The organism is Bacillus sp. SB49 (assembly GCF_000469135.2).
Lineage (GTDB): Bacteria > Bacillota > Bacilli > Bacillales > Halobacillaceae > Halobacillus.
In genome coordinates, this window is record NZ_CP048117.1 from 967,501 (window position 1) to 1,025,171 (window position 57,671).

A 57,671-nucleotide genomic window follows, 5' to 3' on the forward strand; every position below is an offset into this window, starting at 1 on the left:
CTTATAACAGGATAACGTCTTTTTTGTTTTACAGATAGGGTCTTCCTTATTCAATTAAAAACATGGTGAAAGACTGTGGAAGCTGTCGATCACTTCTAAAAAGTGGGGACACACAAAGAGGTACAAAATGGTCATTTTCGTTCTTTTACGAATAGAATGCCAGGGTGTTTGGATAGAATGGTAGTGGGTGATAAAGATGAATATGATGATGTTTTTGGAATACGCTGCTTTCATGGGTCTGCTGATTCTTTCTGTTGTCCTCATTCTGCGTATCAAAGGGGAGGAAAGAGTTCCGTCCTTGGATGAGAAGGACATCCTTTCTTCCACGATTGTGAAGAAATTGTACAGCGAACTTGTGTCGCATGGACTTCGGCCGGCTCTCCGTCATCAGGTGGGGAAATATCAGGTGGACGTTGCTTTTCCTTCCGTGAAAATTGCAGTGGAGGCTGTGGAACATGACTTTTTGGTCTCCTCTCCGGCAATGAATCAGGAATGGGAGAAGGATGAGTATCTGAGGAACCATGGCTGGAAGATTCTTCGTTTCAGTGGAGCGAGGATTGAAGAAGACCTGCCGAGAGTGGTCGAGAAGATCAGTCGGGAACTAAGTGTGAAATCGAATTCAAGCTCATAAAAACGGCCCGGCGAAGTCGCCAGGCCGTTTTATTTATGAACAGGAAACGTCAATATGACGAAGTTTAGTAACGTCGAACAAGCCTTTGTCTGTCAGTTTCAGAGACGGGATGACCGGCAGTGTGAGGAAGGATAGGGTAAGGAATGGATTGAAATCTCCTTGGAACCCCTGCTCCTTTAATGAATGGTGCACATGATCCAAGGCGGCATTAACTTCTTCTGCCGTTTTGTCGGACATCAGACCTCCGATAGGAAGCGAGAGGGATGCGACAGGCTTTCCATCGACAACGACAGCAAGTCCGCCGTTTATGTCTGAGAGATGCTTGATTGCTTGGATCATATCATGATCATTCGTACCGACGGCGACAATGTTATGGGAATCGTGGGCAATCGTTGTAGCAATGGCTCCGCGCTTTAAGCCGAGTCCTTTCACGACACCGAGTCCGATATTGCCTGTTTGATGATGACGTTCCACTGCAGCCAGCTTCAACTGATCTTTTTCCACAGAAGGAAGGAAAGAGCCGTTCTCTACCTGGACATGTTCCACGTTGTGGTCGGTTCTCAGGCTGTTAGGATTGATTTTTATGACGTTAGCTTTGGAGGATTCCATCGGGATTTTCAGTGAAACTTCCGACAGTTCCGGCAGGTGGACAGTGTTGGTAATCGCTGATGCAAGGTCCTTCCTGCCCGGAGCAGGTCCGATGTAGGAACCATTTTTGGCAACATGCTTTCCTTCCTTATAGACATCTGAGATTACAGGATCATTCAAGTCGTCAAACAAGATCAAATCGGCTTTATATCCGGGAGCGACAGCCCCTTTATCAGTCAGTCCGTAACATTCTGCAGCATTCAGGGATGCCATCTGGATGGCTGTCATCGGATCTGTCCCGTTTGCTATGGCCAGACGGACATGATGATCGATGCTGCCGTTTCGAAGCAGATCATCGATATGTTTATCATCGGTGCAGAAGAAGAAGCGCCGTGAATTGTGAGGCTTTACTGCTGGAAGCAGGGCAAGCAGGTCTTTGGCAACCGATCCTTCCCGCATCATGACATACATCCCTCTCCGGATACGTTCAAGGGCGTCTCCCGGCGTGTTGCACTCATGATCCGTCAGGACACCGGCAGCTCTGTAGATGTTAATGGCGTGCGGGTCCAGACCTGCCAGGTGACCGTCAATCTTTTTCCCTTCCAGGGTCGTGGACGTCAACTTGCCGATGAGATCGGGTGCGGCGCTCCGGAGGGAGGGGTAGTCCATCACTTCTGCCAGGCCAAGTACTTGGGGATGGTCATAGTAGGGACGAAGATCTTCATCCATGAGACGGGCACCTGCGTTTTCGAACGGTGTGGCGGGGACACAGGATGGCAGCATGAAATGCATATCCATACAGGTATCCTTCGCCTGATCGAGCATGAACTGGATGCCGCGGTTTCCACAGACGTTGGCTACTTCATGTGGGTCTGTAACGATCGTCGTCACGCCGTGAGGAAGAACGACTCTCGCGAATTCTTCGGGAGGAACCATAGAGGATTCAATGTGGACATGTCCGTCGATGAAGGCAGGAGCAATGTACTTCCCATGGGCATCGATTACTTCGTTTCCATCGTATTCGCCGATTCCTGCAATCGTGCCTTCTGTGATGGCTATATCTGCTTCCAGGACTTCCATATTGAAAACATCGATGATGCGCCCGTTCTTAATGACGACATCAGCGGGAACATCCTTATTGGCTGTCCGGATGCGTTTCGTTAGTATATCTTTGGGTGTATTGGCTGTCATAATGGAATCTCCTCCTTTTGATGAAAAAACCCCCTAGCATTTTTTCTAAAACTAGAGGGTACAAAAGAAGGACAGGCTGTGTGTCGTACATGCACATGCAGCCTATCCCTCTCGTAGTCAAACCATTTACGGTAGTTCGGTAGAAACGTTTGGACCCTATTTCCAAATATATACGAGCTGTATGGATTTATTATAGAGATTTTATCTTTCTCCTTTCCGTTTGTCAACGCCCGGGATAAATCAGGGGAAAGGATTCTCTTTTAAGGGAATCTAGTTTAATATGGTAGAAGAGAGGTAAATTTCTGACTTAAGACAAAGGAAGGTTTTTGATGTCTATAATGGAAGAGAATATAACAAGGATACATATTGGTGAGAAGGAATTCATTCTTATCGGTACTGCCCACGTGTCGAAGCAGAGCGCAGAACAGGTGAAGGAAGTCATCGAAGCGGAACGGCCGGACTCTGTTTGTGTCGAGCTCGATGAACAGCGTTTTGAATCGATCCGTGACGGGGACCGATGGAAGAATACAGATATATTTGAAGTGATCAAAAGTAAAAAAGCGTCGTTGCTGCTCGTCAACCTGGCGATCTCTTCGTTTCAAAAGAAGATGGCGAAGCAATTTGGGATCCAGGCGGGCCAGGAGATGATCCAGGGAATCGAATCAGCCGAGGAAACGGGAGCGGAACTGGTTCTTGCCGACCGTAACATCCAAATTACTTTTGCAAGGATTTGGGGAAATATCGGTTTTAAGGGAAAGGCGAAGCTGCTTCTCTCGATCATTTACGGGATCTTCAGTAAAGAGGAGATATCAGAGGAAGAGTTGGAGAAGCTGAAAACACAGGATATGCTGGATGGTATGCTCCAGGATATGACGGATAGTTTCCCTACGTTGAAGAAGCCGTTGATCGATGAGCGTGATCAGTACTTGGCGCATTCCATCAAGCATGCTCCGGGGAATAAAGTGGTCGCTGTTTTGGGAGCTGCCCACGTTCCGGGGATCAAAGAAGAGATCCATAAAGAGCATGACTTGAAGAAATTGACGGAGCGGCCGAAGAAATCAAAAGCGCCGAAGATCATCGGTTGGACGATTCCTTTATTGATATTGTCGGTCATTGTCTATACGTTCTTCTCCAACCCTGCCGCAGGGACGCAGCAGACCATCAGCTGGATCCTTTGGAACGGTTCTTTTTCGGCCTTAGGAACCGCTGTCGCCTTAGCTCATCCGCTGGCAGTTGTGACGGCCTTCATCATGGCACCGATCACTTCGTTGAATCCGCTGATTGCAGCAGGCTGGTTCGCGGGTATTGTCCAGGCGTACTTCCGACGTCCGAATGTAGGAGACTTCGATACGCTGTCGGATGATGTGACGAGTGTGAAAGGCTTTTGGAATAACAAAGTGACACGGATCCTTCTCGTAGTCGTTCTTGCCAACCTCGGAAGTTCTTTAGGTACGTTTATCGGTGGCGCAGACGTCATTCGCTTGTTTATCCGAAATTTATAAGTGGAGAATGGGTAATCTTTGGACATTGCTTCCCTGTGGAGGGAGGCGATGTTCTTTTTTATATTCTTTTGTTTTTTTCTGACATCCGTTTACAGTAATTTTTTGTAATGTTACAATCATGTTACAAAGTGTCGAAAAATTCCTTTTGTTCAGAGGGATAAGGAAGGAACGGGGTAAATGAGCAGGTTTGTGAAAGTCACGTCCATACTGGGAATTGCAGCAATCAGCTTTGGAGTGTGGCAGTTAAGTCAGCAGGATAGTCAAGCGAATATAGAAGCAAGTCCAAAGGAAACCATCAGCGAGCATTCACAAACTTATCAGAGGATACACATTGACAAAGAAGAAGCGGAAGAACAGAAGGTATCCTTACGAGCGCCTGTGGATGCACGGACAGTCAGATCTTTCAAGGAAGCGGTGGAGAAGCAAAAGGAAGTAAAGGTATTAGTGGAAGGCGTCGGTGAACCAGAAGGAAAGGAAGAGCCGAAGTGGTCTGATATAGAGAAAGATAGTAAGGAAAAAATGCAGTTGTTGGATAAATTAACGGGCTTATCGGACAATGATATTGTGGAAGAATTCGCAAAAAAGGCCAATCATAAGCTGGAACGTGCATTGGATAGCAAACAGGCAGCGGAATACATAGAAACGGTAGAGCTCTTCCATTACATCTCCGAGCAGTTATGAGGAATGACGTCAACGGGAAAAGAAGGAACGATGTCGAAACTATCGAACTTTCGAAACCCCTTGAAGTATCGTGATTGGTAAATATTGTTTATATTTGCCAGCATTCGTTTTAGCAGCTCTTGAAACGGGGACTTGAACAGAGAAAGCAAATAAAGGAGGTTTTCTATTCATGTCCCAAACACTGAAGGAAAGACTAAGTACGGAAGAACTGGGTCACCTGCAAAGAGCCGCTGTACTGGAATTTACGGAAGACCTGTTTGAGTCTGATAACTATTGCTCGCTCGAAGCTGCCGATTCAGACCTGGATCAATTATTTATTGTCAATCGGAACGATCGTACGTTGACAGTGCTCAGTATGTCCAAGGACATGTCGCTGAAGAAGGAAACACTCTTTACAGATCGGATCATTTCCATGAAAGAATACTTCGAGGATTACAGCATGAATGAGAATACAGCTCCCCGGAAGATCGAAGTCGTTTTTGATGGGGGACGGACCCTGTTGATCGAACCGGATCTCTCCGGTGAGAAGGCCGAGATGTACAAAAAGCCTGAAATCGCCCGGCAGGTCCAAGAGGAGTTTGAGAATCTGATTGCAGCATTAAAGAATACCGTAATTCTGTAAAAAGAAAAGAGACGGCCCGCATCCACGGATGCGGGTCGTCTTTTGTTTGGACATTGTGTATTGCAACACGCTTAACACGATCCTGTCATGAAAAAACAATATTCGACAAGAAATTGCAAATTAATTGTTGCATGGTTAAAAAACGATTGTTATAATAGCAAATGTACTTCCGATGAGGGAGACATGCGGGTGTAGTTTAGTGGTAAAACCTCAGCCTTCCAAGCTGATGATGAGGGTTCGATTCCCTTCACCCGCTCCAAAAGCTATTATTTTTTATACTTATGTGAACCAACGCAGTGTTTCGTTAAATGGATAACGAAGCATTGCGTTTTTTCTTGAGGAAAAATGGATACATCCTATAGTAGAACTACAAATCAGGAGGAATCCACTATGAACCGGTTACAGCAGCAACTGAAACAGATAGATGGTAAAAGTTATAAAGCATACAAGCAGCTTCAGGGGAATTATCGTTTCCCGAATTACGATTTATTCTTGGATTATGTCCAGGGGGATCCGTTTGCATCCCCGTCCAAAATCAGAATCCGAATCCCGGATAAACAGCGGGAAATGAAAGCGAGTTGGAAAGACGGGAGCAGACGGAAGTATTACACGGAAGACAGATTGACAAGAGCCGTGGCAAAAAGGATAAGTAAAACCCAGACGAGTGTGAAAGGGAGCGGCAAAAGCGGAATCGTTTCTGTCGATCGTCCCGGTCAGGAAATATTGGAGCGGACGGCTGTTCAGTTGGAGAACGATTCTGTGGTCGTTTGTCTTACGGTAGGTCTGCCTGCGAATGGGAGACGGATCAATGGGAAACAGGCAGAGAAACTGTTCTTCTCTATATTACCGGAAATCATGAAACAGTCGATTTTTAAAATCAAGGATGAAGAATTGGAAGCAGCCTGCCAGCTTGCCGATCAGCATGAAGCGATTCTCCGTGAAATGAAGAAGAACGATTGGATTTCGTTTATAGCAGACGGTTCAGTCCTTCCAAGGGAGAGCGGCATCAGTCAGCGCCCGATGAAGGACGCGGTACCGTTCCGGAGCCCGGAGGAGAAGCGGGTGTCCTTCTCCATTCCACACAGAGAGGAACCGTTGACGGGGATGGCTCTGAACAAAGGAATTGTATTGATTGTCGGTGGAGGTTATCATGGTAAAAGTACCCTCTTGAATGCAATGGAGCGGGGTGTGTATCCTCATATTCAAGGGGATGGAAGGGAGTATGTGCTGACGGACCCCGATGCAGTCAAAGTTCGTGCGGAGGATGGCCGTCAGGTGACGAATGTAGATATTTCCCCATTCATCAAAAATCTTCCTCATGGTGCAGATACGACGACTTTCTCCACAGAAAACGCCAGCGGCAGCACGTCACAGGCCGCGAATGTAATAGAAGCTTTGGAAGCAGGTGCTACGACGCTTCTCGTCGATGAAGACACGAGTGCTACGAACTTCATGATCCGTGATGAACGGATGCAGCAGCTTGTTGTACAGGAGAAGGAACCAATCACTCCTTTCCTTGATAAAGTCAAGCAGCTCAGAGATGGCTTGGGAATCTCTACGCTCCTCGTGATGGGCGGATCCGGAGACTATTTCCAGGTGGCCGACGACGTCATTATGATGGATCAATACATTCCTTATGATGTCACGAAGAAGGCAAAGCAAATTGCCGAAGCGTATCCGACCGGACGTACGACCCAGGAGCAAGCGGCTTTTGGAACCCTGCCGAAGCGGGCGTTCCTTCCGAGTACTATCCAGGCACAAAAAGGCAGGAAGGAAAAGATGCAGGCGAAAGGGTTGAAAAGAATTCTCATGGGGCATACCGATATAGAGTTGGACGGGATCGAGCAGTTGATCGATTCGTCCCAGACGAGAATGATTGCCGATATTCTGCTTCATTTGGAGAAGAGAGGCATCTGGAAAGAAGAACGGAGTGTATCGGAAATACTCTCCATGATTGAGAAACAAATGAACGAAGAGGGGCTGGCATCTTTTGCACCTTTCAAAAACCAGCATCCCGGGGAGCTTGCCAGACCACGAATGATGGAAATAGCAGCGGTACTCAACCGCATACGGACAGCTAAAGTTAAAGACTTACGATAGAAAGGAGAGGACCAGGGTGGATTATCAACAGCTGAAAGACGAAGTCATCGCATACAGCAAAGAAATAGGCATTGATAAAATAGGCTTCGCTGCAGCAGACGTGTTCGGCGAACTGAAGGCACGCCTGATCCGTCAGGAAGAGCTCGGCTATCAGTCCGGATTTGAGAAAGGAAGCGCAGAAGAGCGGACGGAACCGAGTCGCCTTCTCCCGGGGGCACAATCGATCCTGTCGATCGCCCTGGCCTATCCTTCCAAAATGAAAGACGCTCCGAAAAGCAGAAAGGGAGAGCGAAGAGGCCTTTTCTGCCGCGCCTCCTGGGGACAGGATTACCATGATGTACTGCGCGACCGCCTGCAGAAGTTAGGGGAATTCCTTAAACAGAAAGTGCCCGACGCCGAACTGAAGATGATGGTGGATACGGGGGAACTTTCCGACAGGGCTGTGGCAGAGCGGGCCGGTATAGGCTTCAGCGGGAAGAACTGCGCCGTCATCACTCCGGAGTTCGGCTCATATGTATATTTAGGAGAAATAGTTACTAATATCCCTTTTGCCCCGGATGAACCGGTGGACGACAGCTGCGGGGACTGTTCCATCTGCGTGGATGCATGTCCGACCGATGCTCTCGTGCAGGGCGGGCAGTTGAATGCCCAGCGGTGTATCGCTTTCCTTACGCAGACGAAGGATTTTCTTCCGGATGAATTCCGAACAGTGATCGGCAATCGCCTCTATGGATGCGATACCTGTCAGACGGTCTGTCCGAAGAACAGAAAGAAAGATTTTCATAACCATGAAGAATTCGAGCCGGACCCTGAAGTTGTGAAACCAAAATTGGTTCCGCTCTTATCCATTTCCAATCGAGAATTCAAGAATACCTATGGTTCTATATCAGGATCCTGGAGAGGTAAAAAACCTATTCAGCGTAATGCTATCCTCGCGCTCGCCCATTACCGGGATGAGACGGCCGTTCCGGAGTTGATCCGATTGATGAAGGAAGATCCACGTCCGGTGATCCGGGGGACATCTGCCTGGGCACTCGGCAAGATTGGAACAGAGGACGGCAGGGAAGAGATCCTTAAGGCAATGGAGAAAGAAGAGAACGATCAGGTACGGGTGGAAATGGAGAAAGGGCTCCAATTTGAGAAACTATAAGCGCCTGTACCTTTTCATCTATCTACAGCTCTTGTATAATAGAAAATAATGTTAATTGAAGAAGGGGTTGACCATGAACCATCAGTCTTTCTTATATCATGACACATTCGAGACTCCTTTAGGTGCTGTTACAGTACTTGCGAATGATGAAGGGGTCTGCCGCATTGATTATGGCAAATACGAAGATCGGACCGCATTCTATCAAACTTGGAAAAGGAAGCACTTTCTCAAAGGGGAGTTGGTCTACGACCCTGAGCAAACATATGTGGCACAGACGAGGGAGGAACTCCAGGAATATTTTGCAGGCAGGCGTTCGGAATTCCAGGTACCTCTCCAATGTTACGGTACGGACTTTCAACGGCAGGTCTGGCGGACGCTGCACCACCAGATCCCTTATGGAGAAACACGTTCCTATAAGGACATCGCCTCCTATATCCACGCCCCGAAAGCGATCCGGGCTGTCGGAGGTGCTGTTAACCAAAATCCATTTTCTATCGTGGTCCCGTGTCACCGGGTCATTGGAAGTAACGGGAAACTCGTAGGGTATGCGGGTGGAATAGATAAGAAAGAGAAGTTATTAGAGCTCGAACGAGAGCACCATTCCGTAACGGAACATAGAAGCGGCTGATCCTGTTTGGATGAGCCGTTTTTTTCATGTATTCCTATCCTTTTTCATAGATATGAAGGTGGGGAGGGGAGACGGATGAGTGCTGTTCATTTATTACAGCGGTACTGGGAGAGAATCATGGATCGCCTGTTTGACCAGAACGAAGAAGAGTGGCTGAGAAAGAAAGTCGACGCATTAGAAGCGGGTGGGAAGTCGCTGCGACGGGTTACATTTGAACTGAAACCGTACCACCGGGCCGCCTACGACAAGGAGGTCTGTCTTGATTATTTGCTGCACGTCTCCATGTTGGTGAAGGACGGACCGCGAACTTACTTGGAAGAAGGAATATACGAGGGAAGAAGCAGATTCTCTAAAGGGGAGTGGCTGGATCATCGAATCCGAACGGAGCGCCCGGGTACGGATTCCTTAACATCCGCTTTGGAATTCAGTCATTCAAGGGAGAGGGAGGAGAGCCGTTTTACGTACGACAGAAGAGCAGCCGTGCGCTACGCGGACAGGTGGTGGGACAGCTATAACCCGGCTTACCGGCACTTTGATGTCGATTGCACCAATTATGTATCTCAGTGTCTGCGGGCCGGTGGTGCCCCTATGCATGGCTCGCCTGCAAGAAGTAAGGGATGGTGGTATGGAAGTGGGACATGGAGCTACAGCTGGACGGTCGCTCATGCGCTGCGCTGGTATATGAGTGGTGCGCGGAAAGGATTGACGGCTACGGAAGTATCATCAGCCGATCAGCTGTCGCCGGGGGATATCATCTGCTATGATTTCCAGGGGAACGGGCGCTTTGATCATAATACGATCGTAACAAGGAAGGATGCGAGCGGTATGCCGCTCGTCAATGCCCATACATCCAACAGCCGACATCGTTACTGGGCCTATGAAGATTCTACCGCCTATACCCCGTCAATCCAGTACAAATTTTTCCGAATTGACGGATGAACGGTATGTTATAATGGTCTGGTTGATTATGACTAGACTGAGGTGAAAGACATGCCGAACCATATTGTTTTATTTGAACCGGAGATTCCGGCTAATACCGGTAATATTGCAAGGACCTGCTTAGCGACAAATACAGAACTTCATTTGATCCGTCCGCTTGGTTTCTCAACAGATGATAAGATGCTTCGCCGGGCCGGTTTGGACTACTGGCATAAGGTGAACGTCCACTATCATGATTCCATTAAAGAATTGTACGAGGCTTATCCGGAAGCGGAATTTTATTACATTGAAAATTTCGGAACGAAGTCGTATGCCGATTTCGATTTCAGCAGTCCGGAGAAAGATTGGATGTTCGTATTCGGGAAAGAAACGACAGGCATACCGAAAGACCTCCTTGAGGGATTGGAAGATCGCTGCCTGCGCATCCCTATGACAGGGGAAGTTCGTTCTTTGAATTTATCGAACACCGCCTCCATCATTTTATACGATGCGTTGAAGCAGCAAGGCTATCCAAACTTGATCAAATGACAAAAAAGAGTGCGTCCGCAAAGGGAGGCACTCTTTTCCTTATTTCTTAGGTGATCCAGCCTTCGTGTTGTAGCCGGCAGTAAAAATGGCCGTAAGAAATGCAACGCTTACAAGAATGATCAAAGTTAGATTCATCGTCCATCCTCCTTTATTAGCCAGACAAGTCGTTCTGGTCTTTATTATACCTCACTTCCAAATTGAAGGAAATGGCTTGTCCTGCTAATTTTATCCTTTCTCGGATGACAGATGCCTATACGCCTCACCGGGCGTTTACATAGAGTGAAGAGTAGGTGAATAACCAAGGTTGGATTGGAGGAGTAGGAATGAATCAATATTCGTATTACTACCCGAATCACATGCAGGATGGCTTCCGCGATGAAGATGAACGGTTCTTCTTTTTAGGGCCGTTCGCCGGCGGACTGCTCGGCGGTTTTCTCGGAGGTGCACTTGCTCCAGGTTTCTACGGAGGTTTTGGTGGAGGGTATCCGCCACCGCCGCCTCCGTACTATGGCGGATACTACGGACGTCCCCCATACGGCGGTTTCTGGTAAATGGAAAAGGCCCCTCGAATGGAGGGGCCTTTTCGTTTAAGTTAGAAGTTTGTTGTATCCAATTCTTTTCCTTGAGACTCATAGCCTTTCATGTATTTGATTCGGCGCTGAGCGGATGTGGAATTGACTTGTTCATCTGCGTGGTAAGAAGAACGGACCATCGGACCGGCTTCACAGTGTCGGAAGCCTTTATCCAGAGCGATTTGTTTCAGCTCTTCGAACTCATCCGGATGGTAATAGCGTTCCACATTCAAGTGTTTTTTCGTCGGCTGCAAATATTGGCCGATTGTCATGATATCGACATTGTTTTCCAGCAGGTCGTCCATCGCTTGAATAATTTCTTCTTTCGTTTCCCCGAGGCCGACCATGATGCTTGATTTTGTCGGTGTGTTAGGGCGGATTTCCTTAACGCGGCGCAGCAATTCCAGAGAACGGTCGTACATCGCACGAGCGCGGACTTTCTTAGTAAGTCGACGTACGGTTTCGATGTTGTGATTGAAGATGTCCGGCTCTCCAGCCATAAGTGTGTGAAGGCTCTCGTAATCACCTTTCATGTCGGAAGGAAGGATTTCCACCGTGCATCCAGGGACACGTCGGCGAATCGCTTTTACCGTTTCCGCGAAAACGGCTGCACCACCGTCATTCAGATCGTCACGGGCGACAGCTGTGACCACTACGTGTTTCAGTCCCATGATTTCGACAGATTCAGCCACGCGTTCCGGCTCTCCCCAGTCCAATTCGTTCGGAAGTCCGGTTTTTACCGCGCAGAAGCGGCACCCGCGTGTGCACGTATCCCCAAGGATCATAAAGGTTGCCGTTTTACGTTCGCTCCAGCATTCGTGAATATTCGGGCAGCGTGCTTCCTCACAAACCGTGTTCAGTTTCTTCTCCCTCATCAGCTTTTTCAGCCCGGTGTAGGATTTATTCGTGTTGATTTTGATTTTAAGCCAATCCGGCTTTCTTATGTACTCTTGGTCTTTAGCCATGTTGTCCACTCCTTTAATTATCGGGAAAAGTTCCACTCATCCGATTGATATCGTTCTGCGGCGATTTTCTCTACTGTTTTCCATTGATCATCAGAGAGTTCGAAAGGTTCAAGCGTTATGTCCATCCCTTTTTCAAATCCACTCTTAAACGCATGTTTTGTCTCGTTGAAATCAACGGGCTTATCGAGCAGTTGGTTGATGGCAACCGCTTTGTCTCCGAATGCTTTTCGCGCGCGTTCTTTCACCCGTTCATTTTTATATAGGAACATATCGAAAAGCTTGACATCATCTACATCAATCGGGATCGATCCGTGCTGCAGGATGATTCCCTTTTTGCGTGTCTGGGCACTGCCAGCAGCTTTCTTTCCCTCTACAATCAGTTCATACCAGGACGGCTCTTCAAAACATACGGCAGAGCCTGTCACACCAAGTTTACCTTCCGGTACAGCAAAATCAGCTTGGATCCCCAGGTTACGAAACCCTTCTAGGAGTCCTTTGGAAATTACCAAATAGGCTTCTTTCACGGAAGCCGGCATCGCTTCATGTTGTTCTGAGACGATAACACTGTATGTCAGTTCTTTGTCGTGCAGAACAGCCCGGCCGCCGGTTTGGCGACGGACAAGCTCGTAGCCGTGTTTTTTCACGCCATCCATGTCTATCTTACCGTTCACTTTCTGAAAGTACCCTACGGATAAGCCGGCTGGGGCCCAGCCGTAGAATCGGAGGACAGGCGGAATTTCTCCGGCTCTGTGCCAATTCATCAAAGCCTCATCCAGTGCCATGTTCATGGCAGGAGTACAGTGACCGGAATCGACAAAGTACCATGTTTCCATATGCAATCCTTCTTTCTGTCAGTTAAGCACTTTATCACATTAAAATAACCACAATCATTCTAACAAGGGCAATGGAATGTGTCAAAATTTGCAAAGGATGTAAATGTCCTTGTTTTATAGGTTTAATTACCCAGTTACAATGGTTGGTGGCATACATAAGTACAGAATTGTTTTATAATTGAAACAGGAGGGGATGCCTTGTGAATCAGTCTTTGATATCCAGTGTGCTTTTTTTGATCAGCGCTTTCATTTGGGCATTGCTAGCAATCATTTATGAAGAATTCCGACTCCTCAATTTTTTTCTTTTTATTACTTTTCTGGTAATCGGACTGGCGAAGAGGCGCCGGTATCAGGAACGAAGGGATTATGAAGAAGACTGAAATTTCCAGTCTTCTTTTTTTATGGTCAAGATTTGAAGCGGTGCGGCATAGGCATGAAGAAGGTGGACAGCTCAGGTGCTTAAGGGGATGGACCTTCTAACGGTCTCTGGTGTCCGCCTGCATCCTTAATTACGAGTCAGTCACACATGTTTTCGATAATCCAAGCATAGGATGTATTAAAATTCGTCTCTTACGACGGGGGAGGTCGCGAAGTGGACATTTTAAAGAAAATACAAGACCACCGGGAACACGAAGAGGAACTCAAATGGGAAGGTACATTCGCAGAATATTTGGATCTATTGAAAGAACGTCCGTATTTAGCTCAATCCGCACATTCCCGCGTTTACAATATGATCAAGAATGCGGGGGTTGCAGAAGAACATGACCATAAGCGGTATAAATTCTTCGATGAGGATATTTATGGTCTTGATGAAGCGATGGAGAAACTGGTAGAGGAGTACTTCCACCCTGCGGCAAGGCGGTTGGATGTCAGGAAGCGGATCCTTTTATTAATGGGACCGGTCAGTGGTGGTAAATCGACGCTTGTCAACTTGTTGAAGCGGGGAATGGAAGAATACACCCATACAGCGGAAGGCGCGGTCTTTGCCATTAAAGGATGCCCGATGCATGAAGATCCCCTGCATTTAATACCTAACCATTTGAGGAAAGAATTCCAGGAGGAGTATGGAATTCGTATAGAGGGCAGTTTGTCACCTTTGAATACCATGCGGGTCGAGACAGAATATGACGGCCGGATTGAGGACGTTCAAGTAGAGCGTATCTTTTTCTCCGAAGATAAGCGTACAGGCATTGGAACATTCAGTCCATCTGATCCGAAATCTCAGGATATCGCCGATTTGACAGGATCGATCGACTTTTCTACTATCGCCCAGTTTGGTTCGGAATCGGACCCTCGTGCGTACCGGTTTGACGGGGAATTGAATAAAGCGAACCGCGGCATCATGGAATTCCAGGAGATGCTGAAGTGTGATGAGAAATTCCTGTGGCACCTGCTCAGTTTGACGCAGGAAGGGAATTTCAAAGCCGGTAGATTCGCGCTAATATCTGCAGATGAATTGATCATCGCCCATACGAACGAAGCGGAGTATCGGTCTTTCATTGCTAATAAGAAGAACGAAGCTCTCCACTCCCGTATGATCGTGATGCCGGTCCCTTATAACTTGAAAGTGAGTCAGGAAGAGAAAATCTATGAGAAGATGATCCGGGAAAGCGATATAAGAGACGTGCACATCGCACCACATACGCTGCGGGTTGCGGCGATGTTCACGATATTGACAAGGCTTAAGGAGTCGAAGAAAGCTTCCATTGATGTATTGAAGAAGATGCGTCTGTACGATGGAGAAATCCTGGAGGGCTTCAGTGATGTGGATGTCGAGGAGTTGAAGAAGGAGCATGCAGATGAGGGAATGAGCGGAATTGATCCTCGTTATGTCATTAACCGTATTTCATCCACCATCATCAAGAAGGAGTTGACTTCCATCAACGCGCTGGACGTTCTCCGGTCGTTGAAGGACGGCCTTGGAAGCCATGCCTCCATTTCCAGTGATGATAAGGAGCGTTACTTGGATTTCATATCCCTTGCACGGAAGGAATACGATGAGATCGCTAAGAAAGAAGTTCAGAAAGCGTTCGTCTATTCTTATGAAGAGTCAGCTGTCACTTTGATGGATAACTACCTGGATAATGTCGAAGCTTATTGCAACAAAGCAAAACTTCGTGACCCTCTGACAGGAGAGGAGTTGAATCCGGATGAACGTTTGATGCGTTCCATTGAAGAGCAGATCGGTGTTTCTGAAAACGCGAAGAAAGCGTTCCGGGAAGAAATCTTGATTCGTATCTCCGCCTATGCCCGTAAAGGGAAGAAGTTCGATTACCAATCTCATGAACGGCTTAGAGAAGCCATTCAGAAGAAGCTGTTTGCCGACTTGAAAGACGTAGTGAAAATTACGACGTCTACGAAAACACCGGATGAACAGCAGCTTAAGAAGATCAATGAAGTGGTGGCGACTCTCGTGGATGAGCATGGATACAACTCCAGCTCCGCTAATGAATTGCTTAAATATGTAGGAAGTCTTTTAAACCGATAAACTTGTCGTACCCCCGCCTTCGACAGCGAAGGCGGGGGTTTTTCTATGGTATAATGTCGGAAAATGAAGGGAGTGGGGAGAGACGATGCCGAAGAAATATTATGCCATCATCGATGTCGGTTCCAATACCATGCGTCTGGTCATTTACAGGAGAGACAATGGCGGGCGTTTCCGTGAAATTGAAAACGTAAAGGCGGTGGCCCGCCTTAGAAGTCACCTGCAGGATGACGGTACTCTGTCCAACGCAGGTATGGATACCCTTTTAAGAACGTTGAAAGGATTCAGCGAGGTTGTTCTCTCCTATCGTCTGGAAGAGCTCATTTGTGTCGCTACGGCTACCATCCGTCAGGCTGGGAACCAGGAGGATATCATACGTGCTGTATCCGATGAGACAGGGTTTGATATGAGGATTCTTACAGAGCAGGAGGAAGCCTATTATGGTTACCTTGCTGTCGTTAATTCCACACCTGTCAAGGAAGGGATCACGATTGACATCGGAGGAGGCAGTACGGAAGTTACATATTTCAAAGACCGTCAGCTGATCGACTCTCACAGCTTCCCCTTCGGTGCCTTGACCTTAAAGCAGGATTTCTTTGCAGACGATCTTCCATCAGAAGAAGAGCTGGGAGAGCTCCGCAGGTATCTGCTTGAGCAGTTCGGCACGCTCCCATGGTTGAAGGACCGCCGTGTTCCTGTTATCGGAATCGGCGGAGGAGCCAGGAACCTTGTCCAAATCGACCAGAATATGAAGGAATACCCGCTTGCGGGACTGCATCAATACAGAATGAAGGAAAATGACCTTGCTTTCATTAAGAATTATCTGCACACCCTGTCTATGGAAAAACTGCAGAAAGTAGAAGGGTTATCGAAAGATCGTGCCGATATCATCTTACCGGCTACCGAGGTTTTTCACTGTCTATACGACCGGACAGCGGCGACCAGCTTTATCCTCAGCCGTAAAGGGTTGAGGGACGGAATCTTTTATGAACAGTTGACGAAAGATATGGGGACTGATGTGTTTCCGAATGTACTGGAAGAAAGCATCCAGGAACTCGTCAGTGACTATGACTTGAACCTTAAGCAGATTCATCATGTCCAGCACTTGGCTGGTGATCTCTTCCGTGCCCTTCAGGAGAAGGGAATCGGGTCTTTGAATAAGGAAGACTGGCTCGAAGTGAAACGTGCCGGCCACGTGTTTAATTTAGGAGAATATATTGACGGGGAATCGAGTTCTCAACACACTTTTTATCTGCTTGCGAATCGTACGATCGACGGACTGATGCATACGGACAGGCTGCGTCTCGCACTGCTCGCTTCTTTTAAAAATAAAACGGTGTTTAAACAGTTCCTGTCTCCTTTCAAGGAATGGTTTTTAAAAGAAGAACGGAAAAAACTCCGTCTGATGGGGGCACTTCTGAAATTATGCTACAGTCTCGACAGTACGAGGAGGCAGGCTGTGGAGAAGTTGGAAGTTGAGGTGACTTCGGAGGAAGTTCTGCTCATCTGCCATTGTAAAGGAGCGTGGATGGCGGAGGAATACCAGGCGGAAAAGCATAAAAAGCATTTGGAAAAGTCGATCAAGAGGTCTATTACGATGCAGTTTGTGGAAAAGAGATAACGAAGCGAATACGAGATAAAGGGTGATCACCATGTCCATGGAAGATGAGAAGGCGGTGCTGGGGCGGCCGGATTATTATAACAACCGTGAACTCAGCTGGCTCGCGTTTAATGAGAGGGTGCTCGCTGAGGCGCTCGATTTGGATAATCCCTTGATGGAACGGTTGAAATTTCTTGCCATCGGTTCCTCCAACCTGGACGAATTCTTCATGGTCCGCGTAGCGGGTCTGAAAGATCAGGTGAAGGCTGGTTTTAACAAACCGGAGAATAAAGCAGGTCTGACTCCAAAGCAGCAGTTAAAGAGGATTGCGGATACCAACCACCGGATCGTTGACAGGCAATACGACTCTTTCCGCTCTATGAAGGCGGAGCTGAAAGAGGAAGGGATCAACTTAATGAACATGGCGGACCTCTCCAATGCAGAAAAAGCGTTACTGGAAAAATATTTCGATGAAGAGATCTTTCCTGTTCTTACTCCAATGGCTGTAGATGCGTACCGGCCATTTCCCATGCTCTTGAATAAATCGATCAATCTGGCAATTGTCATACGAGATGTTCTGGATCCGGAACAATCTAAGAAAACAGCTATTGTCCAGGTGCCTTCGGTGCTCGACCGTTTCATTCAACTGGATCATCAGACAGACTATCCGTTTATTCTCCTCGAAGAAGTCATCGGTCACTTCATCGGAAAGCTCTTCAAAGGGTATGAAGTAGAATCGATAACGGAATTCAGAATAACGAGAAATGCTGATATGACCATTCACGAAGAAGGTGCTCGTGATCTACTGAAAGAAATTGAGAAAGAATTAAAAAAGAGGAAATGGGGAGCTGCCGTCCGTCTGGAAGTCCGGGAAGGCAAATATGATGAGAATGTTATCCATTTTCTCCGTAAGGTATTGGAAGTAGAAAAAGCCGATATTTATGTGAATGACGGACCTTTGGATCTTACTTTTTTGTTCGCGTTCCATGGTGCTTTGGAGAAAGAAAAGGAGCATTTATACTATGAAACATTGATTCCCCAGCCCCCGAAGGATCTGGAAGGAAGAGAAGATATCTTTCAAGCGATCGAGGAGAAGGATATCTTCCTCCATCATCCGTACGAATCATTCGCGCCGGTCGTCGACTTTGTTTCCGACGCAGCGGATGACCCATACGTCCTTGCGATCAAGCAGACGCTCTACCGGGTGAGCGGCGACTCTCCCATTATCGATGCTTTGAAACGAGCAGCAGAAAACGGCAAGCAAGTGACGGTGTTAGTGGAGCTGAAGGCCCGGTTTGACGAAGAAAACAACGTTCAATGGGCAAAAGAATTGGAAAAGGCAGGCTGTCATGTCATTTACGGGATGACATACCTCAAGACCCACAGCAAAATTACTCTCATCGTCCGGAAGAAAGAAAAAAAGATTGAGCGGTACGTGCATTTAGGCACAGGGAACTATAATGACCAGACGGCATCGTTATACACCGATATGGGCATCTTCACCGCTGACGATCCATTCGGAACGGATGCGACCGATTTCTTCAATTATTTGAGCGGCTACACAGAAAAACCGCAATTTCATTATCTTTCCATGGCTCCGTTCGATATCCGTAATGATTTTATCCGCTGCATAGAACAGGAAATCCGTTTTCATGAAGAATATGGGAACGGCCGGATCATTGCAAAGATGAATTCACTGACGGATAAGTATTTGATTATGAAGCTCTATGAAGCTTCCCGAGCGGGCGTTCACATCGATCTGATCGTCCGCGGCATCTGCTGTCTGCGTCCGGGTATCCAAGGGGTGAGTCAGAACATCCGTGTCATCAGTATTGTCGGACGGCTTCTTGAGCACAGCCGGATCTATTATTTCCACCACCACGGACAGGATAAACTCTTTCTGTCTTCTGCAGATATGATGACAAGGAACATGGTCAAACGGGTGGAACTCCTGTTTCCTGTGGTTGAACCTGCGATTAAGCTCAGGCTGAATAAGATTCTGTCTATCATGCTTAGCGATAATGTGAAGGCGAGGGAGCAGAGGAACGACGGCAGTTATGTATATGTGAAGCGGGACCACGGGCAGGAGCAGATTGACAGCCAGCGGCTTCTGTATGACATGGCTTACCGCGTGCTGGAAGATGAAGAATGAGCGTCCAACAGATTATTTGGAAAAAAGTGAAAAAGGCGTACCCATGCGGTCGCCTTTCTTGTTATAATGGTCTTGTTGATATTTTGAAAAAAAACAGTGAAATTTGTTGAATAAGTAAGCGTTTCAATTCTATAATAGTACTTGGACTTGGAAACGTTTTCGAGGAAACGATAGCCAACAATTACTTGGGGGTATTTTACGTGTCTAAACAAGGCTCCAATCAAAGCTTTTGGGAAATTTTCCATGGCCCCAACATGGGGTATATTGAAGAACAATTCGAACAATATGAGAACGATCCTAGTGCTGTCGATCCTTCCTTGCGGGAGATCTTCGAAGAGCACGGGGCACCGGACTGGATGGAAAGCGCACCGGCGTCTGCAGTAGAGACGAACGGAAAGGCGGCGCCTTCAGGGCTGGACGTTGCAAAGATCTCCTCAGCGTTGAAACTTGTTGAGGCTATTCGTCGTCATGGTCATCTTCACGCTAACATATATGCCGTGGGAAGCGATGAACGACCATCAACAAATTTACTTGAACTAGAAACATATGGCCTGAAAGAGCAGGATCTCAAGGAGATGCCTGCAGAATGGGTATGGCCTGATTCGCCTATCAAGCTTGATAACGCCCTTCAGGTCGTCCGTACCTTGAAAGAAAGGTATGCAGGTACTATTTCGTTTGAATTCGGCCATGTGAACAATGAAGATGAAAGAAAATGGCTACTTGATAAAGTGGATACCGGTTCCTATCAGGCATCTTTGAGTAAGGAAGAGAAGAAACAGCTGCTTCACCGGCTTGCAGAGGTGGAGGGTTTTGAAAACTTCCTTGCGAAAACCTTTGTGGCGCAGAAGCGATTCTCCATTGAAGGTTTGGACGTTATGGTTCCGATGCTTGACCATATTATCCAGTCTGCCTCCCTTGATCGTATTAAAAATATCATGATGGGTATGGCCCACCGTGGACGTTTGAACGTCCTTGCGCACATTCTCGGTAAGCCGTATGACAAGATCTTTTCCGAGTTTCATCACTCTCCGGATAAAGAATTGATGCCTTCGGAAGGTTCCATGGGAATCAACTACGGCTGGACAGGAGATGTGAAGTACCACTTTGGTGCGAGAAGAGAAATCGAGAACGGGGAACAATCGGCGACACGTGTAACGTTGAGCCACAACCCTTCCCACTTGGAATATGTTAATCCGGTGGTAGAAGGATTCACAAGAGCAGCTCAGGATGATCGCTCGGAACCTGGCTATCCGGAGATGGACCAGGATGAAGCTGTCGGCCTGCTTATTCATGGAGACGCTGCCTTCATTGGAGAAGGTGTTGTCGCTGAAACATTGAACATGAGTGACCTTCCGGGTTATCGTACCGGAGGAACCGTTCACATTATTGCAAACAACTTGATCGGGTTTACGACGAACAGAAAAGACGGTCGCTCTACAAGGTATGCCAGTGACTTGGCGAAAGGTTTTGAGATACCTGTCGTCCATGTCAATGCGGATGATCCGATCGCCTGCTTGTCTGCGATGACGTTCGCCTATGAATACCGCAAGAAGTTTCATAAAGACTTCCTGATTGACCTGGTCGGCTATCGTCGCTTTGGACATAACGAAATGGACGAGCCGAGATCAACACAGCCGAAGCTCTATAAAGAGATTGACGATCATGCAACGGTCGCGGAAATCTTTGAGAAGCAGCTTCAGGGTGAGGCAATCGTGGAAGAAGGAACGCTTGCCGGGATGAAGGAAGAATTTGAGCAGAAACTCCGCGATATTTACAACAATATGGGAGAACACGAAACAACTTCGCCGGATGTGAAAGATCGTCCAAGCGGGGTGGAGCGTGATCTTGATGAGATTCAAACGGCTATCGGCCGCGATCGCCTTACAAGCCTTAATGAGGGATTGTTGAAACGCCCGGAAGGCTTCAACGGGTTCAAAAAACTTGAAAAGATTTTGCAGCGCCGTGCCAAAATGCTGGATGATGGTCAGAAAGTGGACTGGGCTACGGCGGAAGCGCTTGCTTTTGCTTCGATTCTCGAAGACGGCACGCCGATCCGTATTACCGGACAGGATACCGAGAGGGGGACATTTGCCCACCGTCACCTCGTCCTGCACGACGTGGAAACAGGAGAGACCTATTGCCCGCTGCACGGACTGGAACAGGCAAAAGCCTCCTTTGATATTCATAACAGTCCGCTGTCGGAAGCCGGAGTGATCGGTTTTGAGTACGGCTACAGTGTACAGGCTCCGGAAGCGCTCGTCCTTTGGGAGGCGCAGTTCGGTGATTTCGCCAACGCCGGACAGGTCATCTTTGACCAGTTCATTTCCGCCGGCCGTGCCAAATGGGGCGAGAAGTCCAGTATGGTCTTTCTTCTGCCGCACGGATATGAAGGACAGGGGCCGGAACACTCAAGCGCACGTTTAGAGCGTTTCTTGCAGTTGGCTGCTGAGAACAACTGGACGGTCGCTAATGTTACCTCATCCGCTCAGTATTTCCACTTGCTGCGCAGGCAGGCGGCGATCAGCAATGAAGAAGAAGCGCGTCCGCTTGTCTTGATGACACCGAAGAGTCTGCTCCGTAACCAGCGTGTAGCCGTAGGGAGTCAGCAGTTCGTTGACGGTCATTTCCAATCAATTATGAAACAGCCGCTGCTTTCAGAGAACAAGGATAAGAAGAAAGTGAAAACGCTTCTCCTTGGAAGCGGAAAGATCATGGTTGATATTGAGGATAAAGTGGAGAACAGTGACGAGAGTTTTGAAACGATCGATGCTGTAAGAATTGAACAGATTTATCCATTCCCTGAAAAACACCTGGCAGAGATGCTCGAAACGTATCCGAATTTAGAAGAACTCGTATGGGTCCAAGAAGAACCGCAGAACATGGGTAGCTGGTATTTCGTAGAAGGAATCCTTTATAAGCTGTTGAAAGAGGGACAGATCCACCGTTATGTTGGACGACCTCATCGCGCATCTCCTTCTGTCGGAGAACCGAACATCCATAAAACAGAGCAAAATCGCATTATTCACGAAGCGCTACAGATTTCTAAAGGAGGAAATACGAAATGAAGGAAATAAAAGTTCCTGAATTAGCTGAATCCATAACAGAAGGTACGATCGCAGAGTGGTTAGTGAAAAAAGGGGATCAGGTGGAAAAAGGCGACCCGATTCTTGAATTGGAAACGGATAAAGTAAACGTAGAAGTAAATGCGGACGCAAGCGGCATCATTGCCGAGTTGCTTGCCGGGGAAGGGGATGACGTCGAAGTCGGAGACGTCATCGCCAAAGTGGATGAGAACGGTGAAGCAGGTGGCGGCAGTTCGGAAGTAGAAGGTTCCGCCAAGGAAGAACCGGCACCATCTAACGAAAAACAGGAAAAAGAAGAGCCTGCACAGAAAACGGAAGAGAAGCAGCCGGAAGAAAGCAATGGATCCAAAGACGTCATTGCGACACCTGCTGCCCGCAAACGCGCCCGTGAGCTCGGAATCGACCTTAGCGAAGTTTCCGCACGCGATCCACTTGGCCGCATCCGTCCGGAAGATGTCGACGCAGCAGCAAAAGGCAGCGGAAACAAGCAGGAACAGCCGAAAGCTTCCTCCTCTTCCAAAGAGAAAGAGAAACAGAACAGCTCAGATTCCAGTGATTTCGATAAGCCGGTGGAACGCATCAAGATGTCCCGACGCCGTCAGACAATTGCCAAGCGTCTCGTCGAAGCACAGCAGACATCCGCTATGCTTACAACGTTCAACGAGGTCGACATGACGAATGTCATGAAGCTTCGTAGTGAACGGAAGGAATCCTTCCAGAAGAAACATGATATTAAGCTCGGGTTCATGTCCTTCTTCACCAAAGCGGCTGTCGGTGCTTTGAAAGAGTTCCCGCTTATCAATGCAGAGATTCAAGGCAATGAAATCATTAAGAAGAAATTCTATGACATTGGAATGGCCGTATCTACAGAAGAAGGTTTGGTCGTACCGGTCGTCCGTGACGCCGATCGTCTTGATTTTGCAGGTATTGAGAAAGGTATTGCTGATTTGGCGACAAAAGCACGAAACAAAGAACTTGGTTTGGAAGACTTGCAGGGCGGGTCGTTCACGATCACTAATGGAGGTATCTTCGGTTCCATGCTTTCTACACCGATTCTGAATGCTCCACAGGTCGGGATCCTCGGTCTTCATAACATTGAGAAGCGTGCAAAAGTTATGCCTGATGATTCGATTCAGGTGCGTCCAATGATGTATATTGCCCTTTCCTATGATCATAGAATCGTAGATGGTAAAGATGCTGTTCAATTCCTGAAGCGTATCAAAGAAATGATTGAAGATCCGTTTGATCTTCTATTGGAAGGCTGAGTTATTCACGGAAATAAAGGCTGTGCATCTTCCCTGGGACAGGGGGGAGGCACAGCCTTTTTCTTTACCAGAAGAGAAGGCGGTTTAGTCTTTCCTGGTATCTGTGTTAATATAGAAGGAGAAAAATGATGAAACGTTTCTTCTGCTTGATTCGTATCATTATTACTACCGCATAGAAAAGAGATGCTTATGTTCCCAATAATGGAATGGCTGGACGGATCTTATGATTTGCTGTTCCTGTCTATATACGTAACCGCCCTTACCGGTATGGCGCTTCAATCGCTGTGGTCCCACTTCATTAATGACTCTTCATCGTGGATAGAGGATCGATCCATTGAATTAATGACAGCTGATACGGGGCAGATCGGTGAAAGTACGGGGGCAGTGTTCGTACAACCGTTAATCCATTGGCTCCGCCGTACGGTTTGGAGGCAGGAGGCTTCGGACGAAAGCGACTATTCCCTCATTATTCGTTAACAGATATACACGAATAATGAGGAGGAATTATAATTGAAACGTTTATTATCCATTTTCGGTTTATTGACATTGCTGCTTGCCGGGTGTTCGCCATCTGATCAACAAGGGGGAGGCTTCTTCCACACCTATTTCGTAGAGCCGTTCATTCAGGCGATTCAATTCCTTGCAGGATTGTTCCATGATAACTATGGACTGGCTATCATTATCATTACGCTCGGTGTCCGCTTCATTCTGATGCCGATCATGCTGAGAACTTACAAGAACAGTCAGCAGATGCGTGTGAAGATGAATACCGTCAAACCGGAGATGACCCTTGTTCAGGATAAGATGAAGAAGGCGAAGACACCAGAAGAAAAGCAAAAGGCTCAGGCGGAAATGATGGAACTGTATCGTAAACACGACATCAATCCGATGAACATGGGCTGTCTGCCGATTCTCATTCAAATGCCTATATTTATGGGTGTGTACTATGCTATTCGAAGCTCTGAAGAGATTGCAACCCATTCATTCCTCTGGTTCGATCTCGGTCAATCAGATATTGCGATGGCGTTAATAGCTGGATTGTTGTATTTCATTCAATACCGCGTTACCTTGATTGGAATACCGGAACAGCAGCAAAAGCAGATGAAAGTGATTGGTCTTCTGTCTCCGATCATGATTCTGATCATTTCCTTTAATGCCCCATCCGCGCTGCCTCTTTATTGGGCAGTCGGAGGACTGTTCCTGATCATTCAGACATTAATTTCTAAAAAACTATATCCTGTTCAACAAAGCTGATGAAAAGCACAGTCCTATTAATAGGACTGTGCTTTTCTGTTTGTTCGAGGATAGCGTTTAGGTGGGATAGGGCAGGTTTTTATATGAAATTATCCATTCCTCTCTTAATAAGTTTCATCCATTGACGTGGACCTGCATACGATAAAGTAATACTCGATTAGGAGGGAAAAAATATGGATGAAGAGAAAAGTTTCGTAATCGCCGAAGACGACTGGTCCCTCCATCGGAAAGGCTACGACGATCAACGGCGACATCAGGAAAAAGTAAAAGACGCCATGAACAAGCAGCTTCCTGATCTTATTACAGAAGAGAATATTGTGATGTCGAATGGAAAACGAGTCGTAAAGATTCCTATACGTTCCCTTGATGAATATAAGATTCGATACAACTACGAGAAGAATAAGCATGCAGGACAAGGAGACGGGGACAGCCAGGTCGGAGATGTAGTGGCCCAGGCTCCTCAGTCAAAAGGAAAGCCTGGAGACGGAGATGGAGCAGGTGATCAGGCAGGAGAAGACTACTATGAAGCGGAAATTTCCCTTGCAGAGTTGGAGGAGGCCTTGTTCAAGGAGCTGACGCTTCCCAACCTTGATGAAAAAGAAAAAGACAATATTATTCAGACCGATATTGAGTTCAGCGATATTCGGAAGACCGGATTGACTGGAAACATTGACAAGAAGCGTACAATGTTGGAGGCGTATAAGCGGAATGCATTGAGTGGGGATGCGGCTTTTGCGCCGATTTATCCGGAAGATATCCGTTTTAAAACGTGGAATGAAAAAACAAAGCCGGAATCAAAAGCTGTCGTTCTTGCCATGATGGATACGAGCGGCTCGATGGGACAGTGGGAAAAATATATGGCGCGCAGCTTCTTCTTCTGGATGAATCGTTTTCTAGGGAAGAATTATGAGACAGTCGAAGTAGAGTTTGTTGCGCACCATACACAGGCGAAAGTAGTCAGTGAGGAAGATTTCTTCTCGAAAGGCGAAAGTGGTGGAACGATTTGTTCTTCGGCCTACCGCAAAGCGTTGGAATTGATAGAGACGAAATATTCACCGGACCGCTATAATATCTATCCGTTCCACTTCTCGGACGGCGATAATTTAACATCAGACAACAAACGCTGCCTCGGGTTAATCGATCAGTTGATTGAAGTTTCCCAGATGTTCGGTTATGGAGAAGTAAATCAGTATAACCGCTCTTCGAGTCTCATGCAGGCGTACAAAACGATTGATCATCCGAAGTTCAGGCACTATATTCTTCGGAGGAAAGCGGATGTGTTCCATGCCATGAAGCACTTTTTTAATGAGCAGGGAGAAGTCGTTAAATGAATCTTTTCAACCGGATGGCTCCCAAGGCCGTCCGGTTTCGTTTGTCTACACGAAAAAAGCTGAGCTTAGGGCAGCTCAGCTTTTTTCGTAGCAGCTATGATATTTTGGGCGTTTCACTATGATATGAAGAATACAGTTTCTATTATAGGTAATCCAGAACAGTTTGTAAACCTCTCTTCTAGAAAATATGTAATTTTTACTAGAAACTTACAACAACCCGAAAGGAATTGTACAGTCGACCTTCTTCCTATACAATAAGGAAAGATGAAGGGGGAATGTACGGTGAATAAGCGGATTGGGTTCATTGGTTGCGGACAAATGGGGCGTGCGATGATTCAGGGCATGATTGATGCGGGTCTCGTCCAGGCGGAGGAGATAGCCGCAACGGCCCTGTCGGATGAAACGATTGACTTCGTAACCGATGAGTACGGGATTCAGATCAATCATGACAATAAACAACTGGCCAGAGAATGTGACCTGCTGTTTCTTGCTATCAAGCCATATGTGTATGAAGATGTGATAAAAGAAATAAAAGACGATGTACCGGCGGATACAGTGGTCGTTACCATTGCTGCCGGTATCACTCTGCAGGCGATGAGGGATGCGTTCGGCCGTGATGTCAAGGTGATACGCTCGATGCCTAATACGCCTTCCTTGGTAGGTGCCGGGATGAGTGCCTTATGTCCGAATGAACTCGTTTCAAAAGAAGAGTTGGCGGACGTAATGGAAGTGTTTGAGAGCTTTGGAGAAGCCGAAATCGTTCCCGAGAAGCTGATGGACGCTGTCCCGTCCGTAAGCGGGTCGGCACCGGCCTTTATTTATATGCTTATTGAAGCCATGGCTGATGCAGCTGTCGCTCAAGGATTTCCGCGGGATAAAGCGTATAAGATGGTTACCCAGACGGTGGAAGGCTCCGCCCGGATGGTACGGGAAACTGGTAAACATCCTGGTGAACTGAAGGATGCTGTCTGTACCCCCGGGGGGACGACCATAGCCGGAGTAACGAAATTAGAAGAAGCAGGTCTTCGAAATGCGATCATCCAAGGGATGTACGCATGTACAGAGAAGTCTAAAGAATTATCTAAAGGAAAGTAAAGGGGAAAAAACCGGACGAAATGTCCGGTTTTTTTAAACCGTTTGAGGAGGTGGAGAGATGGAGCAGCAACTGCAGCGGGTCATATCTGAAAAAGCTTTGTTTATCTGGAGAATTCATGGAGGAATTCAGGCTTTTCTTCTTTTCCTGATCTGCATTGCACTTTCGACTGCTGTTTATCTTTGGCAATGGCCGGTCTGGCTCGTCTTCACGGGTGCAGGAACATTGCTCCTGCACGTAGTGCTTATGATCTGGCTGATTCCTGTTTGGCGTTGGCGGCGCTGGAAATACCATGTCAGCGAAAAGGATATTGATATCCAACATGGTATTTTTATTGTGACTCGAACGCTTATACCTATGGTACGTGTGCAGCATGTCGATACAGAACAGGGGCCGTTATTAAGGAAGTTCGGGGTTTCCACCATTCGGATTTCGACAGCCGCCACCGTTCATAAAATTCCGGCGCTTGATCAAAAGGAAGCGGAAAGGCTGAGGTTGTCCATTTCTGCGCTGGCAAGGGTGGCCGAAGATGATGTTTAAAAAGAGACGCCTTCATCCTTTATCCGCTCTCCTTCATGTCGGGGGCCTGTTGAAAAATGCGTTTTTTCCTTTAATCGTTATTCTTTTCTTGAATGGCGGAAATATTGTTAAGGGTAATATGGGATGGATGCCTCTGCTTATCGGGGGCGGCATTTTTGGGCTCGTGTTTGTTTCCGGGCTTATAAGGTGGTGGCGCTTCACGTATCGAGTGGAAGAAGGGGAGCTTAGAATCGAATACGGGTTAATTTTCCGGAAGAAACGGTACATACCTTTGGAGCGGATTCAAAGTCTCGATCATTCCGAGGGAATCGTTCATCGACCTTTCGGCTTAGTAAAGCTGTCCATAGAGACAGCGGCTTCCAGCGTTGGGAATGCGGAAGCGGAATTAACTGCCATTCGATTGTCCGAAGCGCTTGAACTGGAAGCGTTATTGGTACAAGCGCATAAGGAAGAATCGGAGTCGCTTCTAATCCAAGGTCACGAGGAGAAGAGGAACTATCTGTTCCGAATGGACACGAAGGACATTATGCTGATGGCTGTAACCTCCGGGGGAGCGGGTGTGGTACTTTCCGGCGTTGCCGTATTTTTGTCCCAAGCGACAGACATACTTCCTATGGGCTGGATGTATGATCAGCTCATCCAGTGGATCCGCTTCGGATTCTTTCTTGCAGCCCTTCTTGTTTTCGGTGTCTTCGTGTTTGCATATGGCTTTTCCATTCTCCTTGCATTCATCCGTTATGCCGGCTTTTCCGTTTCTTTGGAGGGGGAGGATGTCATCATAACGAGAGGGCTTCTCGAGAAGAAACAGATTACTGTTCCAATCAATCGAATACAGGGGATCCGGGTGGACGAGAATATGCTCAGACAGCCCATCGGCTATGTCAGTGTGACACTGATTAGTGCAGGCGGGACCGTTGATAAAGGATCAGAACATAAGTGGAATCTGTTTCCTTTGATTAAGAAGAAAGATATGCCCGCGGTATTGAAAAGTGTGCTGCCGGAGTATCAATGGAACGATGTGTACAATAAGGCGCCGAAACGGGGGAGAAGAAGGTACCTGATTACTTATACCTTGTTCCCGCTGATCGGCTCCGCTGCTGTGAGTATTTTCTTCTTTCCATACGGTCTGTTATCTATGATTTCCTTTCCTCTGTTTCTCGTACTGGGCGACCTGGCTTTCCGTGATGCCGGGTGGCGGATCGATAATCAGCAGCTGACTCTGCGCAGCCGGTCATGGAGCAGGCATACGTTTCTGATGAAGAAACACCGGATACAGTCTGCCCGTATAACACAAACCATTTTTCAAAAGAATGCAGATCTCGGCAGTGTAAGGTGTACACTCCCTTCTGGACAAGGGCCGGCAGTAGCGCGTTGCTTCCATTTGGATAAGGACACGGCAGAAGAGATCCTGACATGGTACAAACCTGGATATCATAACGAAAACCGGTAGAAGGAGGAAGGCTCTGCCGGTTTTTTTACTGCTTGTAAGCTAAACACGAACATTAACAATTTTAATATTGATTTTTGTTCGTGAAAAGTATATGATAGGGAACGTTGTCATCATAAAAGAAAGTCAGGTGTTCATGACTATGAAACGTTTTTTTAAATTAGATCAAAACCAGACCAACGTCAAAACGGAAATTCTTGCGGGAATTACGACGTTCTTGACGATGGCCTATATTATAGTAGTCAACCCCGTCATCCTGTCGGGTGCGGAGGTGCCGTTCCAGCAAGTGTTCATGGCTACGATTCTTGCCGCTGTGATCGGAACGCTGATCATGTCCTTTGCTGCCAATTATCCAATCGCCATAGCTCCCGGAATGGGATTGAACGCATACTTCGTGACGGAAGTGGTGCAGCAGGATGTCAGCTACTCCGTTATGTTCGGTGCGGTATTCGTTTCCGGTATTCTTTTCGTTATCTTGAGTATGACGAGTCTGCGCAAGACGTTGATTAAGGCTATTCCTCCTTCTTTGAAGTATGGAATTACATCAGGAATCGGCTTATTTATCGCGTTTCTCGGGCTGCGCATGAGTGGGATCATCGAGCCGAGCGAATCCACGTTAGTGACTCTTGGTGACCTGACGGCGCCGGGACAGCTGCTTACCGTCTTCGGACTGATTGTCACGTTGATCCTCATCGCACGAAATGTGACAGGAGGTCTGTTCATCGGAATGTTCCTGACAGGTCTTGTAGGCTTTTTCACTGGTCAGCTTGAAATCAACGGATTTGTGGATACGCCGCCTGCTCCGGTTTTTTGGGATATGGATATTGCGGCCGTATTCAGCAACGGTTTATACACCGTCGTATTCGCTTTTCTGCTCGTTACAATCTTCGATACGACAGGTACGATGGTCGGAGTGGCCGAGCAGGCAGGGTTCATTAAACCGGACGGAAGCCTGCCGCGTGCCCGTGCCGCATTGATGGCAGATGCTTCTGCCACTACGGTGGGTGCCATGTTCGGGACGAGTCCGTCTTCTGCTTATGTAGAGTCTTCTTCTGGAGTCGCAGCAGGTGGTCGTACAGGGCTGACGACGCTTGTCGTGGCTGCTCTGTTCCTATTGTCGATGTTCTTCTCTCCAATCGTCGGAGCTGTATCAGGGCTTCCGGCAATTACGGCGCCGGTCTTGATCATCGTCGGGTGCTTCATGATGGAAGGACTTGCCAAGGTCAATTGGGGTTCATTCGATGATGCTTTCCCGGCTTTCATCATTATATTGTCCATGCCTCTTACATCCAGCATTGCGACAGGAATTTCCTTCGGTTTCATCACGTATCCGATCCTGAAGCTTGTAGTCGGAAAAGGAAAAGATGTACACTGGATTCTTTATATGTTCGCCATTATTTTCATCCTTCAACTGGCCTTCTTCCCGGGTCATTGATTCTAAAGCAACCACTTCTGTGGTTGCTTTTTTTTATACCTGCTATTTTCCCGTAGGACAGTATAGTTTTACCATGGCGGTGGCAATCTAAGTGTAGGTGATGCATATGGGATTTTTAAAACGATTATTTTTCGGAGATCATACGAAAATTGCAGATAGGAAAATTGCTGATCAAGCCGAGGAGCCGGTCCAGCTCAGTACAATGAAGCTCGCTGAAAATGTGGAGTACATTTTGAATGCCTTCCACGAAACGAATGACCTGAAAATACGGGTGATGCATAAGGGAAATGCGGCTTTAATGTACTTCGAATCCATGAGTGAGCAGGAAAAGATTCATGAGAAGATCTTTGAGCCGGTTCAACTTGGTAATGTCGACAGCATAGGGGAAATTCCGGATTGTAAACATACCAATAACCTTGAAGAAGCGATCGTTACGCTGCTTCGGGGGCATGCCATTTATTTGGAAGATGGCAGCCGCCGCATTTCGATGTTTAACGTAACCTCATCCTTCAATAGAAGTCCGGAAGAGCCGGCCAATGAGAAAGTAGTACGCGGATCGCACGATGGCTTCGTCGAGAACATGATGATCAATATCAACCTTGTCAGGAAGAGGATCGAGCATAGGGATTTAACGGTTAAATACTACAAGCTCGGAAAGAAAACCAACACCAATGTCGGTCTTTTATATATGGATGGAATTACAGATCCAACTCTTGTTGAAGAGATTGAGAAACGGATGAAGACGATCCACACAGATATGGTGCACAGTCCGGGATATGTAGAGGAATTCATTGAAGACCAGACCGTTTCTCCATTCCCGCAAATGCTTAATACCGAACGTCCTGATCGGGTAGTGGCCAATTTGATGGAAGGGAGGGTCGTCATCATGGCTGAGGGAAGTCCTACGGCCTTGATTGCACCTTCTACCTTCTTCATGTTTTATCAATCGCCGGATGACTACAACATGCGCTGGTTTACGGGCACCTTTATTCGCTTGATCCGTTTATTCAGTTTTGTCATAGCTGTGACGCTGCCTGCTTTTTATATCGCTGTCGTCAGTTTTCATTTTGAAGTGATTCCGGATGAGCTCATCATCCCCGTCAAGTCATCGATCAATGAAATAGCCTATCCGCCGATTATGGAAGCATTGGTGATGGTCATCATCATCGAGCTGATAAGGGAAGCGGGGATCAGGCTGCCGCAGCCGATCGGACAGACGATCGGCATCGTCGGCGGTCTCGTCATTGGAGACGCGGTCGTCCGGGCCGGCCTTGTTTCCAATCTGATGGTCATCGTCGTTGCGTTGACGGCCATCGCATCCTTCGTCGTCCCGTCAAATGAACTCAGTACGACGCTGCGCCTGTTGACGTTCCCGTTGATCCTGCTTGCAGGAACACTCGGATTTATCGGCATCGTCTTCGGAATGCTGTTCATCCTCGTCCATCTGACGAGACTTCACTCCTTCGGCGTACCTTATTTTGCGCCGCTGGCTCCTTTAAGTATCGTAGACCTCAAAGATACGTTCGTACGCGTACCTTTGCCGATGATGAAACGAAGACCGAAAGACGCTCACTCGATTGATCCTGTCGCCTTTAAATCGTCTAGGGAGTGGAAGCAAATTGAGCACGAAAAAGAAGAACAAGCAAGAGCAAACGATACCTCAGAGTCAGGCGAATCCTAAGCCGGAGCAGAAACTGTCTCAGCGGCAGTTCTTTTTCATGATCATTCAAACCCAAATCGGGGTCGGGGTGCTGTCTATTCCCCATGAGCTTCATAATGCATCCAAACAGGACGGATGGATTTCCTTGATTATTGCCGCGATTCTTATACAAATCGTGGTATTTGTCATCTGGCTGACAGCAAGAAACCATCCGGAGGACAACTTGTTTCAAATTAACGAACTTATCTTCTCCAAATGGATCGGTAAAGGGCTCAGCTTTCTCTATGTACTCTATTTCCTTGCTGTCGGCACGTTGATCATTCTCTTGTACGGGCGGATGATCAGTGTTTGGGTCCTGCCCAACACCCCGTTATGGGTGCTGTCGTTGTTAATGATTCTTATTTGCGGCTATTTGGTCGCGGGCGGCCTTCTTGTGGTAGCCAGACTTTATACGATGCTGTCTTTCCTGCTTATCATTTTGATTGCGCTTGTTATTTATTCCATGAAAGAAATGAACCTCATGTATATTCTCCCCGTTTTTGAGGAAGGTGTCGGAAGGGTTCTCAAAGGGGTGGATAAAGCCGTCCTTTCCTTTTTTGGATTTATCGTTTCCCTTGTTATATTTCCGAAGGTGGAAGGAACACCGAAGCAGCGACTGAAGACGATGGTGAAGGCGCACTGGTTTGTCACCGGGTTTTACCTGTTTACCGTTTTCGCAAGCTTTACTTTCTTCAGCTCAATGGAATTGACGACCATTCCGGAACCGCTCTTATACATGTTGAAATCTTTTGAACTGCCAATCATAGCAAGAATTGATCTGTTTTTCATATCGATTTGGATTATCAGCGTAGCTACGTCCTTTGCCACCTACATTTATATGGGAAGCCTTGGACTGAAGCATACGTTCATGAAGAAAGGAAATGTCCGGCATATTGTATTGATTAGTTCCGTCATTTTTGTCATTACGATGTATATGGGGTTTGACATCACAAAAGTAGAAACCTTTAACAAGTTCGTGGTCTACGCCGGTTATTTCTTTTCCCTGATGCTCCCATTTATTATGCTCCCATTCAGTTATCTTGCGAAAAAACGGAAGAAAGGAAAGGGCTGAACGTATGAAACGATGCATCATAGCACTCGCATGTCTGCTTCTGCTGACAGGCTGTTGGGATGAACGTCAGTTTAAGAATATGAAGCTGGTCCTTTCCATGGGATTGGATAAAGGGGAGGAGCAGGAAATCCGCCAGACCGTTTCCATTCCGACTGTGGAAAGAGGGTTGGATGGACCGGGGGCAGAAAAGGTGCAGATCATCTCCACCGATGCTCATACGCCCAGGGATGGAAGGGATAAAATTGACCAGATGATATCGGAATCGTTCGATCCCTCCAAGCTGCGCGTCATCGTGCTCGGAGAAGAGCTGGCGAAAGAGAATATGTATCCCGTTTTGGATGAACTTTACCGTAACCCGAACAGTAATTTGAATGCCGCTTTAGTCATTGCAGATGGTACAACTGCCGAAGGAATTCTGAATGTGAAGAATGAAAATGAAATGAGGATCAGCAACTATTTAAGCGGGATTATCGAAGCTGGAGTTGCCGCCACCCATACAACCGGGGAAAATCTACAGATGCTGAACGCTGAAATTCTGGAACCGGGCGTTGATTTCTCTGTGCCGACGATGGCGGTAGATGAAAACAGGCAGCTGTTGATCATTACCGGGATGGGACTCTTTCACGGAAAACATTACACTGGAAAGAAAATCGACTCTTCTTTGACGGTCCTTTACATGCTTCTCGAAGGGAAAATGGGAAATGTGGCAAGGCTTACGGAAAAGATATCCGACGGGGAAGATGATGATCTGCTTAATTATGTCACCGTTCACGTCTTGAAGAATGACCGGAAGATGAAAATAGACGTAGTAGACGGGGAAGTGAAGGTGAAAATCAATCTGAACTTATCGGTGAAGATTGTGGAATACCCTTCCGATCATCTTTACGTCAAAGGCAAAATCGGAATGGTTGAGAAGGAGCTTGAAAAAGTGTTGACAGAGAAATCGAAAGACATTATTTCCACCATTCAAGAGGCTAACAGCGACGTCCTGGGTATTGGAAGGCGTGTAAGAGCTTATCATAATAAAGATTGGAAGAAACTGAACTGGGAAGAAGAGTACCCGAAGATAACAATAGAACCCCATATCAACGTGAAGGTTGTCCAACACGGGATCATCAATTAGAAATGTGCAAAAAGTGAAACCTTTAAGCAAGCTCGCTCGTCTGTATAGGGAATCATAGAGGAAGTAATGGACCGGGAGGGGCTCTCATCCAGTGCCAAATGACGGACCCCTGCCATTCATTCATACATCACTATACCTCCCCTAAGGTATAGCCCCCGTCGACTGACCATCGGCGGGGGTATTTTATTTGTAGAAAATGGGAGGACTTTATTCCTTTATTATACAAATGCAAGTATGACATCTGCGAATTTAGACATATTAAGATGTGACTAGACACTTGTCAGCGTTTCCATATTTTTTTCTTGCGAATAAGCCTTGCATGACGTCTGACAACCTGATAAAATCCATAATAGAATTACTTTGTGTAAGCATTTTCATAAGGGTCAAAACAACAACATCAGGGGAGGATTTATTGTGGATATTCTTTTAGGTATTCTTGCTGTTGCGGTCATTCTCGGGATCGCTTTTTTAATGTCCAATGATCGTAAGAACATTAATTATAAGGGCATCGTGATTATGATCGCCGTTCAGTTGATCATCACGTGGTCTATGTTTAATACGGAAATCGGGAGAATCATCATTGACGGGATCTCTACCGGCTTCAACAAGCTGATCGGTTACGGATCCGAAGGGGTCGCTTTCGTCCTCGGCGGTTTTGAAATCGGAGAGGGCGGCGTGTTTTTCTTCAATGTCCTGTTGATCATCATATTCTTCGCTACTATTTTGTCTGTGCTGACATATTTGAAGATTTTGCCATTCATCATTAAGTATCTCGGTTGGGGTCTTTCCAAAATTACAGGTCTTCCGAAAGTAGAATCATTTAACGCTGTCAACAGTATCTTCTTCGGCCAATCGGAAGCGTTGATTGCCATCAAGTCTCAGTTCCATAATTTGAATGATAACCGTCTGTACATTGTCAGTGCATCAGCGATGGGATCTGTTTCCGCATCCATCGTCGGAGCATATCTCGGGATGCTTCCTCCACAATATATCCTTGTGGCACTGCCGCTTAACATGTTCAGTGCATTGATCGTCTCCTCGATGATTGCACCGGTCAAGGTTCCTAAAGAAGAGGACAAGGTAGACGTGAAAGACGTATCAAATGCCAAGAGCTTCTTCGAAGCGATGGGTAACGGTGCCCTTGATGGTGGTAAGATTGCCTTGATTGTTGCAGCTATGCTGATCGCCTTCATCGCCTCCCTGGAGCTTGTGAACGCGGTATTTGGAGCTGTCTTCAATGGATTTACCCTTCAGGAACTGCTTGGATACATCATTTCGCCTCTAGGTATCCTTATGGGTATCCCGATGAGTGAAGTAGTCGATGCAGGAGCGATCATGGGGACGAAGATCGTGACGAACGAATTTGTCGCTATGCTTCAATTCCAAGGTATGCTTGACGCTGTGTCTGAGAAGACGATTGGTATCGTCACTGTGTTCTTGACAAGCTTTGCCAACTTCTCCTCTATCGGTATCATTGCAGGTACGGTACAGGGAATTGATGCAGAGAAGGGTGCGCGCGTTTCCGGTTTCGGTATGAAACTGTTGATCGGTGCCACACTTGCTTCTATGTTGTCTGCGACGATTGCCGGATTGTTCATTTAATAGAAAAAAGCCGACTGAGGATCATATCCTGAGCCGGCTTTTTTTGTCTTTCTTATGTAGAAAGAGCGGTTTTTCTTTCTCTGCGCTGTATATGCAGCATGCGCAGAAGCAGGGTAACAGCACCGGCTGTCAACCCAAGGGTCAGGCTGATCCAATATCCGTAGGGACCGAAGCTTGTGTAGTTCGCCAGTAGATAACCGCTCGGGAGACCAATGCCCCAGTAAGAGATGAATGCCATGATGAGCGTTATGTTCACGTCTTTGTACCCGCGCAGGATACCTTGAAGAGGTGCACCGAAACCATCGGATAACTGAAAGAAAATAGCAAAGAAGATGAAATTCTTGGTCAGTTCGATCACTTTCTCATCAGAGCTGTATAGACGAGCCACCGTATCATCAAAAGTGAACAAGATGACACCAGCGACGATACTCATCATAACGGCAAACGTAATACCCAGATAGGAATACGCGCGTGCCGCCTGGTGCCGCCCTCCTCCTATTTCAAATCCCACCGCAATCGTCAAGGTAAATGCGATGCTCAATGGAATCATGTAAAGGAAGGAAGCAAAGTTGATCGCTGCCTGGTGCGCCGCAATTGTGTTCGTATCATAGGCCGTCATAAACAGGGTGACAGCTGCGAAAATGCTCGTTTCAAAAAAGATGGAAAAACCGATGGGAATGCCGATTTTCAGTTGAGCAGCCCATTCTTTCATAACCGGGAGGACAGGATTTCTGAATATCCCGTACTTTTTTATAGACGGCAGCTTATGTATAAGCATAACGATTACACCGAGAGAGACCCAATATGTTATGGCACTTGCTACTCCTGCCCCGACACCGCCGAGCTCCGGAGCACCGAACTTACCGAAAATGAAGAGGTAATTGAAGAAGACATTTGTCGGAAGCGTCAACAGAATGACCAGCATGGATATCTTCGTCATTCCGAGCGCGTCTACAAAGGAACGCAATAAGTTAAAAATGAATAAAGGAATGATGCCGGCACTGAGAGCAATCAAATAATATTTAGCGACACGATTCACTTCTGGCTCGATATCCATGAGAGAAAGAACAGGATCGAGCAGGAAGAATCCGACACAGGCAACCGTGACGGCAAGGGCGATGGCAAGGTAAATCCCCTGCTTGACAGAATGGGTGATTTCCCCTGATTTTCCAGCGCCTTTCAACTGGGCAACGATGGGGGACACAGCCATCAGAATTCCGTTCAAACCAGTGAAGACAGGCACCCATATGCTTGACCCGATCGCAACTCCGGCCAGTTGGTCAGGACCTGCTTTCCCTGCCATGATCGTGTCGAAGAAGTTCATGGCATACAAACCGATTTGAGTGATCAGGATGGGTACCAGAATCGTGAAGAACAATTTCATTTTTTCTTTTAAAGTCTTTGTTTCATACATAGGACCCCTTCTTTTCTGTTACAATTCTTTTAGAGGAAACATGAGGATTATAGCATATCGGGGCTGAACAGCCTACCTTTTGAGTACCTCAGAAAGGACGTTGAACGAAATATGAACCGTAATAAAAGGATTTTATTTACCGGTGGTGGAACAGCAGGGCACGTGATTGTGAACCTGGCCCTCATTCCGGAATTCCAAAAACAAGGATATGATGTAGACTATATTGGATCTTATGAAGGAATTGAGCGTCAGCTGATCGAGCCGTTGGAGGGCGTAACGTATCATGGAATATCCACCGGTAAACTGCGCAGGTATATGTCGAAGGAAAATTTTAAGGATCCGTTTAAAGTATTGAAAGGATTGATGCAGTCCCTCCGGATTCTTTCGAAGCGGAAGCCGGATGTCATCTTTTCCAAAGGTGGATTCGTTTCTGTTCCCGTTGTCATGGCGGGAAAAATTAAAAATGTCCCGACGGTTATTCACGAATCGGACTATACTCCAGGACTTGCCAACAAGCTGTCGTTCCCGTTCGCGAAGAAAATCCTTGCGACTTTTCCGGAAACGATGCAGCATCTGCCGGAAGGGAAAGGCGAGTTCATTGGAGCCGTCGTGCGTGAAGAATTGTTCACCGGTGACCGTTTGAAGGGGTTATCGATGTGTGGATTCCATAAACAGAAGCCGGTCGTTATGGTCATGGGAGGCAGTATGGGATCGAAGCGGATCAATGATGCCATCCGTGAAAACTTAGACGACTTGCTGAAGGACGTACAAATCATCCATATCTGTGGAAAAGGAAACGAAGATTCCACTATCCATAGACAGGGATATGCCCAGTTCGAGTATGTGCAAGATGAATTGAAGCACCTATTCGCCGCTTCGGATTATGTCGTTTCCCGCGCAGGTTCCAATGCCATCTTCGAGTTTCTGGCTTTAAAGAAACCGATGCTCCTCATTCCGTTATCCAGAGCAGCGAGCAGAGGGGACCAAATTTTAAATGCCGACTCCTTCGTAAAACAGGGCTATGCGTTAAAACTGGAAGAGGAAGAATTGACGAGCGAGCGTTTTCTTGCAGAACTGCAGAAATTGATGAAGGAAGAACGAGCGATCCTCTCAGCTATGGAGAGTTATCAAAGTGAGGAAGCAAAAGAAAAAGTGATGACAAGAATTAAGGAACAACAGAGAAGATAAATTATAGAGGGATACCTCTTATCCAGAACCAAACTATATCCATGAATCATAAGTTATCGTTTAATCATAACCGATAACCCTTTGCACCAAAAGGTGTGAAGGGTTATTTTTTTAATTTTATGAATTTTTAGAGAAAAGTGGTTTGTCTGCAGGAAGATAGGGTATTTGTTTATTATTATAATGGAAATGAGTCATAAGTCTTAGGAGGAGTTGATCATATGAATGAGAAAAGTAGTTCGGCATTCACCCAATGGAGTATAGCGAAGAAGCTTATGCTGGTTGTCGTTGCAGCAACCGTCTTCAGTCTGCTTATGGGGACGCCGATTTCGTATGTCCAGCGTTTTCTGCTGCAGTCAGAGCTTGCAGAAGCTCTCGGTCCAACGGCCGTCGCATTTATTCAAACCTATTTTACTATTCTCATCAACCTGTTTATTATGGTGGCTTTTGTGTATTACGGCATACGGAAGGTTATCTCGAAGCCGATGAAGGAACTGGAGGCCCATATGAAATCCATGAACGGGTCGACCATCGATTTATCAAAGGATATGGATATAAGGACGAAGGATGAGTTTGGCAGGCTGGCTGCAACCTTTAATCGATTAAACGCTACGCTTCGTAATGTCGTGCAGACGTTTAAAGAGTCCAGTGAATCGGTAGCAGCGACATCAGAAGAGAATGCAGCATCCGCAGATGAAGTAGAGGAACAGTCCAAGCGGGTGATGGTACAGGGGGATATGCTGCAAAAACTAGCGGAAAAGGGGGAGGTGACAGTAAGAGAGGTATCGCGTAGTCTTTTGGAGCTTTCCTCCCTGATCCAGATTGCAAAACAAAGGGCAGAGTTGGCAAGAGAATCGTCAGAAGCTACTGTGGAAGCTGCGGAGGAGGGGAAGAGCGCCGTACAAACTGTCCTTGAGACGATGCATGGGATCAAGAATCAAAATGCCAGAACGAAAGTAGAGATTGAGAACCTTCATCATTTCTCCAGCAAGATTAACCGAATGGTAGATACGATTTCAAACATTGCTGAACAGACGAATCTGCTTGCATTGAATGCGGCGATTGAAGCGGCAAGGGCTGGAGACTCCGGTAGAGGATTTGCTGTTGTTGCCGATGAAGTGAGGAAGCTTGCGGAAGAGTCCACGAAGGAAGCTGCAGAAATCGCTGATGTTGTTAAACAGGTGACCGATACGACCGCTGATGCATCGAAAGAAATGGAGCGAAGCGTAGCGCTCATTGAAGACGGAGTGAAATTTGCTGGACAAGCGGACGACTCCCTCCGGCAGATCGAAGAATCCTTCCAGCGGTCGGAAGCAGAGTTGAAAGAGATTAAAATAGTGACAGGAGAAAAAGTGGCAACGAGTGCCGATATTCTCTCCTTAATCAAAAGCCTTGGTCATTTTCTCGACGAAACTGCCATCTCCTCCAGGGAAATGGACCTTCGTACGAAGGAAATTAATACTTCCATAGCCAATATCGTCGGAACATCCGACCATATGAGCCGGATGGCAACAGAATTGACGGATGAATTGAGAGTTTTTGAAACGTCCAAACATACGGAAGCAACCGTTTCACCATTATTTGAAACAGAAAGGGGGCGTCGAAATGAACGGAACAATCAAGCCTCTTAATCGAGGAGCTGCCATCCGTTTCCCTGTTAAGGACGATATTCGAGATATCGTTGACTTTCGCAGTGCTATGCTGGATAGGATAGAAAAAGGAGAAACCTATCTTACGGTAGATATGTCAGATACGCTGGTGGTGGACAGTGCCGGCCTTGGTATTCTGGTAACGGGGTATAAACGTTTGCAGGAGAAGGGTGGGCACTTGATCATCAGAGGTGTCCGTAATTCTGTGAAGGAGACATTTGTTCAGGCACGATTGTCAGACATATTCACTTTCCAATGATTCACTCCTGTTGCTGAGTCTTCCGATATTTGTAAAATAACCGTAATCCCCCTTTTGAAATCCCGGGGATAAGGGAATAGATGAATGAACCAATCATTCAGGTCTAATTTACAATCATCGACTCAGCGGAGGAGAGGTTGAATTATGAAGACATCAATAGAAGCGAAAATAAGACATCCGAGAGAGTTGAAGTCCGTCCGTCGAAGGTATTATCCCTATCTAGCGAAGTTCTACGGACACGACCAACTTCTGGTGGATGCTTCCATCAGCGAAGCGGTTTGGAATGCGTGGACATACGGCCATGATAAAAAAAGCCATTATCCTATTTATTTAAACCTGCGCTTTTTGAATACGCGATTGATTGTTCGTATATCGGATCATGGAGGAGGATTTGATTGGAGATCTTATCACCTGGCCGGTGATGTAAAGCAGTGGTTTCCGACGCTTGATGATTTGGAACAGAGCGGACGAGGTATAATGTTAATGCTTAGAGTTATGGATGTTTTGCGGTATAATGATAGTGGCAATGAATGTTTGCTGATGAAAAAATATCTATTTCAGGAGTAGATCTTTCGTGAAAACAAACATGTGTCGCTACTGCTATAAAGAAATCAGGGATAGGGATGAACTGGTAACGGCGTCAAACTGGTTTCGCATCCGCCCTTATCATTACCGCTGTTTTGAAAAAATGGAGCAGGATACAAAAACTATCGCAGGAACGTGGACACCAATCAATGGTCGAGTCGGGCTGATTACCGTTCTTTTAATGGCTGTTCTTTCTGGACTTATGTTGTTAACGGACTTACTTGGTGGGATTGGAGACCTGCTTGGTGTATTGGCATTGTACCCGATCCTGCTGCGTGTTTTATCCTATTTCGTCTTTGAGATGCCTCTGCCTAAACTGGCGGATGATAAACGAAAATAGCGTGAAGTATGAAGACCGCTGCCATATGGCAGCGGTCTTTATTATTCGGATATTCCGTATCGGACCAAACGGAAGTTAACCTTAAATTCAACGTTTAAATCTTGAATTTGATCTTTCCAGTTTTCTTTCTTCACACGGTTCGTCCGGTTTTTGGAATTATATTCTGCTCCAAAGCCTACAGGATCGACTTGCAGTTCTTTAAAAATCTCCATCGTTTCTTTTAAGCGTTTTGTTATTGCCTGTTCCAATTCTTTTTCGATTGCTTCGATCGCTTTCTCTTCTTTTAAATCGATGTCTTTTGTGATTTCCAGGAGACGTGCTTTCATATCGATCTCCATCGTATAGCGGGTGGGATCGCCCTTTGTCACTTTTACTTTTTTATCGGTGTCCAACTCATGAAGGGATAACAAAAGTTTCCCGCTTGTTGTAGAAATCGTTCCCGTTTCCTTTAAGTGATCATTCAGTGAATCGGACGGCAGCTCTATTTGAAACTCCCCAAACTCAAATTCGTTCTTCATCAACATTAAATAAAAGACATCTTTTTCATTTAATATAGAAACAAAGCGGTCGTCCTGGAACAAAGCGACCCCCTGAATAATCGCTTTGCTTTGGTTCATGGATAAAACGGGAAGAACCGGATCGATGCCGTCATCGTAATATTCCCTCATGAAGAACGTCATTAAAGCATTAGGAATAGTTTCATCTTTTATGCTTTTTTCAATTAAGCGTTGGATATACGTTCCTGTATTAGGTTTATCCTCCGAATTGTTGGATTGGAGCAGTTGGCTTGTCGGAACCGTACTGACTGCCAAATATCCCATATCGGATATTTTCGCGTCCCGTTGCAACGTATCCATATACTTCATCATGCCGTTGGCTGCCAGCTTATCTTGGAACAATTCTAAACGGACCTGCCCCGAAACGAGTTTATGACTTGTCATGTGATCGGTTGCCGCGCGCAAACCCTTTGATGTTTCCGCTTCTGCAGAAACTACTTGGGAAGTGCCGGTAGCCGTCGGATCAAATTCATACATAACCATTGTTCCTCGGAGCCGCTGGTCATCAAGTAAGTCGTATCCCACGGCCGTAATAATACCTAGCTGTTCAATATAGCTTTTAGGAATGCATCCGCATAACAAAAGAAGGGAGATGCTAAGAATGACCCATTTTTTCATTGGACTTCCCCTTCCTGAACAATTTCTTAAGAAGTAATCCGACATATAGAATCCATGGATAGATAAATACAACCCAGAAACCTACTTCTCCTGTGATGGAGGTAAGGTAGTTGATACCTATTCTTTCTTCGATAAGTATAGAGGAGAAGAATAGCATCAATGCTGTTATATAGAGGCTCGGCTTCTTGGGGAAGCTGAACAGCCGCTTCAAAGAGTGGATGATGATCCATCCGAAAAGGACAACGTTCGGAATGATGACCATCATCCATAAGGCTACTGCGAGAAAATCGAAGCGCTCTATGATGGAAAAACTAATGATTTTAAACAACGAAAGTGTCGCCCAGACGGTCTCCTTCAATTCATCCGGGCTGAAGTAGCCGATGGAGACGACCGTCACCAGCAGAATGAGGATCGTCGTAAAGAATACACCGGCATGAGCTGCCACTGCAATTTTTTTCTTGTTCTGGATGTAAGGATAGATGAAAAATAAGATTTCCAGCCCTAATACAGAATAAGCAACTTGTTTCGCCCCGGCGAGAATCTCCATTGGGGAGCTCATGAAAATAGGGGTGAGGTGCTTCCAGTCCATAAACGTCACTGGTTTATAGACGGGAAGCACCAGCCAGATGGTTAAGAAAAAGAAGAGAAAGCTGGTACCTACGACAACTCGGAATCCTCCCAGGATGCTGTAAACCATCAGAATCAGCATGAAAGCACTCATCAGCCATATAGGGATTTGCGGGAAAATAAATACCTGAACCACTTCAATGTAATTCTTCATGACTGTCAACAGTAACAAAAATATATACAGGATATACAGGACACCGAGGCCTTTGCCGATCCAGGGTCCGAACAAATCGACTTGGACACCGATCAAGTCCGTGTTCTCATAATTTCGAAGAATGGTCAGCATCAGGAGGACAAGCACATGCATATAAGCACCGGTAACCAGTACCGAAACCCAGGCATCCACTCCTGCCTCCAAAAATAAGATTCTTGGAACACCCATTAACCCTGCACCGATTTGACAGGTATGGATGATGAAAAAGACGTAGAAGGCATGGACAGCTTTATCTGGATTTAATCGAATATTAATATTCATGGAGACTTCACATCTTTATGCTCTTCGGCTTTACTGCTGTTGTATCTCGTTGGATCCTGCGGCATGGTACTTACCGGGCGCCGGCTGTTCTTCTGGAAAGGTACCCGGAATAAGGAATCATTAAAGTCTCTCCACTGAAAGGGATAGATTGGAGCAAGGTAAGGGCGGCCGAGAGACTTTTGTTTTAAGAGATGGATGATAAGGAAGGATAAGGCGAATACGATTCCAACGAGACCCCACATTCCAGCCAGTATGATCATGGGGAACCGTATGATCCTTACAGCCGTCCCCATTAAATAGCTTGGTGCGGTGAAAGAAGCAAGGGCACTTAATGCAATGATAATAATAAGGATATTACTGGTGAACCCTGCCTGGACGGCAGCCTGGCCAAGGACAATACCGCCCACAATACCCATGGTTTGTCCGACCTTCGTCGGCAGTCGAGCTCCCGCCTCTCTTAACAATTCAATGAGAATTTCGAGTAGTAGTGCTTCCAGTACGGGCGGGAATGGAACCGTAGCTCTCGATTGGCCTAACGATACGAGCAGAGTACTCGGAATGATCTCATAATGATAAGTGAGGGCCGCAACGTACATTGGTGTCAAGATGATGGATATGGCCATGGCAATAAAACGCAGCATCCGAATGAACGATCCCATGTTCCACCTCATATACAGATCCTCGGTCGATTCGAAGAAGCTGAACAAAGACATAGGCCCGATCAGCATCGTCGGGCTTTTATCCACCATCACCCCGACTCTTCCTTTTACGATCGAATTACAGAAACGGTCCGGTAATTCGGTAAATATTAATTGAGGAAAGACGCTGGTGGAGGAGTCCTCAATCAGCTGCCCCAGTACGCTGGAATCTTCAATCTGATCTACTTGCAGGTTCTTAATTCTTTCCCGGAAGGTAGCTACATTTTCCTTATCCGCCATCGACTTTAAGTAGACAATGCGGACCTCGGAAGGAATTCTTTCTCCAACGATCAGCTTTTCCATAACGAGATCGTCCGTGTCCAGCCGCCAACGTACGACATTCAAATTGGTGTTTAATGATTCTGTAAAAGAGACTTGAGGTCCGAACACGAGAGACTCGGTTTCAGCACGGTTCAATCCTCGATCGTCCAGTTTTGGTAACGCAAAAATTACGGCTTCTTTTTCCCCTTCGATATAAACGGATATACTTCCGTGCAACACTTTTTGGGTAATTTGATCTACAGAACATACGCATTCCGATGCAGCGATCGGTATCTTATTCATCAAGGCATCGTTTGTCCAGCGTTTAGGGGAGGCAGTAAGGGCATTTAAGATTTCACGTTCGAGTCTTTCTCTGTCGACAAGGTAAGAAATGAACTGGACGACAATTGCCTGCCCTTTAATATGGAAGACCTTCTGGATAAGGTCCGTACTATTATTGAATTTCTTCTTCATAGTCTCCTTATATTCTTCAGTGCTTAACAGAAGTTTCTCCAATTCTTACTCACCCGCCTCTTATTCTTAGTTGGAATTAGTATGTGGAATAAGGGGGACATTATGAGAAATTAATGCAAAATCGGAGAGTGATTTCTCATGAGTCTGCAACTGATTGAAGCCTATATTCCTGATCGTCACTTCCAAAAAGTTGATCAGAAATTAAAAGAATATACACACCGTTCCTATTGGGTTTCCGATGAGCCTGAAGAAAGAAAGCTGATTCGGATGCTGACGGACACGAATGAAGTCGAGTCCATCCTGAATTATTTGGAGAGTATTTCCAATGTTATTGATGGGTTCGAAACGATGCTTTTTCCCGTACAGACCTACATATCCAGGGAAACAGTTGAAGAGGACGCGGATCGGGAGAATGAGGGGACGAAGGAGGAGGAGAAACGTCTTCTCCTTCGAGCAAGCCGGCAGGAGCTGATGGATAGTGTGGAAAAGAGCAGTAAAATCACATTGAATTATACTTTGTTAATCATATTGTCAGCCATTGTCGCAACGGTTGGGTTTTTGAAAGACAGTGAAGCGGTGGTCATCGGAGCGATGGTGATTGCTCCAATGATTGGTCCTGTCATAGCTGTAGCTTTCAGTTCGATCCTGGGAGATTATAAGCGTCTTCTTATCTCCGGTTTGACCTCCTTGTACGGGGTGGCAATTGTATTGGTCATATCGGTGGCTTTCGGATATTTTACCGATATGGGAATGCATAATGCTCAGTATCTGGAGCGGACAAAGGTGGAAATCCTGGACATTTTTCTAGGGGTAGCTTCCGGAGCGGCAGGAGCACTCGCGTTTCTGAATCGCCTGTCCGGTAACCTTGTCGGTGTTATGGTCGCTGTTGCACTGCTGCCACCTTCCGTCGCAATGGGGATGTCTCTTGGTGATGGAGCCTTTCAAGCTGCGTACGGAGCTTTCTTATTAGTAGCGGTTAATATTATGTCCATTCTGCTTGCTGCTGTCCTCATTTTTTCTATAAGCGGTATCCGGCCGGTGCGCTGGAGTGAAGTGAAGAGAGCGAATGTATCGAGACTGCTGTCCATCGTATTTGTCTCCTTGATCGTGTTTTTCTTAGCTGTTGTCATCCTGGTCGGGAAGAGTATGCGATAAGGCATATTTCCCGGGTAATACAAAAAATCCTGAATTCTTGTCGAATTTTCGAGAGCTGCATAAATGAGCACGTCTTTTACGTAATTCATGGTACAATGATACTTGCATTCCATGATAGGAAGGAATGCCTTGACTGCTGCACATGGGAGGACGTCTCATGAAAGAGCATGACAAAGATGAAATAGATATTATAGATGAAGATTTATATGAAGAGATAGATGAGGATGAGTTGTACGAGCTGGTTCAAGAGGAAAAGCGGAAGGCATGGGAGAAGGCGAGAATGGAAAAAGAAAGCCATCAGTCTAAACGTCCGTTTCCAAAATGGATTTTCTGGCTGGTAGCAGGGGTGATGGTCATTAACATCATCGCCGTTCTTCCCAATACTTTCTCGATCCCGGCCCTTGATTTCTTAGTCACCTCAGCGAAATTGTCCACAGACGAAGATACTGCCGCCCGAAAGAAAGCGGTTGTCGTCGTGGAAGCGGGAGAGAGTCGAGGTACTGGTTTTGCTGTATCAGAAAAAGGTCTAATTCTTACCAATCATCACGTAATCGAAGGGGAAAAGCGGATCGCGGTTGCATTCACCGAGGAAGGGTTATTTGAAGCGGAAGTAGTGAAAAGGTACCCGGACATCGATTTGGCCCTGCTCAGAATCGAAGGCTCCGGGCTTCCTTATTTGGAACTGGCGGAGGAAGGTGCCGGCAGGACGAATGAGAAGGTATCCTTCATCGGCAATCCCCTCAGCTTCACTAATATAGCGAATGAAGGAGTATTGATCGGGTACACACAGCTCTCCAATTGGGAAGTCCCGGTTTGGATGATGGATGCTCCCGTCTACAGAGGTAATTCGGGTAGCCCGGTTTTGAATCAGGAGGGGAAAGTCATCGGTGTCGTGTTTGCGACGCTTGATGATCCGGATGAAGGACGCGTCGGCCTGGCCGTTCCCATTGAATACTATTTGGAAAAAGGGGAAAGTCCATGAAAAAAGAAACAGCAGGAGAAACCGGCTGTTCCTTTTTTCCGTGGAATTATTCCGCCGTTACCTGTTTTCTGATCCGGTTCCCTGTAACGGGAATCGGATGGAAGGTTAGTATTTCGGCGAAGTGTATGAGGTTATAAGTCATTTTGTCGATTTGGTCTTTGCTGTGATCGTGCTTTTGGCAGACGGCACTGGAGTGGGGAGGCAGGGTGAAACCTAGCATCGACAGATAGTACTGGATGGATTGAGCAGCGGCCTGGGATCCTCCGTAGCCACCGTCGGCAATAATCGCTCCACCTACCTTATTGTAGAAGACCCCCTGGCCTTTCTGGTTCGTCATTTGATGGTAGCCTTGGAGTCTTTCAAGCACGAGGGAGGCAAGGCTGCTCTTGTCCCCCATTGTAATCGGTGTCCCAAGCAGGATGATATCTGCTTCTAAGATCTTCTCGAATATGAACGGCCAGTCTTCTTCCTGATCCAGCTTTTGGGTAATTCCGAATTCGATGTGGAAATCTCGAAGATGAATCCGTTCAACGTCAATTTTTTCTTTTTGGAAAATCCGTGCCGCTGCATCAAGGAGCTGCTCCGTGTCGGTTTCTTTGCTGCCTTTTTCCAAACTGCAATTCAAGAGTATCGCTCTCATAAAGTGATTCCTCCTTTCTATGAGTCGTTTTTTTGTTATGTCCGATATAGATACACTTAAGATATAACCCAGTTCTTCCACAGATAAACCAACTGTTAAGTCGTGTTCAAGGATGGAAATGGCGATGCCAGGCTGTGCATTCCTTTCTTCACATGGATGATAATGGAGTGGATTGGGTACAAAGGACTTATTTTTTGAAATGTTTATTTAACAAAATGTAAACCAGATGTGGTGGAACGTCATACACTTATTCAGTAAAATGGTCATGCTTGCTTACAATACTTTTTTACCTGCCTGACGAACGGCATACTTCAGAAACACCGGTTGATACAAAGCTGTAACATAATTGAAATAAAAATGGTTTGAGACACCCAGAAAAGACACAAATAAGACGAAAATAGTAGTAGCTGGAGGTGATAAAGGTTGATCAAACGTCTTTTTTCCAAAAATGACGACACCTCCCTGGATGAACAAGTAGCTTCGGCTAAGCAGGGGGATGACGAAGCGCGGAACGAAATGCTTAAACAGTATCAACCTTTCATCGCCAAAAGTGTTTCTGAAGTATGCAAGAGATATATCGACCCTGCGAGAGATGATGAATTCAGTATCGGACTGCTTGCGTTCAACGAAGCGATCCAGTCCTATTCGTGTGATAAGGGAAGCTCCTTCCTCTCTTTCGCCCGTCTCGTTATTAAACGAAAAGTTATTGATCATATCCGTAATGAACAGAAAAGGATTTCCGTAACTTCGTTGGATGAAGACTTTCACGACGACGAACAGATGGAGAATCCTATCGAGATCTCAGCGGCCAAAGATCGGTACATTCTAGAGACAGAGGCGTGGCATCGAAAGGAAGAAATCCTGGAATTCAAAGCAGAATTGAAGAAATACAAACTTTCCTTCGATGAACTGATCGACGTGTCGCCGAAGCACCGGGATGCCAGAGAATCAGCAGTCCAGGTCGCACGACTCGTCTTCGAAGACGAGCATTTGAGAAACCAGGTCATTGTGAAAGGCCGACTGCCTATCAAAGACCTCGTGCATCAAGTCGACGTCAGCAAGAAAACGTTGGAAAGGAACCGTAAATTCATCATCGCACTCGTACTCATATTGAACGGGGATTACATTTATCTCAAAGATTATCTGAAAGGGGTGGGTATGTGAGAAAAGGTATTGTCATGGAGCAGAGCAAACGTTACATGATTGTCATGACAAAAGATGGCCAGTTCCATCGTGCTCATAAAATGGCTGGCGCTGAGATCGGAATGGAAGTCCAATTCTCTGTAGTGGAACCTCGAAAGGGAATGGTTCTTTGGTCCTGTGTCAAGCGTCATAATCATATGAAAGTGGCCATTTTTTGTATTATTTTCCTTCTGGCGTTGTTTCCTGCCTATTCCTGGTACGGAAGCAATCAAGCGTATGCCTATATGAATATTGACATCAATCCGAGTGTGGAACTTGAATTGAATGACCACATGCAGGTGCTGGATATAACCCCTCAGAATGCAGAAGCGGAAGAGATTGTCGCTTCTCTTGGGGATTGGAAGAAGAGAGATGCCTCGGAAGTGACGTTTGATTTAATCAATAAAAGTCACGAAAAGGGGTATGTCAATGAAGCCAATCAAGTGTTGATTGGAATCAGTTATTTACAGTCTGAATATGATCATGATTATGCAGAAGAAATGGAAGAATACTTAACAGAGCAGGAAGAACATTTGTCTGTAGCGACTTTCCTTGTCCCTGACGATTTAAGGCGTCAGGCAGAGAAAGGCAAAGAGACGGTGAACGAACTGCTTGCCGATCGATTGAGTGACGATTCTACAGAGGAAGAAGCAGAGACGCAGGCGGTAGCCATCGAAGATGACGATAAAGAAATTATTCAATCCTTTTATAACGACGATGAGTCTTCTGAAGGCAGCGAAGAGTCTGTTGTCCCTGTGGAAATCCCAGTACTTCCGAATGTAGAGAAGAAGAATCCTCATTCGACTTCTCCAACAGAACCGGAAGGGATGAATGCTGACAAACCATTGTCCGATCCCGCGCAACCGCAAGATCCCCCTGACGAAAAGGTGAAGGGGCGGGACATCAATCCGAATGTGCCGGAGAAGGAAAGAAAAGAACCTTCGGTGGAACATCGGAAGGATAAAGACAAATCTCCAGAGCGGAAACAAGGGAAAGCGGATCGTCCGGAAGGTAATCCTGAGAAGCCGGAGAAAGACGACCATGATCCTGCACCTGAAACGGACAAATTGAAAAAACAGAAAAAAGAAGAGAAAAGTAAGGACCCGGCTCCTAACAACCGGAACGATGAACACTCCTGATCTATACAGGAGTGTTTTTTTCTTTGGATTTGAGTGAATATATAGGTAACTGCTGGAAAAGGAGGAAGACGAATGAAGGATTCTTACATTGGTGTGAAAAGCGGACGGCTTTCGGCATGCCCGGATAAGCCGAACTGTGTTTCCACCCAGGCGGATCAGGAAGAGAAACGGATGAGTCCGCTGCCGTTCACCCGTGATTTAGAGACATCAAAAAAACATATCATGAATGTCCTTGGGGATATGGACCGGACGAAGGTGGAAATAGAGGAGGACCACTACATTCATACGGTTGTAACTACCAAGGTATTAAAATTCAAGGATGACGTGGAATTTTACTTCGATCCGGATGAACGTGTCATCCATTTCCGCTCTGCATCGAGGGTCGGGTACTCAGACTTCGGTGTCAATAAGAAACGGATGCAGGAGATATCAAAGAAATATGAGCAGGTAAGGAGACAGGAGTTATGACATTCGATTATCAGGTTGCGGTCATCGGTGGAGGGTCCGGTGGATTGACGGTAGCTGCAGGTGCAGCGAACTTCGGAGCTGATGTCGCTTTGATCGAGAGGAAGACAGAGCTTGGAGGAGATTGTCTACATTACGGCTGTATGCCGTCGAAAGCATTGATCCAGGCAGCCAAAGAGGTCTACGACCATTCCCGTTTCAAAGAACTCACACCGAATGAGTATGATCGTCTTTTCAAAAAGGTGATGGACCGTGTGTCCGAAGCGGTGGAGGATGTACAGCAGCATGATTCCAAAGAACGATTCATCGATCTCGGCATTGATATATTTGAAGCAGAGGCTGCGTTTGAAGATGAACATACTCTGCGCGTGGGAGATCGGAAAATAACGGCCAAGCGTTTTGTCATCGCCACCGGGTCTTCACCGGCCGTTCCACCGATAGACGGGTTGCATGCGGTGGACTATCTGACGAACGAGACCATTTTCTCCCTTAAGACACGGCCGGATTCTCTAGTCGTGATCGGTGGTGGGGTAATCGGCGCCGAGCTGGCACAAGCTATGAGCCGTCTCGGTATTGATGTTACCATCATCGAAGGAGCGGATCAGATTTTGTCCAAAGAGGACAAAGAAATCTCCCAAACAGCCTGCCGGATCATGGAGGAAGAATTGACCGTCCTTACCGGCGCAAAGATTGAGCGTGTGGAGCAGGCAGATGGAAAAACGATTGTGCATTACAGGAAAGACGGCCGGACCCTCAGGGTTGAATCCGAAGCGCTTTTGGTTGCTGCAGGTCGGCAAGCGAATATAGAGAAGCTCAGTCTGCCTAAAGCGGGAGTGAATGTAGTGGAAGGACACATAGATGTGGATCATGCAATGAGAACCTCTGCCAAGCATATCTATGCCGTCGGCGACTGCAATGGCTCGATGCCGTTTACCCACGTCGCAGGGATGGAAGGGAAGCTTGCCGTCTCGAATGCCGTGTTGGGACTTTCGCGGAAAGCATCGTATGCGAAGGTGCCGTGGGTCGTCTATACCGATCCGGAAATATACCATTTGGGACTTACAGAATCGGAAGCAAAAGAACAATATGGAGATAAACTTTTGACGTTTAAAATGAAACTGGCCGACAACGATCGGTTTATGGCCGAGCGCAGAAAAGACGGTCTTGTTAAAATTTTGACTACGGAGAGTGGTAAGATCGTCGGTGCCCATGCCATCGGTGCCGGTGCCGGGGAGTGGATGCAGGAAGTAGGGACGGTTCAGGCACTGAACAAGAAGTTCCAGTCCATTTCTAATGTTCTCCACCCTTATCCGGCACGGAATAACGTCGTTTCACAGACGGCGGATCTATATTGGAGAGAGAAGCTGTTCGGCAGCCGCATCAACGATGTCATCCGCTGGTATGTAAGAAAACTGCGTTAATGAATTTCCTCTTATTAGGATGAATTTAAAAAGGAAGAAACGCCGGCGATGCCGGGTCTCTTCCTTTTGTTACTTTTATAGGTGATCCTTGTCCATTCCTGCTAAACCATAAAAAAACAAGTCCGACCATTCTTCACTGAGCGATTCAGGAGAAGCGGTGAAGAAGTCAGCATTCGTCCGCAGTGCTTTGTAGTACATATCGATATAGAGCAGGATGGACTGGAAGGAAAGGCTGGCACGGACGGATCCTTCCGCTTTCCCCTGTTCAATCAACTCCGTCAGGATCGGTATCGTTTCCCGGGCTGTAAAACGGTCGACCCAATCTTTCAGCTCAGGATGACTGCCGGTCACTGCTTGCAGGAAATCCTGGTGCAGATGCAGCATGTTCTCTTTTTTGTCTTGTAAAAGTTTGTGGATTTTATCACGAAACGATTGGTCGGTGTTCTGAACGGTAGCACGGAATTGTTCGGTTTGATCCTTTATAAACATTTGGACAGCTTCGAATAAGAGCTCGTCTTTGCCGCCAAAATAATTGTAAATCGTTACTTGAGATACTTGGGCTTTCGCTGCAATTTCTTTAATACTCACCTTCTGAACTCCGGATTCGCTGAATAAACGGAGGGCGGTATGGAGGATTGCCTGTTTCTTTCGTTCTTTTCGTTTTTCAAAGCCATTCATTCGCTACACCTCTTCCCATCCATCATACATGAGGTTTTGAAACGGTTCAATTCAATGGTTTCATTTATTTATCTTCCACGCTTCCAGACTAGACAGGGGTTATGTCTGTTGAGTACGATTAAGTGGAAAAGAGATCGATTAGAAAGGGACGATATACGATGTCGAAGGAGTTAGACCTGACCCAATACGAGAAGAAAATTATCGTAAGAACGATGCAGGAAAAAGATATAGAGCAGATTTTTGAATTGCAGCAGGTGTGTTTCCCAGGGATGGATCCGTGGAAGCGGGAGCATTTGGAAAGCCATTTGAAGCATTTTCCTGAAGGACAGTTTGTCGTCGAATACGAGGGGAAAATCATCGGGAGCTGTTCCAGTCTTATTGTCAATTTCGATGAATATGACGATAAACATACGTGGGATGATATTACGGATGAAGGGTATATCACCAATCACGACCCTGATGGGTATAACTTATATGGAATTGAAGTAATGGTCCATCCGGAGTACCGTGGGATGAAAATCGGCCGCAGACTTTATGAGGCACGTAAAGATTTGGCCAGAGAGCTCAACTTGAAAAGTATTATTATCGGAGGGAGAATTCCGAATTATCACCAGTATGAAAATGAGCTGAGTCCGAGAGAGTACGTAGAAGAAGTAAGGAATCAGAACATTTACGACCCGGTCCTCACTTTCCAGGTGATGAATGGTTTTACGGTTATGCGGATCAATCCTGACTACCTTCCGGATGACAGAGCTTCCATGAAATATGCGACGTTGATGGAATGGAACAATATTGATTACCGTGCCAGAACAAAACGTTATTTCAAGACAAGTCACCCGGTTCGGATCATGGTCATTCAATACATGATGAAAAATATTGATTCCTTCGAGGAGTTCGCTAAGCAATGTGAATATTACGTTGATGTTGCAGCGGATTACGGCTCGGATTTCGCCGTATTTCCAGAGATATTCACGACACAGTTGATGTCATTCCTGGAAGAAAAGGTGCCTTCCAAAGCTGTCCGCAAACTGAGTGAATTCACGGAAGATTATATTGAAATGTTCACCGACTTGGCGGTGAAATACAATGTTAATATTATCGGCGGCTCGCATTTCGTCGAAGAAGATGAACAGATCTACAATATATCGTACCTGTTCCGCAGGGATGGAACGATTGAAAAGCAGTATAAAATTCACGTAACGCCGAATGAACGGACGTGGTGGGGTATCCAGCCGGGAGATGCCATCAAGGTGTTCGATACCGATTGTGGAAAGATTGCCATTCAGATCTGTTACGACATCCAATTTCCTGAATTGGCGCGTTATGCCGTTGATCAGGGTGCGAACATTATTTTTGTTCCATTTTGTACGGATGACCGCCAGGGATATTTACGAGTCCGTTACTGTGCGCAGGCACGTGCCGTTGAGAATCAGGTTTACACCGTCATTGCAGGGACAGTCGGAAACTTGACGCAGGTGGAGAACATGGATATTCAATATGCCCAGTCTGGTATCTTCACACCATCAGATTTTGAATTTGCACGTGATGGCATTATCGGGGAATGTAACGCCAATGTAGAGACGGTTGTCGTCGGTGATGTTGATTTAGAGATTCTGCGTCGACAGCGCAAGTCGGGGACGGTCCGTCAGCTTCGGGATCGCAGGCGCGACCTGTTCCGATTGGAGTATAATGTGGAAACAGAATAAGGTAAGAAGAAAGCTCTCCGGATTTCTCCGGAGAGCTTTCTTTATATGGTGAAACTCGGCTCCAGCGTCTTCGTCTGGGCGTGGTCGATATAACTCAATAACGCTTCATGGGCTTCGAGCATTTCACTTTGATCACTCGGGTAATAACAGGAATGCAGGAATGATTCGATCTTTTTTGATAAGAACTGGTCTCGTGTGCGGACCATCAAAACAAGTAAGTCATCCCATTGTCCCCAAATCATGAAGTGAAGTGCTTTGTCATAATCGTAATTCATGATGGACACATCCTCTGTTTAATGAAGCTTACGATTATTATCTCCTGTCCGGGAGTGTTAACTCGAGTGAGTTCGTCACATTTATGGGAATGCCGACACATTGTTACGTATTTCTTCCGCAAAATAAAGCGAAATTTGTTATGATGGAGTGGAAAAGTTTTGCTGTGATGGGGGAGAGTCGGGTAAATGAATAAACGAGTAATGCTGTACATAAACACAGGAATCACCGCTTTATTCGTCATCAGTCTGTTCATAAGTTTTGCAACGATGGAAGCGGAAGGAACGCACCAGACATGGGTGACGATTACGGAATGTGTTGGAGGTGCTTCCATACTATTGGCAGGTATTTCTTTGGTTTACTTAAAAGATGAGCACCGTTTCGTGCCATTATCTATATTGTATTTTTTTGCCCCATGGCTTTTGTATGCACTCGGGCATGAGATCGGTTTCGATGCATCGACACCTTACGTATGGGCCTGGTTTATCGGTTTGTACCTTCTGTTGATTGCGGGCTTCATCCTGATCCGCATGTTTTATTTTAAAATGCACGGTGTTTATCAATTAATTCCGGCAGTCCTTCTATTTGTGAACGGAATCCTGTTGGTTTACCTTCTTTTTCTTCAACTATGGTGGCTGCTGCCATTCGGTTCTTAAGCCGACCCCCGGTCTTCTTCGGAAGGCCGGGTTTTTTTGCCTCTGTTTGCTGTCGCATATTTAGAAGGTACCCACACATACTACCCATAAATCCATGGAAGGAGGTAGACGCATGAAAATAAAAGCACTTGCTATCGGACTGTTGGCAGCAACGTCGCTTGTAGCCTGTCAAGCAGAACAGGAAGCGAGAGATAACGATGCCAATTATGACGGTGTTCAGAACACAAGGTTTGAACGCTCCGCCGACAATATGTATGAAGAAGGTAACAATGCCAATCAGTATGACAATGACCGCGGAATGCAGCATAATACGAATTACCATGTAGCTAAAGATGCAGCAAACCGTATCGAGAAAAATGTCAAAGGCGTCAAGAATGTTTATGTGTTGAAAACACGTGACAATGCCTATGTAGCGGCAGAGCTTGATAATCCAACCGGAGACAAGAACGAAGTTTCCGATGAAATGGAGAAGCAGATCAAAAAAGCGGTGAAGGATTCGGACCAGGATATTAACAATGTCTATATTTCCACGAATCCGGACTTCGTTGATTTGACGAACAACTATGTACAGGATGTAGAAAACGGACAACCTGTACGTGGTTTCTTCCGTGAATTCGGAGAAATGGTTGACCGGGTTTTCCCGGACCAACGCTCGTAAGGAAAAGCCCAATGCCCTTCGTGGGTCTTGGGCTTTCTTTTTTTGGATAGGGGCGGGTCCTCTAAATTTTCACTGCAGTCTGAAAGAGCAGGATATACTCCTGTACATAGTAACTTAAAACAGATAGAAGGATGCGTGTCGATGTTCTAACTTGGCTCATTCCTTCATGTTCACGGTCCCCCTTTCATATAGTTAAGTAAGCGAAATTGAAGGAGGGGGCATCTTTGAAGCCAGATGACCAAAAAAAACTGGAATATGCCATCAGGGAAATAACAGAGATTGCTAAAGGTTTCGGACTGGATTTCTATCCGATGCGGTATGAGGTCTGTCCTGATGATATCATTTATACATTCGGCGCATACGGCATGCCGACGCGATTCTCTCATTGGAGCTTTGGTAAGCAGTACTATAAAATGAAGCTTCAGTATGATTTAGGACTGAGTAAAATATATGAACTTGTCATTAATTCGAATCCCTGCTACGCGTTTCTGCTCAATTCCAACAGCCTGATCCAGAACAAGTTGATTGTTGCCCACGTTCTTGCACACTGTGACTTCTTCAAAAATAACGCCAGGTTTCAGAATACGAAGAGGGATATGGTCGAGAGCATGGCGGCAACGGCCGAAAGGATTGCTGCATACGACCGATTATATGGTAAGGAAGAAGTGGAATCTTTCCTGGATGCTGTTCTGGCTATACAGGAACATATCGATCCTTCGCTCGTAAGGCCGAAACTCGCCTGGTCTTTGGATGAAGAGGAAAGTGAAGAGAAGGCCCCGCGTACGGTTTACGATGATCTGTGGAAAATGGATGAATCTTCCTCTGAAGAGCAGCCAGCCTTCCGTAAGAAAAAGAAGTTTCCGCCTCGTCCAGAAAAGGACTTGCTGTTGTTTATTGAACAATACAGCAGGGATCTCGAGGACTGGCAGCGGGATATTCTGACGATGATGCGTGAAGAAATGCTCTATTTCTGGCCTCAACTGGAAACGAAAATTATGAACGAAGGGTGGGCGTCCTTCTGGCATGCCCGTATTATCAGAGAAATGGACCTGACAAGTGACGAAGCGATTGAATTCGCCAAGTTGAATGCCAGTGTTGTCCAACCGTCGAAGACACAGTTGAACCCTTATTACCTCGGACTGAAAATTTTTGAAGACATAGAAGAGCGTTATAATAATCCGACAGCAGAAATGAGGAAACACGGTATTGAGCCCGGAAGCGGTCGAGAGAAGATGTACGAAGTACGGGAGATCGAGTCCGATCAGAGCTTCATCCGGAACTATTTAACGAAGGAATTGGTGCGTCAGGAGGATTTATATCTTTTTCAAAAGCAGGGACAGAAATATAAAATAACCGATAAAGATCATGAATCGGTAAGAGATCAGCTCGTAACGATGCGTGTCAATGGAGGGTTTCCTTATCTTACCGTCCAGGACGGTGATTATATGAAGAGCGGCGAGTTA

At 46.4% G+C, this 57,671-nt stretch carries 52 protein-coding genes, 1 tRNA gene and 1 riboswitch (1 of these 54 running past the window's edge); of the genes, 43 read left to right on the forward strand and 10 right to left on the reverse strand.

Annotated features, from left to right (window positions below):
* Nucleotides 1-196: 196 nt before the first annotated feature.
* A complete protein-coding gene (locus M662_RS04980) occupies nucleotides 197-631 on the forward strand; it encodes an endonuclease domain-containing protein (protein WP_008634550.1) in 435 nt (144 codons plus the stop codon).
* Nucleotides 632-664: 33 nt separating this feature from the next.
* Here M662_RS04980 and ade read toward each other — a convergent pair whose 3' ends face one another.
* Nucleotides 665-2,410, reverse strand: coding sequence for an adenine deaminase (gene ade, locus M662_RS04985; protein ID WP_026578297.1), 1,746 nt, complete (start codon nucleotides 2,408-2,410; stop codon nucleotides 665-667).
* A 94-nt stretch (nucleotides 2,411-2,504) separates the two neighbouring features.
* Nucleotides 2,505-2,606, reverse strand: a riboswitch (purine riboswitch).
* A 133-nt stretch (nucleotides 2,607-2,739) separates the two neighbouring features.
* On the opposite strand from ade, the gene M662_RS04990 reads away from it, so the two are divergent.
* From M662_RS04990 to M662_RS05035, 10 genes are all read left to right on the forward strand, one after another.
* Nucleotides 2,740-3,912: a TraB/GumN family protein gene (locus M662_RS04990; RefSeq protein WP_201276724.1), complete on the forward strand. Its 1,173-nt coding sequence runs from the start codon at nucleotides 2,740-2,742 to the stop codon at nucleotides 3,910-3,912.
* A gap of 177 nt (nucleotides 3,913-4,089) precedes the next feature.
* Nucleotides 4,090-4,593 (forward strand): hypothetical protein, encoded by a 504-nt coding sequence (locus M662_RS04995; protein WP_026578299.1) that lies wholly within the window; start codon nucleotides 4,090-4,092, stop codon nucleotides 4,591-4,593.
* Between the two features lie 169 nt (nucleotides 4,594-4,762).
* Nucleotides 4,763-5,215 carry a hypothetical protein gene (locus M662_RS05000; RefSeq protein ID WP_008634557.1) on the forward strand — a complete coding sequence of 151 codons (453 nt, stop codon included), beginning with the start codon at nucleotides 4,763-4,765 and terminating at the stop codon, nucleotides 5,213-5,215.
* A gap of 185 nt (nucleotides 5,216-5,400) precedes the next feature.
* Nucleotides 5,401-5,474, forward strand: a tRNA-Gly gene (locus tag M662_RS05005).
* 131 nt (nucleotides 5,475-5,605) lie between these two features.
* A complete protein-coding gene (locus M662_RS05010; RefSeq protein ID WP_026578300.1) occupies nucleotides 5,606-7,315 on the forward strand; it encodes an ABC-ATPase domain-containing protein in 1,710 nt (569 codons plus the stop codon).
* Between the two features lie 16 nt (nucleotides 7,316-7,331).
* A complete protein-coding gene (gene queG / locus M662_RS05015) occupies nucleotides 7,332-8,465 on the forward strand; it encodes a tRNA epoxyqueuosine(34) reductase QueG (RefSeq protein ID WP_008634559.1) in 1,134 nt (377 codons plus the stop codon).
* Between the two features lie 73 nt (nucleotides 8,466-8,538).
* Nucleotides 8,539-9,093 (forward strand): methylated-DNA--[protein]-cysteine S-methyltransferase, encoded by a 555-nt coding sequence (locus M662_RS19675; protein ID WP_008634562.1) that lies wholly within the window; start codon nucleotides 8,539-8,541, stop codon nucleotides 9,091-9,093.
* 75 nt (nucleotides 9,094-9,168) lie between these two features.
* Nucleotides 9,169-10,032, forward strand: a complete 864-nt coding sequence (locus M662_RS05025) for an amidase domain-containing protein (RefSeq protein WP_008634564.1) — start codon at nucleotides 9,169-9,171, stop codon at nucleotides 10,030-10,032.
* Nucleotides 10,033-10,083: 51 nt separating this feature from the next.
* Nucleotides 10,084-10,560, forward strand: a complete 477-nt coding sequence (gene trmL / locus M662_RS05030; protein ID WP_008634566.1) for a tRNA (uridine(34)/cytosine(34)/5-carboxymethylaminomethyluridine(34)-2'-O)-methyltransferase TrmL — start codon at nucleotides 10,084-10,086, stop codon at nucleotides 10,558-10,560.
* A gap of 323 nt (nucleotides 10,561-10,883) precedes the next feature.
* Nucleotides 10,884-11,111, forward strand: coding sequence for a hypothetical protein (locus M662_RS05035; RefSeq protein ID WP_008634568.1), 228 nt, complete (start codon nucleotides 10,884-10,886; stop codon nucleotides 11,109-11,111).
* A gap of 41 nt (nucleotides 11,112-11,152) precedes the next feature.
* On the opposite strand, the gene lipA is transcribed toward M662_RS05035, so the two are convergent.
* Nucleotides 11,153-12,097 carry a lipoyl synthase gene (lipA, locus tag M662_RS05040; RefSeq protein WP_008634569.1) on the reverse strand — a complete coding sequence of 315 codons (945 nt, stop codon included), beginning with the start codon at nucleotides 12,095-12,097 and terminating at the stop codon, nucleotides 11,153-11,155.
* Between the two features lie 17 nt (nucleotides 12,098-12,114).
* Nucleotides 12,115-12,930 carry a lipoate--protein ligase family protein gene (locus M662_RS05045; RefSeq protein ID WP_008634570.1) on the reverse strand — a complete coding sequence of 272 codons (816 nt, stop codon included), beginning with the start codon at nucleotides 12,928-12,930 and terminating at the stop codon, nucleotides 12,115-12,117.
* A gap of 200 nt (nucleotides 12,931-13,130) precedes the next feature.
* Here M662_RS05045 and M662_RS05050 point away from each other — a divergent pair, with 200 nt between their 5' ends.
* The 17 genes from M662_RS05050 to M662_RS05130 all read left to right on the forward strand — a co-directional run bounded on the left by M662_RS05050 (nucleotide 13,131) and on the right by M662_RS05130 (nucleotide 36,111).
* On the forward strand, nucleotides 13,131-13,310 hold the full coding sequence (locus M662_RS05050) for a hypothetical protein (RefSeq protein ID WP_026578302.1): 180 nt from the start codon (nucleotides 13,131-13,133) through the stop codon (nucleotides 13,308-13,310).
* Between the two features lie 212 nt (nucleotides 13,311-13,522).
* On the forward strand, nucleotides 13,523-15,418 hold the full coding sequence (locus M662_RS05055; RefSeq protein ID WP_008634571.1) for a PrkA family serine protein kinase: 1,896 nt from the start codon (nucleotides 13,523-13,525) through the stop codon (nucleotides 15,416-15,418).
* An 85-nt stretch (nucleotides 15,419-15,503) separates the two neighbouring features.
* Entirely contained in the window at nucleotides 15,504-17,036 is a 1,533-nt protein-coding gene (locus tag M662_RS05060; protein ID WP_026578303.1) for a Ppx/GppA family phosphatase, read from the forward strand.
* Nucleotides 17,037-17,067: 31 nt separating this feature from the next.
* On the forward strand, nucleotides 17,068-19,167 hold the full coding sequence (locus M662_RS05065) for an RNA degradosome polyphosphate kinase (RefSeq protein ID WP_035388417.1): 2,100 nt from the start codon (nucleotides 17,068-17,070) through the stop codon (nucleotides 19,165-19,167).
* A 254-nt stretch (nucleotides 19,168-19,421) separates the two neighbouring features.
* Nucleotides 19,422-22,232: a 2-oxoglutarate dehydrogenase E1 component gene (locus tag M662_RS05070; protein ID WP_051348973.1), complete on the forward strand. Its 2,811-nt coding sequence runs from the start codon at nucleotides 19,422-19,424 to the stop codon at nucleotides 22,230-22,232.
* Complete coding sequence (gene odhB / locus M662_RS05075; protein WP_008634575.1) at nucleotides 22,229-23,515, forward strand: 2-oxoglutarate dehydrogenase complex dihydrolipoyllysine-residue succinyltransferase; 1,287 nt, start codon at nucleotides 22,229-22,231, stop codon at nucleotides 23,513-23,515. The genes M662_RS05070 and odhB overlap by 4 nt, the downstream gene beginning before the upstream one ends.
* A gap of 189 nt (nucleotides 23,516-23,704) precedes the next feature.
* Nucleotides 23,705-23,992, forward strand: a complete 288-nt coding sequence (locus tag M662_RS05080) for a hypothetical protein (RefSeq protein WP_008634576.1) — start codon at nucleotides 23,705-23,707, stop codon at nucleotides 23,990-23,992.
* Nucleotides 23,993-24,025: 33 nt separating this feature from the next.
* Nucleotides 24,026-24,769, forward strand: a complete 744-nt coding sequence (gene yidC, locus M662_RS05085; RefSeq protein ID WP_026578305.1) for a membrane protein insertase YidC — start codon at nucleotides 24,026-24,028, stop codon at nucleotides 24,767-24,769.
* A 173-nt stretch (nucleotides 24,770-24,942) separates the two neighbouring features.
* Complete coding sequence (gene yhbH / locus M662_RS05090; RefSeq protein ID WP_008634580.1) at nucleotides 24,943-26,100, forward strand: sporulation protein YhbH; 1,158 nt, start codon at nucleotides 24,943-24,945, stop codon at nucleotides 26,098-26,100.
* 282 nt (nucleotides 26,101-26,382) lie between these two features.
* The gene (gene proC / locus M662_RS05095) at nucleotides 26,383-27,195 is read left to right on the forward strand and encodes a pyrroline-5-carboxylate reductase (protein ID WP_008634582.1); all 813 of its coding nucleotides are present in this window, start codon (nucleotides 26,383-26,385) and stop codon (nucleotides 27,193-27,195) included.
* Nucleotides 27,196-27,253: 58 nt separating this feature from the next.
* The gene (locus tag M662_RS05100) at nucleotides 27,254-27,733 is read left to right on the forward strand and encodes a PH domain-containing protein (RefSeq protein ID WP_026578306.1); all 480 of its coding nucleotides are present in this window, start codon (nucleotides 27,254-27,256) and stop codon (nucleotides 27,731-27,733) included.
* A complete protein-coding gene (locus M662_RS05105; protein ID WP_026578307.1) occupies nucleotides 27,723-29,183 on the forward strand; it encodes a PH domain-containing protein in 1,461 nt (486 codons plus the stop codon). The genes M662_RS05100 and M662_RS05105 overlap by 11 nt, the downstream gene beginning before the upstream one ends.
* A 139-nt stretch (nucleotides 29,184-29,322) precedes the next feature.
* Entirely contained in the window at nucleotides 29,323-30,615 is a 1,293-nt protein-coding gene (locus tag M662_RS05110) for an NCS2 family permease (RefSeq protein WP_026578308.1), read from the forward strand.
* A gap of 106 nt (nucleotides 30,616-30,721) precedes the next feature.
* Entirely contained in the window at nucleotides 30,722-32,296 is a 1,575-nt protein-coding gene (locus tag M662_RS05115) for a spore germination protein (protein WP_008634588.1), read from the forward strand.
* A complete protein-coding gene (locus tag M662_RS05120; protein WP_026578309.1) occupies nucleotides 32,235-33,386 on the forward strand; it encodes a GerAB/ArcD/ProY family transporter in 1,152 nt (383 codons plus the stop codon). The genes M662_RS05115 and M662_RS05120 overlap by 62 nt, the downstream gene beginning before the upstream one ends.
* A gap of 4 nt (nucleotides 33,387-33,390) precedes the next feature.
* Complete coding sequence (locus M662_RS05125) at nucleotides 33,391-34,509, forward strand: Ger(x)C family spore germination protein (RefSeq protein WP_008634590.1); 1,119 nt, start codon at nucleotides 33,391-33,393, stop codon at nucleotides 34,507-34,509.
* 414 nt (nucleotides 34,510-34,923) lie between these two features.
* Nucleotides 34,924-36,111: a NupC/NupG family nucleoside CNT transporter gene (locus tag M662_RS05130; RefSeq protein ID WP_026578310.1), complete on the forward strand. Its 1,188-nt coding sequence runs from the start codon at nucleotides 34,924-34,926 to the stop codon at nucleotides 36,109-36,111.
* A 52-nt stretch (nucleotides 36,112-36,163) separates the two neighbouring features.
* Here M662_RS05130 and M662_RS05135 read toward each other — a convergent pair whose 3' ends face one another.
* Nucleotides 36,164-37,525: an MATE family efflux transporter gene (locus tag M662_RS05135; protein WP_026578311.1), complete on the reverse strand. Its 1,362-nt coding sequence runs from the start codon at nucleotides 37,523-37,525 to the stop codon at nucleotides 36,164-36,166.
* 111 nt (nucleotides 37,526-37,636) lie between these two features.
* On the opposite strand from M662_RS05135, the gene M662_RS05140 reads away from it, so the two are divergent.
* The 5 genes from M662_RS05140 to M662_RS05160 all read left to right on the forward strand — a co-directional run bounded on the left by M662_RS05140 (nucleotide 37,637) and on the right by M662_RS05160 (nucleotide 41,543).
* Nucleotides 37,637-38,713 carry an undecaprenyldiphospho-muramoylpentapeptide beta-N-acetylglucosaminyltransferase gene (locus M662_RS05140; protein WP_026578312.1) on the forward strand — a complete coding sequence of 359 codons (1,077 nt, stop codon included), beginning with the start codon at nucleotides 37,637-37,639 and terminating at the stop codon, nucleotides 38,711-38,713.
* Between the two features lie 734 nt (nucleotides 38,714-39,447).
* Nucleotides 39,448-40,341, forward strand: coding sequence for a methyl-accepting chemotaxis protein (locus tag M662_RS19735; protein ID WP_442858831.1), 894 nt, complete (start codon nucleotides 39,448-39,450; stop codon nucleotides 40,339-40,341).
* On the forward strand, nucleotides 40,316-40,618 hold the full coding sequence (locus M662_RS05150) for an STAS domain-containing protein (RefSeq protein ID WP_008634600.1): 303 nt from the start codon (nucleotides 40,316-40,318) through the stop codon (nucleotides 40,616-40,618). Before M662_RS19735 ends, M662_RS05150 begins: the two co-directional genes overlap by 26 nt.
* A gap of 144 nt (nucleotides 40,619-40,762) precedes the next feature.
* Nucleotides 40,763-41,185 carry an ATP-binding protein gene (locus M662_RS05155; RefSeq protein ID WP_026578314.1) on the forward strand — a complete coding sequence of 141 codons (423 nt, stop codon included), beginning with the start codon at nucleotides 40,763-40,765 and terminating at the stop codon, nucleotides 41,183-41,185.
* A 7-nt stretch (nucleotides 41,186-41,192) separates the two neighbouring features.
* A complete protein-coding gene (locus M662_RS05160; protein WP_026578315.1) occupies nucleotides 41,193-41,543 on the forward strand; it encodes a hypothetical protein in 351 nt (116 codons plus the stop codon).
* Between the two features lie 41 nt (nucleotides 41,544-41,584).
* On the opposite strand, the gene M662_RS05165 is transcribed toward M662_RS05160, so the two are convergent.
* Genes M662_RS05165 through M662_RS05175 form a run of 3 tightly spaced genes read right to left on the reverse strand, consistent with a single transcriptional unit; the run spans nucleotide 41,585 to nucleotide 45,253 of the window.
* Nucleotides 41,585-42,718 carry a Ger(x)C family spore germination protein gene (locus tag M662_RS05165; protein ID WP_008634604.1) on the reverse strand — a complete coding sequence of 378 codons (1,134 nt, stop codon included), beginning with the start codon at nucleotides 42,716-42,718 and terminating at the stop codon, nucleotides 41,585-41,587.
* Nucleotides 42,696-43,820, reverse strand: a complete 1,125-nt coding sequence (locus M662_RS05170; protein ID WP_008634607.1) for a GerAB/ArcD/ProY family transporter — start codon at nucleotides 43,818-43,820, stop codon at nucleotides 42,696-42,698. Before M662_RS05170 ends, M662_RS05165 begins: the two co-directional genes overlap by 23 nt.
* A complete protein-coding gene (locus tag M662_RS05175; RefSeq protein ID WP_152413327.1) occupies nucleotides 43,817-45,253 on the reverse strand; it encodes a spore germination protein in 1,437 nt (478 codons plus the stop codon). The genes M662_RS05170 and M662_RS05175 overlap by 4 nt, the downstream gene beginning before the upstream one ends.
* A 138-nt stretch (nucleotides 45,254-45,391) precedes the next feature.
* On the opposite strand from M662_RS05175, the gene M662_RS05180 reads away from it, so the two are divergent.
* Both M662_RS05180 and M662_RS05185 read left to right on the forward strand, forming a co-directional pair.
* A complete protein-coding gene (locus tag M662_RS05180) occupies nucleotides 45,392-46,408 on the forward strand; it encodes a TIGR00341 family protein (RefSeq protein WP_008634611.1) in 1,017 nt (338 codons plus the stop codon).
* Nucleotides 46,409-46,565: 157 nt separating this feature from the next.
* Nucleotides 46,566-47,390 carry a S1C family serine protease gene (locus M662_RS05185; protein ID WP_008634614.1) on the forward strand — a complete coding sequence of 275 codons (825 nt, stop codon included), beginning with the start codon at nucleotides 46,566-46,568 and terminating at the stop codon, nucleotides 47,388-47,390.
* Between the two features lie 46 nt (nucleotides 47,391-47,436).
* On the opposite strand, the gene M662_RS05190 is transcribed toward M662_RS05185, so the two are convergent.
* Nucleotides 47,437-48,030: a flavodoxin family protein gene (locus tag M662_RS05190; protein WP_008634615.1), complete on the reverse strand. Its 594-nt coding sequence runs from the start codon at nucleotides 48,028-48,030 to the stop codon at nucleotides 47,437-47,439.
* 423 nt (nucleotides 48,031-48,453) lie between these two features.
* On the opposite strand from M662_RS05190, the gene sigI reads away from it, so the two are divergent.
* The 4 genes from sigI (at nucleotide 48,454) to M662_RS05210 (ending at nucleotide 52,237) form a co-directional block, all read left to right on the forward strand.
* Nucleotides 48,454-49,194: an RNA polymerase sigma factor SigI gene (gene sigI / locus M662_RS05195; RefSeq protein ID WP_008634616.1), complete on the forward strand. Its 741-nt coding sequence runs from the start codon at nucleotides 48,454-48,456 to the stop codon at nucleotides 49,192-49,194.
* Nucleotides 49,191-50,351, forward strand: coding sequence for an anti-sigma factor domain-containing protein (locus M662_RS05200; RefSeq protein ID WP_008634617.1), 1,161 nt, complete (start codon nucleotides 49,191-49,193; stop codon nucleotides 50,349-50,351). Before sigI ends, M662_RS05200 begins: the two co-directional genes overlap by 4 nt.
* Nucleotides 50,352-50,423: 72 nt before the next feature.
* Nucleotides 50,424-50,819, forward strand: a complete 396-nt coding sequence (locus tag M662_RS05205) for a DUF1499 domain-containing protein (RefSeq protein ID WP_008634618.1) — start codon at nucleotides 50,424-50,426, stop codon at nucleotides 50,817-50,819.
* Nucleotides 50,816-52,237, forward strand: coding sequence for a dihydrolipoyl dehydrogenase family protein (locus M662_RS05210; RefSeq protein ID WP_008634619.1), 1,422 nt, complete (start codon nucleotides 50,816-50,818; stop codon nucleotides 52,235-52,237). Before M662_RS05205 ends, M662_RS05210 begins: the two co-directional genes overlap by 4 nt.
* 75 nt (nucleotides 52,238-52,312) lie before the next feature.
* Here the strand turns inward: M662_RS05210 and M662_RS05215 are convergent, their stop codons facing one another.
* The gene (locus M662_RS05215; RefSeq protein WP_008634620.1) at nucleotides 52,313-52,915 is read right to left on the reverse strand and encodes a TetR/AcrR family transcriptional regulator; all 603 of its coding nucleotides are present in this window, start codon (nucleotides 52,913-52,915) and stop codon (nucleotides 52,313-52,315) included.
* 158 nt (nucleotides 52,916-53,073) lie between these two features.
* Between M662_RS05215 and M662_RS05220 the strand changes: the two genes are divergently transcribed.
* Nucleotides 53,074-54,621: a GNAT family N-acetyltransferase gene (locus M662_RS05220; protein ID WP_008634622.1), complete on the forward strand. Its 1,548-nt coding sequence runs from the start codon at nucleotides 53,074-53,076 to the stop codon at nucleotides 54,619-54,621.
* A gap of 41 nt (nucleotides 54,622-54,662) precedes the next feature.
* On the opposite strand, the gene M662_RS05225 is transcribed toward M662_RS05220, so the two are convergent.
* Complete coding sequence (locus tag M662_RS05225) at nucleotides 54,663-54,896, reverse strand: YhdB family protein (RefSeq protein ID WP_008634626.1); 234 nt, start codon at nucleotides 54,894-54,896, stop codon at nucleotides 54,663-54,665.
* Between the two features lie 186 nt (nucleotides 54,897-55,082).
* On the opposite strand from M662_RS05225, the gene M662_RS05230 reads away from it, so the two are divergent.
* The 3 genes from M662_RS05230 to M662_RS05240 form a co-directional block, all read left to right on the forward strand.
* Nucleotides 55,083-55,550, forward strand: a complete 468-nt coding sequence (locus tag M662_RS05230) for a hypothetical protein (protein ID WP_008634628.1) — start codon at nucleotides 55,083-55,085, stop codon at nucleotides 55,548-55,550.
* 112 nt (nucleotides 55,551-55,662) lie between these two features.
* The gene (locus tag M662_RS05235) at nucleotides 55,663-56,208 is read left to right on the forward strand and encodes a YhcN/YlaJ family sporulation lipoprotein (protein ID WP_008634629.1); all 546 of its coding nucleotides are present in this window, start codon (nucleotides 55,663-55,665) and stop codon (nucleotides 56,206-56,208) included.
* Nucleotides 56,209-56,432: 224 nt separating this feature from the next.
* Nucleotides 56,433-57,671 carry the 5' portion of a SpoVR family protein gene (locus tag M662_RS05240; RefSeq protein ID WP_008634638.1) on the forward strand. It continues 171 nt past the right edge of the window, so 1,239 of the gene's 1,410 nt are visible here — the first part of the coding sequence; the start codon lies at nucleotides 56,433-56,435; the stop codon falls past the right edge of the window.

Coding starts and splice junctions, on each gene's coding strand:
- M662_RS05000 (WP_008634557.1), top strand. CDS start 4,763: ATGTCCCAAACACTGAAGGAAAGACTAAGTACGGAAGAACTGGGTCAC.
- M662_RS05140 (WP_026578312.1), top strand. CDS start 37,637: ATGAACCGTAATAAAAGGATTTTATTTACCGGTGGTGGAACAGCAGGG.
- M662_RS04995 (WP_026578299.1), top strand. CDS start 4,090: ATGAGCAGGTTTGTGAAAGTCACGTCCATACTGGGAATTGCAGCAATC.
- M662_RS05180 (WP_008634611.1), top strand. CDS start 45,392: ATGAGTCTGCAACTGATTGAAGCCTATATTCCTGATCGTCACTTCCAA.
- M662_RS05080 (WP_008634576.1), top strand. CDS start 23,705: ATGTTCCCAATAATGGAATGGCTGGACGGATCTTATGATTTGCTGTTC.
- M662_RS05185 (WP_008634614.1), top strand. CDS start 46,566: ATGAAAGAGCATGACAAAGATGAAATAGATATTATAGATGAAGATTTA.
- M662_RS05215 (WP_008634620.1), bottom strand. CDS start 52,915: ATGAATGGCTTTGAAAAACGAAAAGAACGAAAGAAACAGGCAATCCTC.
- M662_RS05155 (WP_026578314.1), top strand. CDS start 40,763: ATGAAGACATCAATAGAAGCGAAAATAAGACATCCGAGAGAGTTGAAG.
- M662_RS05045 (WP_008634570.1), bottom strand. CDS start 12,930: ATGGAAACATGGTACTTTGTCGATTCCGGTCACTGTACTCCTGCCATG.
- ade (WP_026578297.1), bottom strand. CDS start 2,410: ATGACAGCCAATACACCCAAAGATATACTAACGAAACGCATCCGGACA.
- M662_RS05025 (WP_008634564.1), top strand. CDS start 9,169: ATGAGTGCTGTTCATTTATTACAGCGGTACTGGGAGAGAATCATGGAT.
- M662_RS19735 (WP_442858831.1), top strand. CDS start 39,448: ATGCTGCAAAAACTAGCGGAAAAGGGGGAGGTGACAGTAAGAGAGGTA.
- M662_RS19675 (WP_008634562.1), top strand. CDS start 8,539: ATGAACCATCAGTCTTTCTTATATCATGACACATTCGAGACTCCTTTA.
- M662_RS05225 (WP_008634626.1), bottom strand. CDS start 54,896: ATGAATTACGATTATGACAAAGCACTTCACTTCATGATTTGGGGACAA.
- trmL (WP_008634566.1), top strand. CDS start 10,084: ATGCCGAACCATATTGTTTTATTTGAACCGGAGATTCCGGCTAATACC.
- lipA (WP_008634569.1), bottom strand. CDS start 12,097: ATGGCTAAAGACCAAGAGTACATAAGAAAGCCGGATTGGCTTAAAATC.
- M662_RS05210 (WP_008634619.1), top strand. CDS start 50,816: ATGACATTCGATTATCAGGTTGCGGTCATCGGTGGAGGGTCCGGTGGA.
- M662_RS05135 (WP_026578311.1), bottom strand. CDS start 37,525: ATGTATGAAACAAAGACTTTAAAAGAAAAAATGAAATTGTTCTTCACG.
- M662_RS05115 (WP_008634588.1), top strand. CDS start 30,722: ATGGGATTTTTAAAACGATTATTTTTCGGAGATCATACGAAAATTGCA.
- M662_RS05125 (WP_008634590.1), top strand. CDS start 33,391: ATGAAACGATGCATCATAGCACTCGCATGTCTGCTTCTGCTGACAGGC.
- M662_RS05170 (WP_008634607.1), bottom strand. CDS start 43,820: ATGAATATTAATATTCGATTAAATCCAGATAAAGCTGTCCATGCCTTC.
- M662_RS04980 (WP_008634550.1), top strand. CDS start 197: ATGAATATGATGATGTTTTTGGAATACGCTGCTTTCATGGGTCTGCTG.
- M662_RS05220 (WP_008634622.1), top strand. CDS start 53,074: ATGTCGAAGGAGTTAGACCTGACCCAATACGAGAAGAAAATTATCGTA.
- M662_RS05190 (WP_008634615.1), bottom strand. CDS start 48,030: ATGAGAGCGATACTCTTGAATTGCAGTTTGGAAAAAGGCAGCAAAGAA.
- M662_RS05105 (WP_026578307.1), top strand. CDS start 27,723: ATGATGTTTAAAAAGAGACGCCTTCATCCTTTATCCGCTCTCCTTCAT.
- M662_RS05110 (WP_026578308.1), top strand. CDS start 29,323: ATGAAACGTTTTTTTAAATTAGATCAAAACCAGACCAACGTCAAAACG.
- M662_RS05175 (WP_152413327.1), bottom strand. CDS start 45,253: ATGAAGAAGAAATTCAATAATAGTACGGACCTTATCCAGAAGGTCTTC.
- M662_RS05150 (WP_008634600.1), top strand. CDS start 40,316: ATGAACGGAACAATCAAGCCTCTTAATCGAGGAGCTGCCATCCGTTTC.
- odhB (WP_008634575.1), top strand. CDS start 22,229: ATGAAGGAAATAAAAGTTCCTGAATTAGCTGAATCCATAACAGAAGGT.
- M662_RS05205 (WP_008634618.1), top strand. CDS start 50,424: ATGAAGGATTCTTACATTGGTGTGAAAAGCGGACGGCTTTCGGCATGC.
- M662_RS05230 (WP_008634628.1), top strand. CDS start 55,083: ATGAATAAACGAGTAATGCTGTACATAAACACAGGAATCACCGCTTTA.
- M662_RS05035 (WP_008634568.1), top strand. CDS start 10,884: ATGAATCAATATTCGTATTACTACCCGAATCACATGCAGGATGGCTTC.
- yhbH (WP_008634580.1), top strand. CDS start 24,943: ATGGATGAAGAGAAAAGTTTCGTAATCGCCGAAGACGACTGGTCCCTC.
- M662_RS05100 (WP_026578306.1), top strand. CDS start 27,254: ATGGAGCAGCAACTGCAGCGGGTCATATCTGAAAAAGCTTTGTTTATC.
- M662_RS05235 (WP_008634629.1), top strand. CDS start 55,663: ATGAAAATAAAAGCACTTGCTATCGGACTGTTGGCAGCAACGTCGCTT.
- M662_RS05010 (WP_026578300.1), top strand. CDS start 5,606: ATGAACCGGTTACAGCAGCAACTGAAACAGATAGATGGTAAAAGTTAT.
- M662_RS05065 (WP_035388417.1), top strand. CDS start 17,068: ATGTCCATGGAAGATGAGAAGGCGGTGCTGGGGCGGCCGGATTATTAT.
- M662_RS05060 (WP_026578303.1), top strand. CDS start 15,504: ATGCCGAAGAAATATTATGCCATCATCGATGTCGGTTCCAATACCATG.
- M662_RS05070 (WP_051348973.1), top strand. CDS start 19,422: ATGGGGTATATTGAAGAACAATTCGAACAATATGAGAACGATCCTAGT.
- M662_RS04990 (WP_201276724.1), top strand. CDS start 2,740: ATGTCTATAATGGAAGAGAATATAACAAGGATACATATTGGTGAGAAG.
- M662_RS05165 (WP_008634604.1), bottom strand. CDS start 42,718: ATGAAAAAATGGGTCATTCTTAGCATCTCCCTTCTTTTGTTATGCGGA.